The 57,671-nt window shown below is 73.2% G+C and carries 52 protein-coding genes and 1 rRNA gene (1 of these 53 running past the window's edge); 43 read left to right on the forward strand and 10 right to left on the reverse strand.

Annotated elements, in window-relative coordinates; translation table 11 throughout:
- Positions 1-152 precede the first annotated feature (152 nt).
- The 3 genes from rrf to B082_RS39670 all read left to right on the forward strand — a co-directional run bounded on the left by rrf (position 153) and on the right by B082_RS39670 (position 2,714).
- Positions 153-269, forward strand: a 5S ribosomal RNA gene (rrf, locus tag B082_RS0132745).
- 259 nt (positions 270-528) lie between these two features.
- Complete coding sequence (locus tag B082_RS40340) at positions 529-1,974, forward strand: hypothetical protein (protein WP_199783891.1); 1,446 nt, start codon at positions 529-531, stop codon at positions 1,972-1,974.
- Positions 1,911-2,714 carry a tetratricopeptide repeat protein gene (locus B082_RS39670; RefSeq protein ID WP_234018314.1) on the forward strand — a complete coding sequence of 268 codons (804 nt, stop codon included), beginning with the start codon at positions 1,911-1,913 and terminating at the stop codon, positions 2,712-2,714. Before B082_RS40340 ends, B082_RS39670 begins: the two co-directional genes overlap by 64 nt.
- A gap of 70 nt (positions 2,715-2,784) precedes the next feature.
- Here B082_RS39670 and B082_RS0132760 read toward each other — a convergent pair whose 3' ends face one another.
- The gene (locus B082_RS0132760; protein WP_018556001.1) at positions 2,785-4,065 is read right to left on the reverse strand and encodes a DUF1015 domain-containing protein; all 1,281 of its coding nucleotides are present in this window, start codon (positions 4,063-4,065) and stop codon (positions 2,785-2,787) included.
- Positions 4,066-4,136: 71 nt separating this feature from the next.
- Between B082_RS0132760 and B082_RS0132765 the strand changes: the two genes are divergently transcribed.
- From B082_RS0132765 to B082_RS0132780, 4 genes are all read left to right on the forward strand, one after another.
- Complete coding sequence (locus B082_RS0132765; protein WP_018556002.1) at positions 4,137-5,165, forward strand: HAD-IIA family hydrolase; 1,029 nt, start codon at positions 4,137-4,139, stop codon at positions 5,163-5,165.
- A 202-nt stretch (positions 5,166-5,367) separates the two neighbouring features.
- Complete coding sequence (locus tag B082_RS0132770; protein ID WP_018556003.1) at positions 5,368-6,327, forward strand: FecCD family ABC transporter permease; 960 nt, start codon at positions 5,368-5,370, stop codon at positions 6,325-6,327.
- A complete protein-coding gene (locus B082_RS0132775) occupies positions 6,324-7,397 on the forward strand; it encodes a FecCD family ABC transporter permease (protein ID WP_018556004.1) in 1,074 nt (357 codons plus the stop codon). Before B082_RS0132770 ends, B082_RS0132775 begins: the two co-directional genes overlap by 4 nt.
- 56 nt (positions 7,398-7,453) lie before the next feature.
- On the forward strand, positions 7,454-8,263 hold the full coding sequence (locus tag B082_RS0132780) for an ABC transporter ATP-binding protein (RefSeq protein ID WP_018556005.1): 810 nt from the start codon (positions 7,454-7,456) through the stop codon (positions 8,261-8,263).
- Between the two features lie 85 nt (positions 8,264-8,348).
- Here the strand turns inward: B082_RS0132780 and B082_RS0132785 are convergent, their stop codons facing one another.
- Positions 8,349-8,696 (reverse strand): SCP2 sterol-binding domain-containing protein, encoded by a 348-nt coding sequence (locus B082_RS0132785; RefSeq protein WP_018556006.1) that lies wholly within the window; start codon positions 8,694-8,696, stop codon positions 8,349-8,351.
- 55 nt (positions 8,697-8,751) lie between these two features.
- On the opposite strand from B082_RS0132785, the gene B082_RS0132790 reads away from it, so the two are divergent.
- From B082_RS0132790 to B082_RS0132815, 6 genes are all read left to right on the forward strand, one after another.
- Entirely contained in the window at positions 8,752-9,021 is a 270-nt protein-coding gene (locus B082_RS0132790; protein ID WP_018556007.1) for a hypothetical protein, read from the forward strand.
- A 7-nt stretch (positions 9,022-9,028) separates the two neighbouring features.
- Complete coding sequence (locus B082_RS0132795; protein ID WP_018556008.1) at positions 9,029-9,844, forward strand: TlyA family RNA methyltransferase; 816 nt, start codon at positions 9,029-9,031, stop codon at positions 9,842-9,844.
- Positions 9,841-10,746 carry an NAD kinase gene (locus tag B082_RS0132800; protein WP_026250428.1) on the forward strand — a complete coding sequence of 302 codons (906 nt, stop codon included), beginning with the start codon at positions 9,841-9,843 and terminating at the stop codon, positions 10,744-10,746. Before B082_RS0132795 ends, B082_RS0132800 begins: the two co-directional genes overlap by 4 nt.
- 74 nt (positions 10,747-10,820) lie before the next feature.
- Entirely contained in the window at positions 10,821-12,566 is a 1,746-nt protein-coding gene (recN, locus tag B082_RS0132805; RefSeq protein WP_199783884.1) for a DNA repair protein RecN, read from the forward strand.
- 218 nt (positions 12,567-12,784) lie between these two features.
- The gene (locus B082_RS0132810) at positions 12,785-13,870 is read left to right on the forward strand and encodes a glycosyltransferase family 4 protein (protein ID WP_018556011.1); all 1,086 of its coding nucleotides are present in this window, start codon (positions 12,785-12,787) and stop codon (positions 13,868-13,870) included.
- Positions 13,871-13,961: 91 nt separating this feature from the next.
- Positions 13,962-14,846, forward strand: a complete 885-nt coding sequence (locus B082_RS0132815; protein ID WP_026250429.1) for a sulfurtransferase — start codon at positions 13,962-13,964, stop codon at positions 14,844-14,846.
- Positions 14,847-14,984: 138 nt separating this feature from the next.
- Here the strand turns inward: B082_RS0132815 and B082_RS0132820 are convergent, their stop codons facing one another.
- Positions 14,985-16,787 (reverse strand): glycoside hydrolase family 15 protein, encoded by a 1,803-nt coding sequence (locus B082_RS0132820; protein WP_018556013.1) that lies wholly within the window; start codon positions 16,785-16,787, stop codon positions 14,985-14,987.
- Between the two features lie 406 nt (positions 16,788-17,193).
- Here B082_RS0132820 and B082_RS0132825 point away from each other — a divergent pair, with 406 nt between their 5' ends.
- From B082_RS0132825 to B082_RS0132885, 13 genes are all read left to right on the forward strand, one after another.
- Positions 17,194-18,867 carry a CTP synthase gene (locus tag B082_RS0132825; protein WP_018556014.1) on the forward strand — a complete coding sequence of 558 codons (1,674 nt, stop codon included), beginning with the start codon at positions 17,194-17,196 and terminating at the stop codon, positions 18,865-18,867.
- 88 nt (positions 18,868-18,955) lie between these two features.
- Positions 18,956-19,582 carry an NUDIX domain-containing protein gene (locus B082_RS0132830; protein ID WP_018556015.1) on the forward strand — a complete coding sequence of 209 codons (627 nt, stop codon included), beginning with the start codon at positions 18,956-18,958 and terminating at the stop codon, positions 19,580-19,582.
- A gap of 168 nt (positions 19,583-19,750) precedes the next feature.
- On the forward strand, positions 19,751-21,814 hold the full coding sequence (locus B082_RS0132835; RefSeq protein ID WP_018556016.1) for a tetratricopeptide repeat protein: 2,064 nt from the start codon (positions 19,751-19,753) through the stop codon (positions 21,812-21,814).
- Positions 21,815-21,956: 142 nt separating this feature from the next.
- The gene (gene ald / locus B082_RS0132840; protein WP_026250430.1) at positions 21,957-23,072 is read left to right on the forward strand and encodes an alanine dehydrogenase; all 1,116 of its coding nucleotides are present in this window, start codon (positions 21,957-21,959) and stop codon (positions 23,070-23,072) included.
- A gap of 367 nt (positions 23,073-23,439) precedes the next feature.
- Positions 23,440-24,558, forward strand: coding sequence for a ParA family protein (locus tag B082_RS0132845; RefSeq protein WP_026250431.1), 1,119 nt, complete (start codon positions 23,440-23,442; stop codon positions 24,556-24,558).
- A complete protein-coding gene (locus B082_RS0132850; RefSeq protein WP_018556019.1) occupies positions 24,555-25,148 on the forward strand; it encodes a hypothetical protein in 594 nt (197 codons plus the stop codon). Before B082_RS0132845 ends, B082_RS0132850 begins: the two co-directional genes overlap by 4 nt.
- A gap of 106 nt (positions 25,149-25,254) precedes the next feature.
- Positions 25,255-26,238 (forward strand): segregation and condensation protein A, encoded by a 984-nt coding sequence (locus tag B082_RS0132855; RefSeq protein ID WP_026250432.1) that lies wholly within the window; start codon positions 25,255-25,257, stop codon positions 26,236-26,238.
- Complete coding sequence (gene scpB / locus B082_RS0132860; protein WP_018556021.1) at positions 26,235-26,882, forward strand: SMC-Scp complex subunit ScpB; 648 nt, start codon at positions 26,235-26,237, stop codon at positions 26,880-26,882. Before B082_RS0132855 ends, scpB begins: the two co-directional genes overlap by 4 nt.
- Entirely contained in the window at positions 26,882-28,027 is a 1,146-nt protein-coding gene (locus B082_RS0132865; RefSeq protein ID WP_018556022.1) for a pseudouridine synthase, read from the forward strand. The genes scpB and B082_RS0132865 overlap by 1 nt, the downstream gene beginning before the upstream one ends.
- Before the next feature lie 132 nt (positions 28,028-28,159).
- Positions 28,160-28,813 carry a nicotinamide riboside transporter PnuC gene (pnuC, locus tag B082_RS0132870; protein WP_018556023.1) on the forward strand — a complete coding sequence of 218 codons (654 nt, stop codon included), beginning with the start codon at positions 28,160-28,162 and terminating at the stop codon, positions 28,811-28,813.
- Positions 28,810-29,889, forward strand: coding sequence for an AAA family ATPase (locus B082_RS0132875; protein WP_018556024.1), 1,080 nt, complete (start codon positions 28,810-28,812; stop codon positions 29,887-29,889). Before pnuC ends, B082_RS0132875 begins: the two co-directional genes overlap by 4 nt.
- Positions 29,886-30,620, forward strand: a complete 735-nt coding sequence (locus B082_RS0132880; RefSeq protein WP_018556025.1) for an NUDIX hydrolase — start codon at positions 29,886-29,888, stop codon at positions 30,618-30,620. The genes B082_RS0132875 and B082_RS0132880 overlap by 4 nt, the downstream gene beginning before the upstream one ends.
- The gene (locus tag B082_RS0132885) at positions 30,617-31,633 is read left to right on the forward strand and encodes an ADP-ribosylglycohydrolase family protein (protein WP_018556026.1); all 1,017 of its coding nucleotides are present in this window, start codon (positions 30,617-30,619) and stop codon (positions 31,631-31,633) included. Before B082_RS0132880 ends, B082_RS0132885 begins: the two co-directional genes overlap by 4 nt.
- 20 nt (positions 31,634-31,653) lie before the next feature.
- Here B082_RS0132885 and B082_RS0132890 read toward each other — a convergent pair whose 3' ends face one another.
- Positions 31,654-32,370: a DNA polymerase beta superfamily protein gene (locus tag B082_RS0132890; RefSeq protein WP_018556027.1), complete on the reverse strand. Its 717-nt coding sequence runs from the start codon at positions 32,368-32,370 to the stop codon at positions 31,654-31,656.
- A 129-nt stretch (positions 32,371-32,499) separates the two neighbouring features.
- Between B082_RS0132890 and aroH the strand changes: the two genes are divergently transcribed.
- From aroH to der, 5 genes are all read left to right on the forward strand, one after another.
- A complete protein-coding gene (gene aroH, locus B082_RS0132895) occupies positions 32,500-32,862 on the forward strand; it encodes a chorismate mutase (protein ID WP_018556028.1) in 363 nt (120 codons plus the stop codon).
- Positions 32,859-33,944: a prephenate dehydrogenase gene (locus tag B082_RS0132900; protein WP_018556029.1), complete on the forward strand. Its 1,086-nt coding sequence runs from the start codon at positions 32,859-32,861 to the stop codon at positions 33,942-33,944. The genes aroH and B082_RS0132900 overlap by 4 nt, the downstream gene beginning before the upstream one ends.
- Positions 33,945-34,070: 126 nt before the next feature.
- On the forward strand, positions 34,071-34,787 hold the full coding sequence (gene cmk / locus B082_RS0132905; RefSeq protein ID WP_018556030.1) for a (d)CMP kinase: 717 nt from the start codon (positions 34,071-34,073) through the stop codon (positions 34,785-34,787).
- Positions 34,784-35,446, forward strand: a complete 663-nt coding sequence (locus B082_RS0132910) for a lysophospholipid acyltransferase family protein (RefSeq protein WP_018556031.1) — start codon at positions 34,784-34,786, stop codon at positions 35,444-35,446. Before cmk ends, B082_RS0132910 begins: the two co-directional genes overlap by 4 nt.
- A 64-nt stretch (positions 35,447-35,510) precedes the next feature.
- Entirely contained in the window at positions 35,511-36,980 is a 1,470-nt protein-coding gene (der, locus tag B082_RS0132915; protein ID WP_018556032.1) for a ribosome biogenesis GTPase Der, read from the forward strand.
- Between the two features lie 103 nt (positions 36,981-37,083).
- On the opposite strand, the gene B082_RS0132920 is transcribed toward der, so the two are convergent.
- Together B082_RS0132920 and B082_RS0132925 are read right to left on the reverse strand one after the other, a co-directional pair.
- A complete protein-coding gene (locus B082_RS0132920) occupies positions 37,084-37,434 on the reverse strand; it encodes a hypothetical protein (protein ID WP_018556033.1) in 351 nt (116 codons plus the stop codon).
- 152 nt (positions 37,435-37,586) lie between these two features.
- On the reverse strand, positions 37,587-38,369 hold the full coding sequence (locus tag B082_RS0132925) for a hypothetical protein (protein ID WP_026250433.1): 783 nt from the start codon (positions 38,367-38,369) through the stop codon (positions 37,587-37,589).
- 663 nt (positions 38,370-39,032) lie between these two features.
- On the opposite strand from B082_RS0132925, the gene B082_RS0132930 reads away from it, so the two are divergent.
- A complete protein-coding gene (locus B082_RS0132930; RefSeq protein ID WP_018556035.1) occupies positions 39,033-39,248 on the forward strand; it encodes an I78 family peptidase inhibitor in 216 nt (71 codons plus the stop codon).
- Between the two features lie 78 nt (positions 39,249-39,326).
- On the opposite strand, the gene B082_RS0132935 is transcribed toward B082_RS0132930, so the two are convergent.
- Positions 39,327-40,346: a phosphatase PAP2 family protein gene (locus B082_RS0132935; protein ID WP_018556036.1), complete on the reverse strand. Its 1,020-nt coding sequence runs from the start codon at positions 40,344-40,346 to the stop codon at positions 39,327-39,329.
- Between the two features lie 534 nt (positions 40,347-40,880).
- Here B082_RS0132935 and B082_RS0132940 point away from each other — a divergent pair.
- Positions 40,881-42,617 (forward strand): MFS transporter, encoded by a 1,737-nt coding sequence (locus B082_RS0132940; RefSeq protein WP_018556037.1) that lies wholly within the window; start codon positions 40,881-40,883, stop codon positions 42,615-42,617.
- Between the two features lie 80 nt (positions 42,618-42,697).
- Positions 42,698-43,909: an acyl-CoA dehydrogenase family protein gene (locus tag B082_RS0132945; RefSeq protein ID WP_018556038.1), complete on the forward strand. Its 1,212-nt coding sequence runs from the start codon at positions 42,698-42,700 to the stop codon at positions 43,907-43,909.
- A 15-nt stretch (positions 43,910-43,924) separates the two neighbouring features.
- Here B082_RS0132945 and B082_RS0132950 read toward each other — a convergent pair whose 3' ends face one another.
- Positions 43,925-44,368, reverse strand: coding sequence for a cell division protein SepF (locus tag B082_RS0132950; protein WP_018556039.1), 444 nt, complete (start codon positions 44,366-44,368; stop codon positions 43,925-43,927).
- A 300-nt stretch (positions 44,369-44,668) separates the two neighbouring features.
- On the opposite strand from B082_RS0132950, the gene B082_RS0132955 reads away from it, so the two are divergent.
- From B082_RS0132955 to B082_RS37230, 8 genes are all read left to right on the forward strand, one after another.
- Positions 44,669-45,904 carry a DUF5685 family protein gene (locus B082_RS0132955; protein ID WP_026250434.1) on the forward strand — a complete coding sequence of 412 codons (1,236 nt, stop codon included), beginning with the start codon at positions 44,669-44,671 and terminating at the stop codon, positions 45,902-45,904.
- Positions 45,905-46,436: 532 nt separating this feature from the next.
- Positions 46,437-48,281 (forward strand): FAD/NAD(P)-binding protein, encoded by a 1,845-nt coding sequence (locus B082_RS0132960; RefSeq protein ID WP_026250435.1) that lies wholly within the window; start codon positions 46,437-46,439, stop codon positions 48,279-48,281.
- A 70-nt stretch (positions 48,282-48,351) separates the two neighbouring features.
- The gene (locus tag B082_RS0132965; RefSeq protein ID WP_018556042.1) at positions 48,352-49,419 is read left to right on the forward strand and encodes an LLM class flavin-dependent oxidoreductase; all 1,068 of its coding nucleotides are present in this window, start codon (positions 48,352-48,354) and stop codon (positions 49,417-49,419) included.
- Positions 49,416-50,759 (forward strand): NtaA/DmoA family FMN-dependent monooxygenase, encoded by a 1,344-nt coding sequence (locus B082_RS0132970; protein WP_018556043.1) that lies wholly within the window; start codon positions 49,416-49,418, stop codon positions 50,757-50,759. The genes B082_RS0132965 and B082_RS0132970 overlap by 4 nt, the downstream gene beginning before the upstream one ends.
- 3 nt (positions 50,760-50,762) lie before the next feature.
- On the forward strand, positions 50,763-51,563 hold the full coding sequence (locus B082_RS0132975) for a DUF1684 domain-containing protein (protein WP_018556044.1): 801 nt from the start codon (positions 50,763-50,765) through the stop codon (positions 51,561-51,563).
- A 241-nt stretch (positions 51,564-51,804) separates the two neighbouring features.
- Positions 51,805-52,713: a S1 family peptidase gene (locus B082_RS0132980; protein WP_018556045.1), complete on the forward strand. Its 909-nt coding sequence runs from the start codon at positions 51,805-51,807 to the stop codon at positions 52,711-52,713.
- 308 nt (positions 52,714-53,021) lie between these two features.
- Positions 53,022-54,107, forward strand: a complete 1,086-nt coding sequence (locus B082_RS0132985) for a S1 family peptidase (RefSeq protein ID WP_037711412.1) — start codon at positions 53,022-53,024, stop codon at positions 54,105-54,107.
- A 78-nt stretch (positions 54,108-54,185) separates the two neighbouring features.
- A complete protein-coding gene (locus B082_RS37230; RefSeq protein ID WP_018556047.1) occupies positions 54,186-55,004 on the forward strand; it encodes a tetratricopeptide repeat protein in 819 nt (272 codons plus the stop codon).
- Between the two features lie 58 nt (positions 55,005-55,062).
- On the opposite strand, the gene B082_RS0132995 is transcribed toward B082_RS37230, so the two are convergent.
- Positions 55,063-55,560, reverse strand: coding sequence for a phospholipase (locus B082_RS0132995; RefSeq protein ID WP_018556048.1), 498 nt, complete (start codon positions 55,558-55,560; stop codon positions 55,063-55,065).
- A gap of 383 nt (positions 55,561-55,943) precedes the next feature.
- Complete coding sequence (locus B082_RS0133000) at positions 55,944-57,005, reverse strand: membrane protein (protein ID WP_018556049.1); 1,062 nt, start codon at positions 57,003-57,005, stop codon at positions 55,944-55,946.
- Between the two features lie 110 nt (positions 57,006-57,115).
- On the opposite strand from B082_RS0133000, the gene B082_RS0133005 reads away from it, so the two are divergent.
- Positions 57,116-57,671: the beginning of a DNA polymerase III subunit alpha gene (locus B082_RS0133005; protein ID WP_199783885.1), read on the forward strand. Its footprint extends 2,999 nt past the window's final position; the window shows 556 of its 3,555 coding nt (coding positions 1-556); it begins with the start codon at positions 57,116-57,118; its stop codon lies off the right edge, out of view.

Consider the following 57,671-nt stretch of genomic DNA (forward strand, 5'->3'; position numbering starts at 1 on the left):
GGTGGAGCTGACTGGTACTAATAGGCCGAGGGCTTGTCCTCAGTTGCTCGCGTCCACTGTGTTGTTCCCGGGTTGCGAACAGTTATCGCACCGGTTGAACAGCTTCACTACTTAATTGAAAAGTGTGCTTGTTCGCTAGAACCCGATAGGGTTTCGGTGGTCATTGCGTTAGGGAAACGCCCGGTTACATTCCGAACCCGGAAGCTAAGCCTTTCAGCGCCGATGGTACTGCAGGGGGGACCCTGTGGGAGAGTAGGACGCCGCCGAACAATCTTTGAAGGACCCTTGGTCCCAGCGTTCAACGCTGGGACCAAGGGTCCTTTTTGTTTTGCCGAAGCGCGTCGGATGACCGGCTGCGCAAGAATGTCTGTAGTACCCCGATGACAGGAGCCCCACCGATGTCCACCAACTCTCCCGACGATCGTTCGGAGCGCGAGCCGCGTCGCCGGGAAGGCGGCGACCGGGGCGGCTTCGGCGGCGGCGGCCGTGACGACCGTTCGCGCGGTCCGCGCCGGGACAATGACCGCGGTGGATTCCGCCGTGACGACAGCCGGCCCACCGGGGGTGGTGGCGGGTTCCGCCGCGACGACCGCGACCGTGACCGTGCCCCGCGGCGTGATGACAGCCGTGGTGGTTCGTCGGGTGGTGGGTTCCGCCGTGACGACAGTCGGGGTGGTTCCTCGGGTGGTGGTTTCCGCCGTGATGACCGGGGTGGGGGCTTCGATAATCGTGGTGGCGGTTTCCGGCGTGATGACCGTGCGCCGCGTCGTGAGGACGACCGGGGCGGCCGGCCGGGCGGTTTCGAGCGCAGGGACGACCGGCGTGATGACCGGCGTGACGACCGTCCGCGTGGTCCGCGCCGGGACGATGACAATCGTGGCGGTGGTTTCCGCCGTGACGACAGCCGTGGTGGTTCGTCGGGCGGTGGTTTCCGGCGTGATGACAGCCGTGGTGGTTCGTCGGGCGGTGGTTTCCGGCGTGATGACAGCCGTGGTGGTTCGTCGGGCGGTGGGTTCCGGCGTGATGACAGTCGTGGTGGTTCGTCGGGCGGTGGTTTCCGGCGTGATGACAGTCGGGGTGGTTCGTCGGGCGGTGGGTTCCGGCGTGACGACAGTCGGGGTGGTTCCTCGGGTGGTGGGTTCCGTCGCGATGACCGGGGTGGGGGCTTCGATAATCGTGGTGGCGGTTTCCGGCGTGATGACCGTGCGCCGCGTCGTGAGGACGACCGGGGCGGCCGGCCGGGCGGTTTCGAGCGCAGGGACGACCGGCGTGATGACCGGCGTGACGACCGTCCGCGTGGTCCGCGCCGGGACGATGACAATCGTGGCGGTGGTTTCCGCCGTGACGACAGTCGGGGCGGCACCTCCGGCGGCGGCTTCCGGCGCGATGACAGCCGTGGTGGTTCGTCCGGTGGTGGGTTCCGGCGTGACGACAGCCGTGGTGGTTCGTCCGGTGGTGGGTTCCGGCGTGACGACCGTGGAGGCGGCTCCGGTGGTGGCGGCTTCCGCCGTGACGACAGCCGGCCCACCGGAGGCGGCGGCGGTGGTTTCCGGCGTGACGACCGTGACCGTGACCGAGCCCCGCGTCGTGAGGACGACCGGGGCGGCCGCCCCGGCGGCTACGAGCGGCGCGACGACCGCAGGGACGACCGGCGCGACGACCGCCCCCGTGGTCCCCGCCGCGACGACAGCCGGCCGGGCGGTGGCTCCTCCGGCGGTGGTTTCCGGCGCGACGACCGCGACCGTGGTCCCCGCCGCGACGACAACCGCCGTGACGACAACCGTGGCGGCGGCTACCGCGGCCGCGACGACCGGGACCGGGGCGGCTACCGGGGCCGGGACGACCGTGGTGGCCGTCCGGGCGGCGGGTACGAGCGCCGGGACGACCGGGACCGCGAGCCCATCAAGCGGCTGCCCATCCCCGACGAGGTCACCGGCCACGAGATCGACCCGGATGTCCGGCAGGAGCTGCTGAGCCTGCCGAAGACCCTGGCCGAGGACGTGGCCAGGAACCTGGTCATGGTCGCCCGGCTCATCGACGAGGACCCCGAGCAGGCGTACGCGTACTCGCGCATCGCCCTGCGGCTGGCCTCACGTGTCGCCGCTGTCCGTGAGGCCGCGGGCTTCGCCGCCTACGCGACCCAGAAGTACGCGGAGGCGCTGGCGGAGTTCCGGGCGTCCCGTCGCATGACCGGGTCCGTCGAGCTGTGGCCCGTCATGGCCGACTGCGAGCGCGGTCTCGGCCGGCCCGAGAAGGCCATGGCGATGGCCGGCGAGCCCGAGGTGCAGAAGCTGGACAAGGCCGGTCAGGTCGAGATGCGTCTCGTCGCCGCCGGAGCCCGCCGGGACATGGGGCAGATCGACGCCGCCATCGTGACGTTGCAGAGCCCCGAGCTGGCGTCGAGCGCCGTGCACCCCTGGACCCCGCGCCTGCGCTACGCCTACGCCGACGCCCTGCTCGCCGCGGGTCGCGAGGACGAGGCGCGCGAGTGGTTCGGCAAGGCGCTGGAGGCGGACAAGGAAGGCGCGACGGACGCGTCGGACCGCCTCGCCGAGCTCGACGGCGTCGAGTTCGTCGACGCCCTCGACGAGGACGAGGACGTCACCGGGACGCCCGTGGTGGCCGTGCCGGACAGCGACGACGCCGACGGCACCGATGACAGCGATGCAAGCGAGATCGCCGACGCCGACGAGGACGGCCCGGCCAAGGCGTAACGCATGACATGAGGAGGAGGGCGGCACCCCCGGGTGCCGCCCTCCTCCTCATGTGTGGGCATGTGTGGGCTCAGCCGAGAGCGAGGCTCCGCAGGACCAGGCCGGTGGCCGGTTTCGGGCCGAAGGAAGTCGACTTGCGGGGCATGGTGACGCCCTGCCGGGCCAGGTCCCGGACGAGTTCCTCGCGCACCGGATGCATCAGCACCGCCGTCGAACCGTTCCGCTCGGCCTGTTCGACGGCGGCCGAGGTGTCGTGGATGTACGCGATGTGCGCCGGGTCGTCCGGGATCCGCCAGACATGGTCGAGCAGCGCCGAGTGCAGGACCGTCGCGTCCAGGGTGCGCCAGGCGTCCGGCCGGTGCGCCGGAACCGTACGGGCGAGCAGCGCCTCGTCGGGCCGGTCGACCAGATGGAAGCCGCCGTCGCCCGCCAGCAGGAACGCGTTCCCCTCGGTGGCCGCGGCGGCCAGGGCGTCCAGGGCACGGGGGAGCGGCCCCTCGACCTCGCGTACGCGGAACAGGCCGGCCAGTGCGGCCAGCGCGTCCGAGACGGGCAGGCCGTGCAGCAGCCGGTGGATGGAGCGGACCCGGAGCGGGTAGCGGGCCGTGTCGACCAGGAGGACCAGGCCGAAGTCCCAGGGGCCCGGTTCGGCGTGCTCCTGCTGGAGCCTGAGGTAGGTGGCCCAGCGGTGGTGGCCGTCCGCGATCAGCGCCTGGCGCCGGCTCAGGTCCGCCGTCGTCTCCGCGCGGTCGGCGGGATCGGTGACCGCCCACAGCCGGTGGCGGAAGCCGTCCTCCGTGGTCGTGGCGAGCAGCGGCGGACCCTCGACGGTCCGCTCGATGACGGCGGTCGCCCCCGTGGCCGCGTCCCCGTCGCTGCGGTACGTCAGCAGCAGCGGCTCCAGATGGGCCGCGGTGGTGCGCATCAGATCGGCCCGGTCCTCGACGACATGCGCCATCACGTCCTCGTGCGGGAGCACCACGCCGTCGGCAGGGCCGGAGAGCGCGAGCGCGCCGACGATGCCTCGTTGCAGGATCCCGTCGCCGCGCTGCTCGTACACGTACAGGGTGGGCTCCGCGTCGGGGGCGAGTATGCCCTCGGCGAGCCAGCTGTCCAGGGTGGCGGCGGCCTGTTCGTTGCGGGCGGTGACCGTTTCGGCCTGCGGCAGGATCAGCCGCACGATGTTGTGCGGGTCGGCCGATTCCAGGTGGAGCAGCCCGTCGGGCCGTACGACGACGTCGTACGGGGGCGAGGTCACCGCGGAGAGACTGCCGACCCGCTCGGGGACGTAACGCAGTCCACGGAAGGGGATCAGACGCAGTCCCTGCTCCGCCGTGCCTCGTGTGTTCATTTCTGCATCGTATGTGCGGCACGGCGATGCGCGATGATCGGGGGAGAAGCAGGCTATGAGGAGCGCGCGATATGAGTCAGGCGAGCAGGACCACCCCGAGCGGCAGCGGCACCGCGCTGAGCGCAGCGTACGACACGGCGCTGCTCGACCTCGACGGGGTGGTGTACGCGGGCGGGCTGGCCATCGACCACGCGGTCGAGGCGCTCGGCACGGCCCGGGACGGCGGGATGCACCTGGCGTACGTCACCAACAACGCGCTGCGCACCCCGGCCGCCGTCGCGCGGCACCTGACCGAACTGGGCGTCCCGGCCGACCCCACCGACGTGATCACCTCGGCGCAGGCGGTGGCCCGGCTCGTCGCCGACCAGTTGCCCGCCGGGGCGCGGGTGCTGGTCATCGGTGGCGAGGGGCTGCGGGTCGCCCTGCGCGAGCGGGGCCTTCAGCCGGTGGAGTCGGCGGACGACGACCCGGCCGCGGTGGTGCAGGGGTACGGCGGCCCGGACCTCGCGTGGGGCCGGTTCGCCGAGGCCTCGTACGCGATCAACCGGGGGCTGCCGTGGTTCGCCTCCAACACCGACCTGACGATTCCGGGCGCCCGGGGGATCGCGCCGGGCAACGGGGCGGCCGTCGAGGTCGTCCGGATCGCGACCGGTGCCGAGCCGCAGGTGGCCGGGAAGCCGCTCCCCCCGATGCACCGCGAGACCGTGCTGCGCACCGGGGCCGAACGGCCGCTCGTCGTGGGCGACCGGCTCGACACCGACATCGAGGGCGCGTTCAACGGGGGCGTCGACTCGCTGCTCGTACTCACCGGAGTCACGGACGCGGCGCGGCTGGTGGCAGCGGCGCCCGAGCACCGGCCGACTTACGTCGACGCGGACCTGCGCGGCCTGCTCACCGGTCAGCCCGAGGTGACGCCGGCCGGCGAGGGCTTCGGCTGCGGCGGCTGGACGGCGACCGCGCGGGACGGCCGGCTCGTGCTGGACGGCGACGGCGGCCCGCTCGACGGACTGCGGGCGCTGTGTGCGGCCGCCTGGTCGCACGCCGGTGACGGGGCGTGCGCGCTGGACGCGGGAAGGGCCGTGGCCCGGCTCGGACTGTAGGAGCCGGGACGGACAGGCGGTGGGCAGGGTGAAAGCGCAGGTGGAGGGGGGAAACCGGGCCAGGGGCGCGGAAGGCTGGATAGGCTAACCTAACCGGGTGTTGGTTGAGAGCCCCCCGGATTCCAGTTCCGGCCCGATAGCCGCGCCGGACAAGCCTGCCGCCCCCCGCAGACGTCACGCGGCGCGAGCGGCGGGGCTCCTGGTGGCCGTGGCCGTCCTCGTGCTGGTGTGCTTCGCGAGCATCGCGATCGGCGCCAAGGCGCTGCCCCTCTCCGACGTGTGGCACGGCCTGTTCCACTACGCGGGCGGCAACGACGACGTCCTCGTACGCCAGGTGCGGATTCCGCGCACCCTGCTCGGGCTGCTCGTCGGCGCCGCGCTCGGGCTCGCCGGGGCGGTGATGCAGGCGCTGACCCGCAACCCCCTCGCGGAGCCCGGCATCCTCGGCGTCAACGCGGGTGCGTCGGCGGCCGTCGTCTCGGCCATCAGCTTCTTCGGTGTGACCTCGCTGACCGGCTACGTCTGGTTCGCCTTCGCGGGCGCCGCGATCGTGTCGGTGGCCGTGTACTTCCTCGGCGGCAGCCGCTCCGCCACCCCGGTGCGCCTCGCGCTCGCCGGGACGGCCGTCACCGCCGCGCTGTACGGGTACGTCAACGCCGTACAGCTGCTGGACTCGGCGGCGCTGGACCGGCTGCGGTTCTGGACGGTCGGCTCGCTGGCCTCCGCGAACACCGAGACGGTCGGCAAGGTGTGGCCGTTCATCGCGCTGGGCGTGCTGCTGACCGTCTTCATCGCGCGCCCGCTCAACGCCCTGGAGATGGGCGACGACACGGCGCGGGCCCTCGGCGCCCATCTGACCCGGACCCGTGTCCTCGCGATGCTCGCCGTCACCCTGCTGTGCGGGGCGGCCACCGCGGCGTGCGGGCCGATCGTCTTCATCGGGCTGATGATCCCGCACCTGGTACGCACCCTCACCGGGCCCGACCTGCGGTGGATCCTGCCGTACGCGGCGGTGCTCTCCCCGGTGCTCCTGCTCGGCGCGGACGTGGTGGGCCGGGTCATCGCCCGCCCGTCCGAACTCCAGGTCGGCATCGTCACGGCACTCATCGGCGGGCCCGTCTTCATCCACCTCGTACGACGCAAGAGGATGTCCCAGCTGTGAACGCCACGACCACGAAGGGGCCGGCCCACGGCGGCCGGCCGGTGCGGGCGGTGCGCACACCCGGCGGGTACTCGTTCCGGATGAACGTCCGGGCCGCCCTGGTCGTCCTGTTCCTGGCCGTCGTGGCGGCCGGGGCGGCGGTCGTCCTCATCGGCAGCGGCGACTTCCCGATGACGCCCGGCGAGGTCCTCACCACGCTCTTCGGCCACGGCACCTTCCAGCAGGAGTTCATCGTCACGGACCTGCGGCTGCCGCGGGTGCTCGTCGGGCTCCTCGTCGGCGCTGCGCTCGGGGCCGGCGGAGCCGTCTTCCAGACCATCTCCCGCAACCCGCTCGGCAGCCCCGACGTCCTCGGCTTCGGGCAGGGCGCCGCGGTCGGCGCGCTCACCGTCATCGTCCTGTTCCAGGGCAGCGCGGCGGCGGTATCGGCCGGTGCCGTCACCGGCGGCCTGCTGACCGGCGTCGCCGTCTACCTGCTCGCCTGGAAACGCGGCGTGCACGGCTTCCGGCTCGTCCTGGTCGGGATCGGCGCCGCCGCCATGCTGACCGCCGTGACCCAGTACCTCATCACCAAGGCCGATCTGGTCGACGCGACGCGTGCCGTCGTCTGGATGACCGGCTCCCTCGACGGCCGGGACTGGGCCCAGGTCTGGCCCCTGCTCGCCGTCTGCGCCGTGCTGCTCCCGCTGGTGTACGGGCACGGTCCCGCCCTGCGGGTCATGGAGATGGGCGACGACGCCGCGTACGCGCTCGGCGTGCGGGTCGAACGCACCCGCCTCCTCCTCATGGGCTCCGCCGTCCTGCTCGTCGCCGTCGCCACGGCCGCCGCCGGACCCATCGCGTTCGTCTCGCTGAGCGCCCCGCAGCTGGCGCGCCGGCTCACCCGGTCCACGGGCCCCAACCTGATGGCCGCGACCGTCATGGGCGCGGCGCTCCTGCTCGTCGCCGACTGGATCGCGCTCGACGCGTTCGGGGACCGGCAGCTGCCCGTCGGCGTCGTCACCGGGGTGCTGGGCGGCTGCTACCTGGTGTGGCTCCTGGTGACCGAGCGCAAGGCGGGCCGCATATGAGACCCCGTGCCGGCACCGCCGCCCCCACCGAACCGTCCGACCCCCGGAGTACGACCATGCAGCGCCTCACCGCGGACCAGGTGACCCTCGGATACGACCAGCGGGTCATCGCGGAGAACCTCTCGGTCGAGATACCCGACCACTCGTTCACCGTGATCGTCGGCCCCAACGCCTGCGGCAAGTCGACCCTGCTGCGGGCGCTTTCGCGGATGCTGAAGCCGAGCCGGGGCCAGGTGCTGCTGGACGGGCAGTCGATCCACGGCCTGCCCGCGAAGAAGGTCGCGAAGACCCTGGGCCTGCTGCCCCAGTCCTCGATCGCGCCGGACGGCATCACCGTCGCGGACCTCGTGGCACGGGGGCGCTACCCGCACCAGGGGCTGCTGCGGCAGTGGTCGCCCGAGGACGAACGCGTGGTCGAGGATTCGATGGCGTCGACCGGGGTCGGTGAACTCGCCGATCGCTATGTCGACGAATTGTCCGGCGGCCAGCGCCAGCGGGTCTGGATCGCGATGGCCCTCGCCCAGCAGACGCCGCTGCTGCTCCTGGACGAGCCGACGACGTACCTCGACATCCAGCACCAGATCGACGTCCTCGACCTGTGCGCCGAACTGCACGAGACGCGGGGGCGCACGCTGGTGGCCGTGCTGCACGACCTGAACCACGCGGCGCGCTACGCCACGCACCTCATCGCGATGCGGGGCGGGGAGGTCGTCGCGGAAGGGGCACCGGGGGAGATCGTCACCGCGGAGCTGGTGGAGCGGGTGTTCGGGCTGCGGTGCCAGGTGATCTCCGATCCGGAGACGGGGACGCCGTTGGTGGTGCCGGCCGCGCGGGGGCGCGGGGCGCGCGGGTCCGTGGCGGTGTGACCCCGGGCCCCGGGCCCCGGGCCCCGGTTCCGTCCTCGATGGCCGGACGGGCTCGGTCCTGCCGGCCGGGCCCGGACCGGTGTGGCTACAGCAGCGACTTCAGTTTCAGCAGGTCCCTGAAGCCCGCCTCCAGGCGGACTCGGCCCGCGGCCCAGGCCTTGGCGAAGTTCAGGTCGCCGTTGACCATGGCGACCAGATCGTCGCCGGTCATCGCGAGGCGGATCTCCGCCTTGTCGCGGGGCGGGCCCTCCAGCGTGTCCAGGACCTGGATGCGGCCGCCGGACAGGCGGCCGGTGAACGTGATGTCCAGGTCCTTGATGTGGCAGCTGAGCGAGCGGTCCAGGTCGGCCGCGCGGCGCACGTCGCCGTCCGCCCCCGCGAGGTTGTCGGAAAGTCTGTCGAGTGCGCTGCGGCACTCCGCCATGGTCGCCATCGTGATCGACGGTACCCCAGCCCCACGCGGTAGCGTTTCCCGCATGAGCGACCCGATGCCCGAGCCCGAGACGGACGCCCCGCCGGAGCCGGCCGAGCCCGCGGGGCCCGCGCCCCTCGGCGTCGTACGGGCCCCGACGGGCGACGCGGGGGTGGACGCCCTGCTGGAGCGCCTGGCCGATGCCGACCATCTGTCGGCGGACGGACACAGCGAGGTGTACGAGGATGTACACCGTGGCCTGCGCGAGACGCTGAGCGCGCTGGACGCCGGGCCCGCACCCGCACCGGTACCCGCACCGATGCCCTCGTACAACCACAGGAGCTGAACCGAACGTGGCAGGAGTCGCCCGTCGCCGTCTGGACGCCGAGCTGGTGCGCCGAAAGCTGGCCCGCTCGCGCGAGCACGCGAGCCAGCTGATCGCGGCGGGCCGGGTGACCGTCGGCGGCAACACCGCGACCAAAGCGGCCACCCAGGTCGAGACCAGCGCCGCCGTCGTCGTCACCAAGGACGACAGCGACCCCGAGTACGTCTCGCGCGGCGGCCACAAGCTGGCGGGCGCCCTCGCCGCCTTCGTCCCGCTCGGGCTGGAGGTCGAGGGGCGGCGGGCGCTGGACGCCGGAGCGTCGACCGGCGGGTTCACGGATGTGCTGCTGCGCGCCGGGGTCGCCCGGGTCGTCGCCGTGGACGTCGGCTACGGGCAGCTCGCCTGGTCGCTCCAGTCCGACGCACGCGTCACGGTCAAGGACCGCACCAATGTGCGGGAACTGACCCTGGAGGCGATCGACGGCGAGCCGGTGGACCTGGTGGTGGGCGACCTGTCGTTCATCCCGCTCGGGCTCGTCCTGCCGGCCCTGGTCCGCTGCGCCGCCCCCGACGCCGACCTGGTCCTCATGGTCAAGCCGCAGTTCGAGGTCGGCAAGGAGCGGCTCGGCAGCGGCGGCGTGGTCCGCAGCCCCGAACTGCGGGCCGAGGCGGTACGGGAGGTGGCCCGCCGGGCGTGGGCGCTGGGCCTGGGGGTCCGGGGAGTGACGGCGAGCCCGCTGCCGGGGCCGTCCGGGAACGTCGAGTACTTTCTGTGGCTGCGGGCCGGAGCACCTGAACCGGATCCCGCGGATGTCGACCGTGCAGTGGCGGAGGGGCCTCGTTGACGACGAATGCGGCACGTACAGTCTTCCTTTTGGCGCACACCGGCCGCCCGGCCGCGATCCGCAGCGCCGAACTCGTCGTCCAGGGGCTGCTCCGCAACGGCCTGGGCGTACGGGTCCTGGCGACGGAAGCGGCCGACCTGCCGCTGCCCGCGTCCGTCGAGACCGTCACCGATGCCACGCCCGAGGTACTGAACGGCTGTGAGCTCCTGATCGTGCTCGGCGGCGACGGGACCCTGCTGCGCGGCGCCGAACTCTCGCGCGCCTCCGGGGTGCCCATGCTCGGCGTCAACCTCGGCCGGGTCGGCTTCCTCGCCGAGGCCGAGCGCGACGACCTCGACAAGGTCGTCGACCGGGTCGTCACCCGGGCCTACACGGTCGAGGAGCGCATGACGATCGACGTCCTGGTGCACAGCAACGGCGACGTCGTCCACACCGACTGGGCGCTCAACGAGGCGGCCGTGCAGAAGGTGTCGCCCGAGCGGATGCTCGAAGTCGTCCTGGAGATCGACGGCCGCCCGGTCACCGGCTTCGGCTGCGACGGCATCGTGTGCGCGACGCCGACCGGCTCGACCGCGTACGCCTTCTCGGCCGGCGGCCCGGTCGTCTGGCCCGAGGTCGAGGCGCTGCTCATGGTCCCGATCAGCGCCCACGCGCTGTTCGCCAAGCCGCTGGTGACCTCGCCGACCTCGGTGCTCGCCGTCGAGGTCCAGCCGCACACCCCGCACGGGGTGCTGTGGTGCGACGGGCGCAGGACCGTCGAGCTGCCCTCCGGGGCGCGCGTCGAGGTGCGGCGCGGTGCCGTGCCCGTACGGCTGGCGCGGCTGCACCAGGCGTCGTTCACGGACCGGCTGGTCGCCAAGTTCGCGCTGCCGGTCTCGGGGTGGCGGGGCGCGCCCCACTGACCCCTGGCGGGCCGGACGATCCGGTGCCCCGGCCGTGGCCCGTGTGCGCGCGGGCGGGGAAACCTCGTATGGTCATGTCCGTGTTGGAGGAGATGCGGATACGGTCGCTCGGGGTCATCGACGACGCGGTGGTGGAGCTGTCACCCGGTTTCACCGCGGTGACGGGCGAGACCGGCGCCGGCAAGACCATGGTCGTCACCAGCCTGGGGCTGCTGCTCGGCGGGCGCGCCGACCCCGCCCTGGTGCGGATCGGCGCCAAGGCCGCGGTGGTCGAGGGCCGGATCACGGTGGACGAGGGCGACGCGGTGGCGGTCCGGGCCGAGGAGGCCGGGGCCGAGGTCGAGGACGGTGCGCTGCTCATCAGCCGTACCGTCTCCGCCGAAGGGCGCTCCCGGGCGCATCTCGGCGGCAGATCCGTGCCGGTGGGCGTGCTGTCCGAGCTGGCCGACGAACTCGTCGCCGTGCACGGCCAGACCGACCAGCAGGGCCTCCTCAAGCCGGCCAGGCAGCGGCAGGCCCTCGACCGGTACGCGGGCGACGGCGTCGCCGTGCCCCTGGCGAAGTACGCGGCGGCCCACCGGCGGCTGCGGGACGTCGCGACGGAGCTGGACGAGCTGACCACGCGCGCCCGCGAACGCGCCCAGGAAGCCGACCTGCTGCGCTTCGGGCTGAACGAGATCGCCGCCGTCGAACCGCTGCCCGACGAGGACACGGAGCTGGCCGCCGAAGCCCAGCGCCTCGGCCACGCCGACGCCCTGGCCTCCGCCGCCGCCCTCGCGCACACCGCGCTGGCCGGCAACCCGGAGGACCCGGAGGCCCTGGACGCCACGACCGTGGTGGCCGCCGCCCGGCAGGCACTGGACGGGGTGCGTTCGCACGATCCGGCGCTCGCCGCGCTCGCCGACCGGGTCGGGGAGATCTCCATCCTGCTCGCCGATGTCTCGGGCGAACTGTCCGGGTACGCGGACCAGCTGGACGCCGACCCGCTGCGGCTCGCCGCGGTCGAGGAGCGGCGCGCCGCGCTCACCGGCCTCACCCGCAAGTACGGCGCGGACATCGCCGCCGTGCTGGCCTGGTCGCAGGAGGGCGCCGAGCGGCTGACCGAGCTGGAGGGCGACGACGACCGGATCGGTGAACTCACCGCGGAGCGGGACGCGCTGCGCGCCGAACTCTCCGGCCTCGGGCAGGCGTTGACCGACGCCCGGACGGCGGCCGCCGCGTCCTTCGCCGAAGCGGTGACCGAGGAGCTGGCGTCCCTCGCGATGCCGCACGCCCGGGTGTCCTTCGACATCCGGCAGACCGAAGCGGCGGACGAGGCGTCCGGCATCGAGATCGGCGGCCGCAACGTGGCCTTCGGCCCGTCCGGCGCCGACGAGGTCGAACTGCTGCTGGCCCCGCACCCCGGCGCCCAGCCCCGGCCGATCGCCAAGGGCGCGTCGGGCGGTGAGCTGTCCCGGGTGATGCTCGCCGTCGAGGTGGTCTTCGCGGGCTCCGACCCCGTACCCACCTACCTCTTCGACGAGGTCGACGCGGGCGTCGGCGGCAAGGCGGCCGTCGAGGTCGGGCGGCGCCTCGCGAAGCTCGCCAGGTCGGCCCAGGTCGTGGTCGTCACCCACCTGCCCCAGGTCGCCGCGTTCGCCGACCGGCAGCTGCTGGTCGAGAAGACCGTGGACGGCTCGGTGACCAGCAGCGGGGTCACCGTCCTGGAGGGCGAGGACCGGGTACGCGAACTGTCCCGGATGCTCGCGGGCCAGGAGGACTCCGAGACGGCCCGCGCCCACGCCGAGGAACTCCTCGCGACGGCCCGCGCCGACGGCTGAGGGCCGCCCGGCCGGGGTCGCGCCGCGACCCCGGCCGGCACGCGGCGTACGGATGTCGCGCCGCCGCACACACTTTCACCCGTGCGAGTGGTGTGCCTCGCCCGGTTTGTCGCGATGAGCACCGGAGTAGCGGTTCCGTCGTGCCGGAACGTGCGTGCGGACTGGCATCCTTGGGCCGTGTTCGTACCCCCGAATCGGGAGCCCCGGGAGCCAATCAGGTGTCACAGCTGCGTGCGGTCCAAGTCCTCGGCGGCGGCAGTGCCGGCAGCAGCGCCCATGTCGGCTCGCTGGCCGCGGGGCTGGTCGCCCGGGGCGTGCGGGTCACGGTCTGCGCGCCGGCCGCACTGGACCGCGCCTACGACTTCTCCGCCGCGGGAGCCCACTTCGCGCCCGTGCCCCGGCGCAGCGACCCCGCCGCCGTCGCCGCGCTGCGCGCCGCCTGTGCCGGTGCGGACGTCGTCCACGCGCACGGACTGCACGCCGCCGTCCGGGCCGCCCTGGCGCTCGGCGGGCGGCGCGTCCCGCTGGTCGTCACCTGGCACACCCGCGCCCACGCCGAAGGCGCCCGCCGCCGGCTGCTGCACCTGCTGGAGCGAAAGGCGGTGCGCGCGGCGGCCGTTGTGCTCGCCACCTCCTCCGACCTGGTCGACCGGGCACGCGGCAGGGGCGCCCGCGATGCCCGGCTCGCGCCCGTGTCCGCACCGCTGCCGCCTCTCCCCGAGCCGCCGCCCGCCGACAAGCTGCGGGCCGAACTGGGCGCGGTGGGGCGGCCGTTGATCGTTGCGGTGGGCAGCCTCGTCCCGCACCACGGCTACGGCACCCTGCTCGAAGCGGCGGCCGCCTGGCGCGGGCTCGACCCCGTACCGCTGCTGGTCGTCGTCGGTGAGGGGCGGGAGCGGGCGGCCCTGCGGCGGCGGATCACCGCCGATGACCTGCCCGTCGAGCTGCTCGGCAGCCGGTCCGACGCCACCGCGGTCCTGGCCGCCGCCGATGTGGCCGTCCTGCCCAGCCGCTGGGAGTCCCGCTCGACGGTGGCCCAGGAGGCGCTGCGGGCCGGGGTGCCGCTGGTCGCCACCGCGGTCGGCGGCACGCCCGAACTCGTGGGCGACGCGGCGGTTCTCGTGCCCTACGCGGACGCCGAGGCGCTGTCCGGTGCGGTGACCCGGCTGCTCGGCGACCCGGCCGAGCGGGCCCGGCTGGCCGCCGACGGCCCCCGGCAGGCTGCGCGTTGGCCGAGCGAGGACGACACGATCGCCCAGGTGCTCTCCCTGTACGACGAATTGGTCCAGCCGCTCGGCCACTGAGCGGCGGCCGGGGGCCGTTGACAGTGCCGATACCGGCTGCGATCTTGAAAATCCGTGCCGGACGCACCGGTCGGGGCAGCGGGGAGGGCATGTGAGCGAGGAAGTTCAGCCGTACGGGGACCGGGGTGCTCCCGTGGGCGCGCTGCCGGGACCGCTGGTCGGCACCGACTGGCTCGCCGCGCGTCTCGGTGCCCCCGGACTGCTGGTGTTCGACGCCTCGGTCGGCGCGCACCGGGGCGCCGCCCGGCGGATCGCGGGCGCCCGGCCCTTCGACGTCGACGGCGCGCTGTCCGACCCCGCCGGCCCGCTGCCGCACACCATGCCGGACGCCGGCCATTTCACCGAAGAGCTGCGCGCGCAGGGGCTGAACGACGGGGACACGGTCGTCGTCCACGACGCCGTCGGCATCTACTCCAGTGCGCGGGCCTGGTGGATGCTCCGGGCGATGGGCTTCGACCGGGCCGCCGTCCTCGACGGCGGGCTGCCCGCCTGGACCGCCGCCGGACTGCCCGTGGAGGAGGGCGCGCCGGGGGCCGCCCCCGAGCCCGGCGACTTCACGGCGAGGCCCCGCCCCGGACTCGTCGTCGGCGCCGATGCGGTGGCGGACGCGCTGGGTGACCCGGGGGCCGTGGTGTTCGACGCCAGGACCCGGGGCCGGTTCGCGGGTACGGAGCCCGAGCCGCGTCCCGGGCTGCGCGGGGGCCATATGCCGGGGGCCGTGAATCTGCCCTTCGGCGAGATCCAGGACGGGGGCCGGATGCGGGGGCCGGCCGAGCTGCGGGCCGCGTTCGCCGCCCTGGCCGGTGACCGGGAGCGGCTGTACTTCAGCTGCGGGTCGGGCGTGACCGCCTGCGTGCTGGCGCTGGGCGCCGAGCTGGCCGGCTACCGCGGGACGGCCGTGTACGACGGGTCCTGGAGCGAGTGGGGACTGCCGGCGAGTGGCCGCCCGGTCGGGCCGGGCCCCGGGCGGGACTGAGCGGGACCGAGCGGGGCGGACCGGCGGGACTGAGCGGGGCGGACCGGGCGGGCAGGCCCGATCCGGGCAGGACTGGGCCGGGCCGGGCCGGGGCTCACCGGAGCTCCGGCAACCCCCGACCCGACCCGGGCCCCGCCGTCAGCCCACGTACGCCCCGCTCGCCGTCAGCCGCAGGGCCGTGTCGATCAGCGGCACGTGGCTGAACGCCTGCGGGAAGTTGCCCACCTGGCGCTGCTGGCCCGCGTCCCACTCCTCGGCCAGCAGGCCCAGGTCGTTGCGCAGGGACAGCAGCTTCTCGAAGAGCCGGCGGGCCTCGTCGACCCGGCCGATCATCGCCAGGTCGTCCGCCAGCCAGAACGAGCAGGCCAGGAACGCGCCCTCGTCGCCCTCCAGGCCGTCCACGCCCGCGTCGTCGCCGGCGGTCGGGTAGCGGAGCACGAAGCCGTCCTCCGTGGACAGCTCCCGCTGGATCGCCTCGATCGTGCCGATGACCCGCTTGTCGTCGGGCGGCAGGAAGCCCATCTGCGGGATCAGCAGCAGGGAGGCGTCCAGCTCCTTCGACCCGTAGGACTGGGTGAAGGTGTTGCGCTCCTTGTCGTAGCCCCGCTCGCAGACGTCGCGGTGGATGTCGTCGCGCAGCTCGCGCCACCGCTCCAGCGGGCCCTCCGAGTCACCGGACTCGATGAGTTTGATGGTCCGGTCGACGGCGACCCAGGCCATCACCTTGGAGTGCACGAAGTGCCGGCGCGGCCCGCGCACCTCCCAGATGCCCTCGTCCGGCTCGCTCCAGTGCTTCTCCAGGTACTCGATCAGCTTGAGCTGGAGCCCGGTGGCGTAGTCGTTGCGGGCCAGACCCGTCATGTGCGCGAGGTGCAGCGCCTCGGTGACCTCGCCGTACACGTCCAGCTGGAGCTGGCCCGCGGCCCCGTTGCCGACCCGGACCGGCGCGGAGCCCTCGTAGCCCGGCAGCCACTCCAGCTCCGCCTCGCCCAGCTCGCGTTCGCCCGCGATCCCGTACATGATCTGCAGGTTCTCCGGGTCGCCGGCGACCGCGCGCAGCAGCCACTCGCGCCAGGCGCGGGCCTCCTCGCGATAGCCGGTGCGCAGCAGCGAGGACAGGGTGATCGCGGCGTCGCGCAGCCAGGTGTAGCGGTAGTCCCAGTTGCGCGAGCCGCCGATGTCCTCGGGGAGCGAGGTGGTCGGCGCGGCGACGATGCCGCCGGTCGGCGCGTACGTCAGGGCCTTCAGCGTGATCAGTGAGCGGACCACGGCCTCGCGGTAGGGCCCGTGGTACGTACACTGCTCGACCCACTCGCGCCAGAAGTCCGCGGTCGCCTCCAGCGAGCCCTCCGGGTCCGCGAGGGCGGGCGGCTCGTGGTGCGAGGGCTGCCAGCTGATGGTGAACGCGATCCGGTCACCGGGGGCGACGGTGAAGTCGGAGTACGTGGTCAGGTTCTCGCCGTAGGTGTCGGCCGAGGTGTCCAGCCACACCGAGTCCGGCCCGGCGACGGCGACCGTACGGGTGTCCACCTTGTGCACCCAGGGGGTGACGCGCCCGTAGCTGAACCGCATGCGCAGCTCCGAGCGCATCGGCACCCGGCCGCTGACGCCCTCCACGATCCGGATCAGCTGGGGTGCGCCGTCGCGCGGCGGCATGAAGTCGGTCACTCTGACCGTGCCGCGCGGCGTATCCCATTCCGATTCGAGGATCAGTGAGTCCCCGAGGTAGCGGCGCCGGTCGGCCGGGGGCGGCTCCGAGCCCTCGGGGCGGGCCGGCCCCAGGCGCCAGAAGCCGTGTTCCTCGGTGCCCAGAAGCCCCGCGAAAATGGCGTGTGAATCGAAGCGGGGCAGGCACAACCAGTCGGCTGTGCCGTCCCGGCAGACCAGGGCAGCGGTCTGCATGTCTCCGATGAGTGCGTAATCCTCGATGCGCCCGGCCACGTGCGTCTCCAGTCGAACGGCCATGTCGCCCCGTGGGGCGCTTACTGCAGGTCAAGAGGTCGTTGCAAGGGGTTGATGTGGGGGAAAAAACTGCGAGCTCGAACCTCGCCCGAGCGAGTGTCCGAGCAGGATACGACGCGCCTGGGGGGTCCGCGCGCCCCTTCTCACCAACTGATCTGAGCCGATTGTGTGAGGGGCGAGTGACGCGAGGGATCGGGGATGTGCGCGCGTGCCGGTGGCCGGAAGCGGTCTCCCCCTGTCGCTGTTACCCTGGTAGCCCGTGGACCGGTGGTCGTCGGCGAGAGCAGACGAGGCCCCCGAACCGCAGCGACGGCATCTCCGGAATCTCCGGACGGCAACGCCGGCACGCACCTCACGATCGCGACCACGGGAGCCCCCTTTGGCTATGCAGCCCACATCCACGACGACCAAGCACATCTTCGTCACCGGGGGTGTCGCCTCTTCCCTCGGCAAGGGTCTGACTGCCTCCAGCCTCGGTGCCCTGCTCAAGGCGCGCGGCCTCCGGGTCACCATGCAGAAGCTGGACCCGTACCTGAACGTCGACCCCGGCACGATGAACCCGTTCCAGCACGGCGAGGTCTTCGTGACCAACGACGGCGCGGAGACGGACCTCGACATCGGCCACTACGAGCGCTTCCTCGACGTGGACCTCGACGGTTCGGCCAACGTCACCACCGGGCAGGTGTACTCGCAGGTCATCGCCAAGGAGCGGCGCGGCGAGTACCTCGGCGACACCGTGCAGGTCATCCCGCACATCACCAACGAGATCAAGCACCGCATCCGCCGGATGGCCACCGACGACGTCGACGTGGTCATCACCGAGGTCGGCGGCACCGTCGGCGACATCGAGTCGCTGCCGTTCCTGGAGACCGTCCGCCAGGTCCGCCACGAGGTCGGGCGGGACAACGTCTTCGTCGTGCACATCTCGCTGCTGCCCTACATCGGCCCCTCCGGTGAGCTGAAGACGAAGCCCACCCAGCACTCCGTGGCCGCCCTGCGCAACATCGGAATCCAGCCGGATGCCATCGTGCTGCGCGCCGACCGCGACGTGCCGACCGCCATCAAGCGCAAGATCTCGCTGATGTGCGACGTGGACGAGGCCGCCGTGGTGGCCTGCGTGGACGCCAAGTCGATCTACGACATCCCCAAGGTGCTGCACACCGAGGGCCTGGACGCCTATGTCGTGCGCAAGCTCGACCTGCCGTTCCGCGACGTCGACTGGACCACCTGGGACGACCTGCTGGACCGCGTCCACAACCCCGACCACGAGGTCACCGTCGCCCTGGTCGGCAAGTACATCGACCTGCCCGACGCCTACCTCTCGGTCACCGAGGCCATCCGGGCCGGCGGCTTCGCCAACAAGGCGCGGGTCAAGGTCGAGTGGGTCGCGTCCGACGACTGCAAGACCCCGGCGGGCGCGCAGAAGGCCCTCGCCGGTGTCGACGCGATCTGCATCCCCGGCGGCTTCGGCGAGCGCGGCGTGATCGGCAAGGTCGGCGCCATCCAGTACGCCCGCGAGAACAAGCTCCCGCTGCTCGGCCTCTGCCTGGGCCTCCAGTGCATCGTGATCGAGGCGGCGCGCAACCTCGCCGAGATCCCCGACGCCAACTCCACCGAGTTCGACGCGGCCACCTCCCACCCGGTCATCTCGACCATGGAGGAGCAGCTCGCCTACGTCGAGGGCGCCGGCGACCTGGGCGGCACCATGCGGCTCGGCCTGTACCCGGCGAAGCTCGCCGAGGGCTCGCTGGTCCGCGAGGCCTACGACGACCAGCCGTACGTGGAGGAGCGCCACCGCCACCGCTACGAGGTCAACAACGCCTACCGCGCCGAGCTGGAGAAGAAGGCCGGACTGGTCTTCTCCGGCACCTCCCCGGACAACAAGCTCGTCGAGTACGTCGAGTACCCGCGCGAGGTCCACCCCTACCTGGTCGCCACCCAGGCGCACCCGGAGCTGCGCTCCCGCCCGACCCGCCCGCACCCGCTCTTCGCCGGCCTGGTGAAGGCGGCCGTCGCCCGCAAGACGGGCGCGGCGGCCGAGGCCGCGCCGGGCAAGTAGCGGCACGCCCGCAGGCGTTACGGTTGACCGGGGCGCGCGTCCGGAGCAGGACGCGGGTCCCGGTCAACGTTTTCGTGGGAGGACGCAGATGGGTTTCCAGGACACGGCCGAGGAATGGCGGGTCACCGCGACCGTGACGCCGTTCCGGGGCAAGAAGACCAGCGTCCGCACCGATGAGGTCGAGATGCCCGACGGCTCGGTGGCGCACCGCGACTACCAGGTCCACCCCGGCTCGGTCGCCGTGCTCGCGCTGGACGACGAGGGCCGGGTCCTGGTCCTGCGCCAGTACCGCCACCCGGTGCGCCACAAGCTGTGGGAGATTCCGGCCGGGCTGCTCGACGTGCCCGGCGAGAACCCGCTGCACGCCGCGCAGCGCGAGCTGTTCGAGGAGGCGTACGTCAAGGCCGCCGACTGGCGGGTGCTGACCGACATCTACACCTCGCCCGGCGGCTCCGACGAAGCCGTACGGATCTTCCTCGCGCAGAACGTCTCCGAGGCCGTCGGCGACCGTTTCGAGGTCGCCGACGAGGAGGCCGACATGGAGCTGGCCCGGGTGCCGCTCCAGGACCTGGTGCGCGGCGCGCTCGCCGGGGACCTGCACAACAGCTGCCTGGTCGTGGGCGTGCTGGCGCTCGCCGCGGTCCTGGCCGGCGACGGCGTCGGCTCGCTGCGCCCCGCCGACGCCCCCTGGCCGGCCCGCCCCTTCGAGGCCTGACGGCCCATCGGTCACCCGGACGCATCCCCCGATCGTAAAAAATGCTGATCCGATCGGGGGATGCGTGCGTCGCGCTCCACCGGGTTCGCCCACCCGCCTGAACTACGCTCTGAATGCCCTGACCGGAGTCCCGGCGGGCGACGCGTGCAGCGAAGTGGAGCGTGGCCCGTGACGGATCAGGCGGTGGACACCAGCGGCCCGGCCGAGGCAGCGGGGACCGAGGAGCCTGCCGCCTGCGAACCGGCCCGATTCTTCGGCCGCGAACGCGAGTTGAAGGAACTGCGCGACGACATCGAGCGCGCCGGACTCGACACCATGGCCGGCCGCCGCAGCGCCCGCGCCCGGGTCCTCCTGATCGCCGGCCGCCCCGGCTCCGGCCGCACCGCGCTGGCCGAGGAGCTCACCCGCCGGCTCCTGGCGACCGGGGACTACCCCGACGGGCTCCTCCGCGTCCGGCTGACCGAGAGCGGCGGCGCCCTCGTCCCCACCGAGCGGGCCGCCCGCGACCTCCTGGGGCAGCTGGACGTGGCCGGACCGCCGGGGGCCGACGTGGACGAGCTGTCCGAGATGGTCCGCGAGGCGCTCGCCGTGCGCCGGGTCCTGCTCCTGCTGGACGGCGCCCCGGACGCCGAACAGGTCGACCCGCTGCTCCCGGACAACCCCGACTGCCTGGTCGTCGCCACCTCCGAGGGCCCGCTGACGGGCCTGTCCGGCGTCCGGCCCTGCACCATCGGCGGCCTGGACGCGGGCTCAGCCGTCCAGCTGCTCGGCCGCGCCATCGGCCAGGTCAGGATCACCGTCGACCCGCTCACCGCCCAGACGCTGGCCGAGGAGTGCGGCGGGCAGCCGGCCGCGCTGGTCATGATCGGGGGCTGGCTGGCCGCCCGCCCGACCGCCTCCGTCGCCGACGCCCGGCGGCAGCTGCGCGAACTGCCGGACGACCCCGAACAGCCCGCCGGCACCCGTCCGCTGACCCGCGCCTTCCGCCTCGTCCACGACTCGCTGCCGCCCACCCCCGCCCGGATACTGCGGCTGCTCTCCCTCGCCCCCGCCGGGCTCGCCGACGCCCACACCGCGTCCGCGCTGGCCGGCTGCTCCGTCTCGGCGGCACGGACCACGCTGGACGACTTCGTGACGCTGGGCCTGCTGCGCCGCGACGGCGCGGACCAGCCGCAGTACGAGGTGCCGGGCTGCCTCGCCGCGCTGCTGCGGGCGCTCCTGGAGGACCGGGACCGGCCGGCCGAGATCCAGCTCGCCCGCGCCCGGATGCTGGAACGCACCGTGCGGCTGCTCCAGTCCTGCCGCGCGGTCACCGACCCCGAGGGCTCCCCGTCCCGGCGCAAACTGGCCGGACTGCCGCGCTCGCTGCGCTTCCCGAACCCCGGGACGGCCGCCGCCTGGCTGCGCGTCCGCAGACCCGCGCTGCTGGCCTGTGCCCGCATCGCCGTCGAGGACGGCGGACTGGACACGCTGGCACGCCGGCTGGTGGCCGCGCTGGTCCGGGCGCTGGCCGCGCACGAGGGCACCGACGCCGCCGCGCCCGACCTCTACGCCCTGCACGGCCTGGTGCTGGCCGTCGCCGAGCGGCGCGACCTGCCCCGCGAGCGGGCTGCGGCCCTGCTCAACCTCGCCGACCTGGACGCCGGGACCGGCAGGACCCGGGAGGCGCTGGCCCGCTACCGCGAAGCGCTGGACGCCGGGCGGGAGGCGAAGGACCTGTACGCCACCGGGCGGGCCATGGAATCGGTGGGCGGCGCCTACGCCGAGCTGGGGGACTACCACCGGGCCTCCGACTGGTACGGCCGGGCGCTCGCCCAGCGCCTCACCCAGGGCGAGCGGGCCGACGCGGCCCGGCTGTACGGGCGGCTCGGCACCGTCCACACCTACGCCGGGCGGTACGGCGAGGCGCTGCGCAACTGGCGGGCCGCCGCGGCCGGCCACCGCAGGCTCGGCGACCTGCCCGCCCAGGCGCGGGCGCTCAGCGAGATGGCCCGGGTGCAGGAGTACGCGGGCCGGCCGCAGGAGTCGCTGCGGACCTGCCGGGAGGCGGTGGAGTGGGCGCGGCGGGCCGAGGACGTGCGTTTGCAGGCCGCGCTGGAGCTCCGGCTCGCCGACACCCTCGACCGCCTCGGGGACCCGGCGGCCGCGGGGCTGCACAGGAGTACGGCGGACAGATTGCTGGGCGAGGAGAGCCCGGCCTACGAAACCCGTAGTGCATCGACTGAAAGTTAATGCTTTGTAAGGCTAGACAGCGGGAAGCCCTTCATTAAACTGGCTCTACCGCGTCAGTTCGCGGTGTCTTCCTATGCGGTGCATCTACCCTGAATGTATCGCTATGCCCGGATTACCCTCTGAGCCAAGGACCGTGATCGACGTGAAGGTCGGCATCCCCCGCGAAGTCAAGAACAACGAGTTCCGCGTGGCGATCACGCCCGCCGGCGTGCATGAACTCGTCCGCCACGGCCACCAGGTCGTCGTCGAGCAGAACGCCGGAGCGGGCTCCTCCATCACGGACGAGGAGTACGTCGGGGCCGGGGCGCAGATCCTCCCCACCGCCGACGAGGTCTGGGCCGCCGCCGACCTGGTGCTCAAGGTCAAGGAGCCGGTCGCCGAGGAGTACCACCGCCTCCGCAAGGGCCAGACCCTCTTCACGTACCTGCACCTCGCCGCCTCCCGCGCCTGCACGGACGCGCTGCTGGAGTCGGGCACGACGGCCATCGCCTACGAGACCGTCGAGACGTCGGGCCGCGCGCTGCCGCTGCTCGCCCCGATGTCCGAGGTCGCCGGCCGGCTGGCCCCGCAGGTCGGCGCGTACCACCTGATGCGCTCGGCCGGCGGCCGAGGCGTGCTGCCCGGAGGGGTGCCCGGCACGGCGGCCGGCCGGGCCGTCGTCATCGGCGGCGGTGTCTCCGGCTGGAACGCGACGCAGATCGCGGTCGGTCTCGGCTTCCACGTCACGCTGCTCGACAAGGACATCAACAAGCTGCGCGAGGCCGACCGGATCTTCGGCACCAAGGTGCAGACGGTCGTCTCGAACGCCTTCGAGCTGGAGAAGGCGGTCGTCGAGGCGGACCTCGTCGTCGGCGCCGTGCTGATCCCCGGCGCCAAGGCTCCGAAGCTGGTCACCAACGAGCTCGTCGCCCGGATGAAGCCCGGAAGTGTACTTGTCGACATTGCAATTGATCAGGGTGGCTGCTTCGAGGACTCCCACCCGACGACGCACGCCGAGCCGACCTTCATGGTTCACGACTCGGTCTTCTACTGCGTCGCGAACATGCCCGGCGCGGTGCCCAACACCTCGACGTACGCCCTCACCAACGCGACGCTTCCCTACATCCTGGAGCTGGCGAACCGGGGCTGGGCGGAGGCACTGCGCCGGGACGCCGCGCTCGCCAAGGGCCTCAACACCCATGACGGACTGGTCGTTTACCGCGAGGTCGCCGAGGCGCACGGCCTCGCGCACGTCGAACTGAGCACCCTCATCGGCTGACGGGTCAATCGCGTTCGTCAACCCCGTGCGTCCGGCCGGACCTTGCTGTCAAGGTCCGGCCGGACGCATGCCGGGCCCGCGCGCGCCCCCGAGCAACTCGTCTCGAACGTAACCCTTTAACCGTTTCGTACACCCGCGAAAAGTACGCCCGGAGGGTTGCGCGCCCTTGACAGCGGGGCGTTCGATTGCCGACACAACGGGCCGGGTCCGGCGGATTGTGTTGCTGCGAACCGGTGACACGCCATAGAGTCGCCAATCGTCGGCATGGTGCCACGCTGACCTATCGATAAGTTTCCTGGTCACGTCCAAGGAGGTAAGACGACTTGTGAATGAGTCGACAATTACTCCCGGGGGTGTTCATCCAGGGATGCCTGCACGGGGCCAGAGCCCGAACGGGCTGGAGGCTGTCGGCTCCGTCGCTGTTCGCACCTTCGCCACCCACCAGCACATGACGACAGCCCCTCAGATGATGGACGGCCTACACGTGAACGCCATGGCCGGCAACGAGAGTGGCCGGAACACCGCCCCCCTCGCCGACTTCGACGAATCGCCCCAGGGGCACTTCTACGACCCCGACGCCGAGTACGAGCCCGACCCGGAGTACGCGGCCACCCTCGCGCCCGACGCCGCACGGCAGCGCCGCGAGCGGATCGGCCCGACCGGCCGGCCCCTGCCCTACTTCCCGATCCCGGGCCCGCTGACCGATCACGGCCCCGCGAAGATCATCGCGATGTGCAACCAGAAGGGCGGCGTCGGCAAGACCACGTCGACCATCAACCTGGGCGCGGCACTCGCGGAGTACGGACGACGTGTCCTGCTCGTCGACTTCGACCCGCAGGGCGCCCTCTCGGTCGGCCTCGGAGTCAACCCGATGGAGCTGGACCTCACCGTCTACAACCTGCTCATGGAGCGGGGCATGGCGGCCGACGAGGTCCTGCTCAAGACCGCGGTCCCCAACATGGACCTGCTCCCCAGCAACATCGACCTCTCCGCCGCCGAGGTGCAGCTCGTCAGCGAGGTGGCCCGCGAGTCCACGCTCCAGCGTGCCCTGAAGCCGCTCATGGCCGACTACGACTACATCGTGATCGACTGTCAGCCCTCGCTCGGCCTGCTCACCGTGAACGCGCTGACCGCCGCGCACAAGGTGATAGTGCCGCTCGAGTGCGAGTTCTTCGCGCTGCGCGGTGTGGCGCTGCTCACGGAGACCATCGAGAAGGTCCAGGAGCGGCTCAACCCCGAGCTGGAGCTCGACGGCATCCTCGCCACCATGTACGACTCCCGCACGGTGCACAGCCGCGAGGTCCTGGCGCGCGTCGTCGAGGCCTTCGACGACCACGTCTACCACACGGTCATCGGGCGTACGGTCCGCTTCCCGGAGACCACGGTCGCCGGTGAGCCCATCACCACGTACGCCTCCAACTCGGTCGGTGCCGCCGCCTATCGCCAGCTCGCCAGGGAGGTGCTCGCCCGGTGTCACGCCGAGTGAGTCTGCCCGGGGCCGACGAGCTGTTCCGTACGACCGGGGGGATGGGGCTGCAGTCCTCGTCGCCCGCGGAGCGGAGGCGCAAGGCGAACGGCGAGGCCCGGGTGCCGGCTCCGGCCGGTGAGAACGAACCCGGGACCGAGACGCCGGGCGACACCACCCCGGAGTCCGGTGCCACGCCGGCCCCCGCCCGCCCGGAGCACGCCGCGGCCGACACCGACGCCGGCGACTCGCGCGCAAGGGGCGCCGAGAACGACCGGGTCGCGGTCGCCGCGCGGGCCGGGCGCCGCCCGCAGCCCGCCGCGCAGGAGCCGGTCCCGGCCCCCGTCGTGCAGCAGCAGCGCAGACGCGGCGGCGGACGCGGGGCGAACCGCCGGCCCAGTGGCCGGGAGCGCCACGACGAGAAGATCACGGTCTACGTCTCCGCCGAGGAGCTGATGGACCTCGAACACGCGCGGCTCGTCCTGCGCGGCGAGCACGGCCTCGCCGTCGACCGCGGGCGGATCGTCCGCGAGGCGGTCGCCGTGGTCCTGGCGGACCTGGAGTCGCGCGGCGACGCGAGCATCCTCGTGCGGCGGCTGCGCGGCCGCTGACCGGCGCGGCGCCGGTAGCCTGCCCGGGAGGGCCGCCGCGGCCGAGCGGTCCGGCCCCTCCCGTACGGGCCGCCGCCGCCCGTGTCCCCGCCGCACCTGGATCTCCATGCCGACACCCCACGAGCCCGCCCGCACCGCTCGCCGCCCCCTGGGCCGCGGGCCGGGGGCAGGGCCCGAGCCCGCTCCGGTGCCTGCGCCCGAGCCCGTGGACGAGACGCCCGCGCGGGCCCCGGCTCGGGCACCCGCACCGCAGGAGGTCCGTGCGGCGCCCGAGGACGGCCGTTTCACCGTGCGGCTCGCGAACTTCGAGGGGCCCTTCGACCTGCTGCTCCAGCTGATCTCCAAGCACAAGCTGGATGTGACCGAGGTCGCGCTGTCGAAGGTCACCGACGAGTTCATGGCCCACATCCGGGCGATGGGCCCGGACTGGGACCTGGACCGGACGACCGAGTTCCTGGTGGTCGCCGCGACCCTGCTCGACCTGAAGGCCGCCCGGCTGCTCCCGGCGGCCGAGGTGGAGGACGAGGCGGACCTCGCGCTCCTGGAGGCCAGGGACCTGCTCTTCGCCCGGCTCCTCCAGTACCGCGCGTACAAGCGGGTCGCCGACATCTTCACCGGCCGCCTCGAAGCGGAGGGCCGCCGCTTCCCCCGTACCGTCGGGCTCGAACCGCACCACGCCGAGCTGCTGCCGGACGTCGTCATCAGCATCGGCCCGGAGGGCTTCGCCAGGCTGGCCGTGAAGGCGATGCAGCCCAGGCCCCGGCCGCAGGTCTACGTCGACCACATCCACGCCCCGCTGGTCAGCGTGCGCGAGCAGGCGGGGATCGTGGTGGCGCGGGTCCGCGAGGCGGGGGAGATCAGCTTCCGGGCGCTCACCGAGGACGCGCCGGACACCCTGACCGTCGTCGCCCGCTTCCTCGCCCTGCTGGAGCTGTACCGGGAGAAGGCCGTCGCCCTGGACCAGGACGTGGCGCTCGGCGAGCTGCTGGTGCGCTGGGCCGGGGGAGCCGGGGCCGAGCCCACCGTGACGGACGAGTTCGACCAGGAGGCCCCGGACGCCTCCGATACCCCGCAGGATGTGACGCCATGAGCGAGCAGGACCCCAACGGCTCCGCCGTCGCCGGTCTCGACCTCAAGCCCGCGCTGGAGGCCGTCCTCATGGTCGTGGACGAGCCCGCGACCGAGGTACACCTCGCCAAGGTCCTGGAGCGGCCCGTGCGGGCCGTCGCCGCCGCGCTGCGGGAGCTGGCCGACGAGTACACCGCGCAGCGCCGGGGCTTCGACCTCCGGCTGGTCGCGGGCGGCTGGCGCTTCTACACCCGGCCCGCCTACGCGGCGGCCGTCGAGGGCTTCGTCCTGGACGGCCAGCACGCCCGGCTGACCCAGGCCGCGCTGGAGACCCTCGCGGTCGTCGCGTACCGGCAGCCGGTGAGCAGGTCGCGGGTCTCCGCGGTGCGCGGGGTGAACTGTGACGGGGTCATGCGGACCCTGTTGCAGAGGGGCCTCGTGGAGGAGGCGGGCACGGAACCCGAAACAGGTGCGATCCTGTACAGGACGACGAACTACTTTCTGGAGCGGATGGGCCTGCGTGGCCTGGATGAGCTCCCGGAGCTCGCGCCCTTCCTCCCCGAGGCGGAGGCGATCGAGGCCGAGACGCCAGAGGGTGTGCCGTCGTTCGATCCGGACGCACCGGACACCCCGGATACTCACGCAGACGACAAGACGGACTTTTGATGCGAAGCAGCGGCAGGAACAGCGGTAGCGGCGGCAGCGGCGGGGGCCGGAGCGGCGGCAGGAACAACAGCGGCACCGGGAGGAACAGCAACCCGAACCCGCGGGCTCCCCGCTCCGAGCGCGACGACCAGCGGCAGGAGCGGCCCCGCCGGCCCCGCCCCGAGGAGCGCCGCTACGACGTGGGCTCCGAGAAGCCCGGCGGCGAGGGCGGTGCCCGCAAGGGGCGCGGCGCGGCGGCCCGGGGCGGCGCCAAGGGCGGCCCGAAGAGCGCGCAGGGCGGTTCGAAGGGCGGCGCCCGGCGGGGCCCGTACGGCGCCCCGGCGCGCCCGCGCGAGCTGGACGCCAAGATCGAGCAGCGCAACCGCGACCGGTACGCGAACAAGCCCGAGATCAGGACCCCGAAGACGCACCCGGGCGCCGAGCAGGAGGGCGAGCGGCTCCAGAAGGTCCTCGCCCGCGCCGGCATGGGCTCGCGGCGTGCCTGCGAGGAGCTGATCGACCAGAGCAGGGTCGAGGTGAACGGCGAGATCGTCGTCGAGCAGGGCATGCGCGTCGACGTGCACAAGGACGAGATCAAGGTCGACGGGCTGACCGTCGCCACCCAGTCCTACCTGTTCTTCGCGCTGAACAAGCCGGCCGGTGTCGTCGCCTCGATGGAGGACCCGGACGGCCGCCAGTGCCTCGGCGACTACGTCACCAACCGCGAGACGCGGCTGTTCCACGTGGGCCGTCTCGACACCGAGACCGAGGGCATCATCATGCTCACCAACCACGGTGAGCTGGCCCACCGCCTCACCCACCCCAGGTACGGCGTGAAGAAGACGTATCTGGCGGCCGTCCAGGGCCCGCTCCCGCGCGACCTGGGCAAGCGGCTCAAGGACGGCATCCAGCTGGAGGACGGCTACGCCCGCGCGGACCACTTCCGCGTGGTGGAGAACACCGGCAAGAACTACCTGGTCGAGGTGACCCTGCACGAGGGCCGCAAGCACATCGTCCGCCGGATGCTGGCCGAGGCGGGCTTCCCCGTCGACCGGCTGGTGCGGACGGGCTTCGGGCCGATCGCGCTGGGCGACCAGAAGTCGGGCTGGCTGCGCCGGCTGACCAACACCGAGGTGGGCATGCTGATGCGCGAGGTCGGCCTGTAGCCGTACCCGCCCAGCGTTCGAGAGGCCCGCGGCCGGTCCCGATCCCGGATTCTTCCGGAAGGGAACCGGCCGCGGGCCTTTCGTACGGCCGGGCGAGCCTTTATAGTCACAGTGACTATTAAGGAGGCGGGCGTGAGTCTCGCGGACATACTCGATCCCCTTCAGCAACCCCTGGTGACGGTCCTGGACACCCCGGTCAGCTGGACCGAGGTGCTGGGCTTCGGCAGCGGGGCGCTGTGCGTCTGGCTCGTGGCCCGCCAGCACCTCGCCAACTGGCCGATCGGCATCGCCAACAACCTCTTCTTCATCCTGCTGTTCACCCAGTCCGGGCTGTACGCCGACGCCGGACTCCAGATCGTCTTCATCGCCCTCGCCGCGTTCGGCTGGTGGACCTGGACCCACGGGGGTGGACCAGGGACGGACACCTTGCCGGTGCGGCGCACGACCCGCACCGAGTGGACCTGGCTGCTCGCGGCGGGGGCGGTGGGGACCGTCGCGCTGACCGTCCTGCTCGACCGGGCCACCGACTCGACGGTCCCGGTCTGGGACGGCCTGACCACCGCGCTCTCCCTGGCGGCGACCTACGGGCAGTGCCGCAAGCTGGTCGAGTCGTGGTGGCTGTGGATCGCCGCCGACATCGTGTACATCCCGCTGTACGCGTACAAGGAGCTCTACCTGACCTCGCTGCTGTACGCCGGCTTCCTGACGCTGTGCCTGATCGGCCTGCGCAACTGGCGGCGCGACCTCGCCGCCCCCACCCCGCGACCCGCGAAGGCCCTGGCATGAAACGCTTCCCGCACGGACTCGTGCTCGGCAAGTTCTACCCGCCGCACGCCGGCCACCACCACCTCGTCCGCACCGCGCGGGCCCGCTGCGAGCGGCTGACCGTGCTGGTCTGCGCCGCGTCGGTGGAGTCCGTACCGCTCGCCGACCGGGTCGACTGGATGCGCCGCGCGCACCCGGACGTGACGGTGGTGGGCGCCGTGGACGACACCCGCATGGATCTCCACGACCCCGCGATCTGGGACGCCCACATGGCGGTCTTCACCGGGGCGGTGCCCGAGCGGGTGGACGCCGTCTTCACCTCGGAGTCGTACGGGGACGAACTGGCCCGCCGCTTCGGCGCCGAGTCCGTCTGCGTCGACCCCGCCCGCACCGCCTACCCGGTCTCCGGCACCGCCGTCCGCGCGGACCCGGCCGGCTGCTGGGACTTCCTCGAAGCACCGGTCAGGGCGGCGCTCGCCCGCCGCGTCGTCGTCCTGGGCGCCGAGTCCACCGGCACGACCACGCTGGCCCGCGAGCTGGCCGCCCACTACCGGCGGCGCGGCGGGGTGTGGGCGCGCACGGGGTACGTGGCCGAGTACGGGCGTGAGTTCAGCGAGCGGAAGCTGGCCGAACTGCGGGCCCGGTGGCCCCGGGCCCAGTGGGAGGACGTCACCTTCACCACCCACGACTTCCCGCTGATCGCCGAGGTCCAGAACGCCCGGGAGGAGGAGGCGGCCGGCACCGGGTCCCCGGTGCTCGTCTGCGACACCGACTCCTTCGCCACGACCGTCTGGCACGAGCGGTACGTCGGTGGCCGCAACCCCCTCGTCGAGCGGATCGCGGACCGGGCCCGCCACCACCTGTGGCTGCTCACCGACCACGAGGGCGTCGCCTTCGAGGACGACGGGCTGCGCGACGGGGAGGAGCTGCGGCCCTGGATGACCGACCGGTTCCGGGCCGAACTCACCCGCACCGGTAGGCCGTTCATCGAACTGACCGGCAGCCGCGAGGAGCGCCTGGCCCGCGCGGTCGAGGCCGTCGACGCCCTGCTCGCCGAGGGCTGGGACTTCGCCGCGCCCCTCCCGGAGCACCGATGAGCGCCGCCGCCCCCGAGGGATACGACCCGCACGCCTTCGAACCGTTCGCCGTCACCGTCGACCTGGCCGTCTTCACGGTCCGCGACTCCCGGCTGCACGTCCTGCTCGTCGAACGCGGCGAGGCCCCGTACAAGGGCCACTGGGCGCTGCCCGGCGGCTTCGTCCTGCCCCGCGAGTCCGCGGGCGTCGCGGCCCGCCGGGAACTGGCCGAGGAGACCGGGCTGAGCGGCGACACCGTCTCCGGCCTCCACCTGGAACAGCTGCGCACCTACAGCGACCCCGACCGCGACCCCCGGATGCGCGTCGTCTCCGTCGCCTACACGGCCCTCGTCCCCGACCTGCCGGAACCGCGCGGCGGCGGGGACGCGGCGGGCGCCCGGTGGTGGGACACGGGGCTGACCGGCCCCCTCGCCTTCGACCACGACCGCATCCTCACCGACGCCCGCGACCGCATCGGCGCCAAACTCGAATACACCTGCCTGGCCACCGCCTTCTGCCCGGCGCACTTCACCCTGGGCGAGCTCCAGCAGGTCTACGAAACGGTCTGGGGCGTCCCGCTGGACCGCCCCAACTTCCGCCGCAAGGTCCTCGCCACCCCCGGCTTCGTCCAGCCCGCCGAGGGCGCGCCGCGCCGGACCGGCGGACGCGGCAAACCGGCCGCCCTCTACCGGGCGGGCGACGCCACCACCCTGCACCCCCCGCTGCTGCGACCCGAAGGACGGACCACATGACCACGACCCGCACGCGGAGGGCGGCCACCGGATCGCTGACCGGGCTCGCGCTCGGCGACGCGCTCGGTTTCCCGACCGAGTTCAACGACGTGCCGTCGATCCTCGCCAAGTGCGGGCCCTGGCGCGAAATGGAACTGCCGCGGCCCGCCTTCGTCACCGACGACACGCAGATGACCCTCGCGCTGGGCCGGGGCGTCCGCACCGCCATGGACAGCGGACTGCTCACCCCCGAGCGGCTGGTGGACCCGGTGCGCGCCGAGTTCGTCGCCTGGTACCACTCGCCCGACAACAACCGCGCCCCCGGCCGCACCTGCCTGGAGGCGTGTGAGCTGCTCGACGGCGACCGTGTCTGGCAGGAGGCCAGCCGGACCGGCTCCAAGGGCTGCGGCGCCAACATGCGCGTCGCACCCATCGGCCTCGTCCCCGGCCTCAGCGACGAACAGCGCGCCGGAGCGGCCCAGCTCCAGTCCGCGCTCACCCACGGCCATCCGACGGCCCTGGCCGCCTCCGACCTGACGGCCCACGCGGTGTACCTGCTCGCCCACGGCGCCGAACCGCTCGGACTGATCGGCCAGCTGCGCTCCTACGCCTACGAGAACCGCGACCGCTACCTCACCCGGTGGCTCGGCGACCTGTGGCGCCACACGCACGACGCCTCGCCCGAAGCGTTCATCAGCCGGGGCTGGGACGAGTGCCTGGCCGCGCTGGAGACCGTCCGGGACGCCCTGCGCGACCCGTCACCGGAGACCGACCCGTGCGAGCGGACCGGGGACGGCTGGATCGCCGAGGAGGCCCTCGCCACGGCCCTGCACTGCTTCCTGCTCTTCCCCGGCGACCCCGTCACCGCCCTGCGCCGGGCCGCCTGCACCCGGGGCGACTCGGACTCGATCGCCTGCCTGGCCGGCGCGCTGGCCGGCGCGCACCTGGGGGACGAGGTCTGGCCGGACGCGTGGGCGGAACGGATCGAGTACCGCAGCGACCTGCTGTCGCTCGGGGCGCTCTGGGACGCGTGAGCCGGCGGCGCGCCCCGCTCTCAGCCGGCTGAGGTTCCCCCGTCCGCCGCCAGTGCCGACGCCCGGCGGGTGCGGATCAGGAAGTCCTCGACGCGCGCCCGGTCCGGTTCGGGTGGCAGGGGGGAGGAGGTGGCCGCCTCGTCGTTCTCGGCGGCCAGGAGGGTCATGCGGCGCTCCACCTCGGGCCAGGGCACCTCGCCCCGCTTGACCGCGAGCAGGTCCTCGCGGGCCGGGCCCACGTCGATCGTCAGTTCGCCGGTGCGCAGCAGTTCGCGGCTGCTGGTCAGCAGGCGCAGCAGGTGCATGGCGTGCTTCCAGCGCGGGGCGCCGTACTGGCGGACGTCGGCCTCCAGCTTGCGGCGCTGGCCCAGCGCGTACCGTACGAACGTTCCGTGCGCGTGGCGGGAGAGGAACGCCCCGCGCAGGGCGAGCAGCTCGCGGCCGGTCGCGTCGATCCGCTCCACCAGGGGTGAGTGCAGGCACTCCAGCACATTGGGGTTGGCCCGCAGTGCCAGCTCGCAGAAGCGTTCCAGCTCCCAGGAGAACTGCTCGTCGGCCGGGCCGTCGACATGCGTGGGCGGCTTGTCGAAGCGCCAGAACAGCGGGGTCGGCGCCAGGTACACACCACGCAGGTCGGTGTCGCTGCCCTCCGTCGCGAGGCCGAAGGCGCGCGATCCCATCACGCAGGAGTACACGGTGTGGCCGCGCACCAGGTCCTCACCGGTGGGAGTGATCATGCGGGGGAGGGTACGCGAGGGCCCGCTCCTGGCGCGTCTCATAAAAAGGGCGGCCGGGCGGGGGACCCCGCCGCCCCTCTACGCTGAAGCACAAGCACACGAAGCGGTGGGACGAGCAAGGAGCACGACGTGGCGGTACGAGCGGTCCGCGGGGCTGTCCAGCTGGACCGGGACGAGGCCGGACACATGGACGAGCAGGTCAGCGCCCTGCTCACCGCCGTCCTGGAACGGAACGAACTCGTCGCGGACGACCTGATCAGTATCTGGTTCACGGCCACCCCCGACCTGCACAGCGACTTCCCGGCCGCCGCCGCACGCGGCATAGGGATCGTCGACGTCCCGCTGATCTGCGCCCAGGAGCTGGACATCGAGGGCGCCATGCCCCGGGTGGTCCGCATCCTCGCCCACGTCGAGACGTACCTGGCCAAGGCCGAGATCAGCCACGTCTACCTCGGCGCCACCGCCGCCCTGCGCAAGGACATCGCCCAGTGAGAACCGCCGTCGTCATCGGAACCGGCCTCGTCGGCACCTCAGCGGCCCTCGCCCTCGCGAGCCGCGGCGTCAGGGTCCACCTCGTCGACCACGACCCCGAGTCGGCCAGGACCGCCGCCGCGCTCGGCGCCGGTACGGACGAGCCGGCCGAGGGCCCCGTCGACCTGGCGATCGTCGCCGTACCGCCCGCCCACACCGCCGCCGTGCTCGCCACCGCGATGCGCGACGGCGTCGCCCGGGGCTACCTCGACGTCGCCAGCGTCAAGGGCGGTCCGCGCCGCGAGCTGGAGGCGATGGGGGCCGACCTCACCCCGTACATCGGCTCCCACCCCATGGCCGGCAAGGAGCGCTCCGGGCCGCTCGCCGCCACCGCCGACCTCTTCGAGGGGCGCCCCTGGGTCCTCACCCCGACCCCGGGCTCCGACACCGAGGTCCTCAACCTCGCGCTCGAACTGATCGCGCTCTGCCGCGCCGTCCCGGTCGTCATGGACGCCGACGCCCACGACCGGGCCGTCGCCCTCGTCTCCCACACCCCGCAGCTGATCTCGTCCATGGTCGCCGCCCGGCTGGAGGACGCCGACGAGACCGCCGTACGCCTGTGCGGCCAGGGCATCAGGGACGTCACCCGCATCGCGGCCTCCGACCCCCGGATGTGGGTCGAGATCCTGTCCGCCAACCCCGGACCCGTCGCCGACGTCCTCGCCGGGGTCGCCGCCGACCTGGACGAGACCGTCGCCGCGCTGCGCGGGCTCCAGTCCGCCGACGAGGACAAGCGGCGCGCGGGCACCGAGGGCATCCAGGACGTCCTGCGCCGGGGCAACGCCGGCCGGGTCCGGGTGCCCGGCAAGCACGGCGCCGGCCCCGCCGCGTACGAGGTCGTGGCCGTCCTCATCAGCGACCGCCCCGGCGAACTGGCCACGATCTTCGCCGACGCGGGCCGGTCCGGGATCAACATCGAGGACGTGCGCATCGAGCACGCCACCGGCCAGCAGGCGGGCCTCGTCCAGCTCATGGTCGAACCGAGCTCCGCCCCCGCCCTGGCCGCCGCCCTCCGGGAACGGGGCTGGTCGATCCGGCAGTGACCCCGGGGAGCCGGGCCCCGGGGCGCACGCTTGTCCACAGGGGTGGTCGGACCCGTCCCGGCACTCGGTAACCTTGTGCGGGGCGGGTTCACGCGTCCCCGTCCAGCCCGCCCGAGCACCAGGAAGGTGTCCACCACCGTGGAAACCGTAAGCGCCGCCGTCCGGACCGCCCCGGCCGCAGTGATCGTCGCCATCGACGGCCCCTCCGGTACCGGCAAGTCCAGCACCTCCAAGGCCGTCGCCGCCCAGCTCGGCCTGAGCTACCTGGACACCGGCGCCCAGTACCGCGCCATCACCTGGTGGATGCTGAACAACGGCATCGACGTGCGGGACGCCGCGCAGGTGGCGACCGCCGCCGCCAAGCCGGTCATCGTCTCCGGTACCGACCCCTCGGCCCCGACGATCACCGTCGACGGCGAGGACGCCTCCGGCCCGATCCGCACCCAGGAGGTCACCTCCGAGGTCAGCGCCGTCAGCGCCGTCCCCGAGGTGCGCACCCGGATCACCGAGCTCCAGCGCACCATCGCCGCCGGAGCGGAGAAGGGCATCGTGGTCGAGGGCCGCGACATCGGCACCACCGTGCTGCCCGACGCCGACATCAAGATCTTCCTCACCGCGTCGCCCGAGGCCCGTGCCGCCCGCCGCAGCGGCGAGGTCAAGGGCTCCGATCTCGCCGCCACCAAGGAGGCGCTGATCAAGCGGGACGCCGCCGACTCCGGCCGCAAGACCTCGCCGCTCGCCAAGGCGGACGACGCGGTCGAGGTGGACACCACCGAGCTGACGCTCCAGCAGGTCATCGAGTGCGTCGTCACCCTCGTCGGGGAGAAGCGGGCCGCGAAGTGACCGACGCCACGGACGCGCCGTCCGCACGCGGAGCGGCGGTCGGGCGCGGCATCGGAATCGGGCTGATGTACGGGCTCTTCAGGCCCCGTGTCCTCGGCGCCTGGCGGGTCCCCGCCTCCGGACCCGTCATACTCGCGGTGAACCACTCGCACAACATCGACGGGCCGATGCTGATGGGCACCGCGCCCCGGCCCGTCCACTTCCTGATCAAGAAAGAGGCGTTCGTCGGCCCCCTGGACCCGTTCCTGCGCGGAATCGGCCAGCTGAAGGTGGACCGTACGACCGCCGACCGCACCGCCATCACCCACGCGCTCGGCGTGCTGGAGGACGGCGGGGCGCTCGGGATATTCCCCGAGGGCACCCGCGGCGAGGGAGACTTCGCCTCGCTGCGCGCCGGGCTCGCGTACTTCGCGGTACGCAGCGGGGCGCCGATCGTGCCCGTGGCCGTCCTGGGAAGCACCGAGCGCCGCGGACGGTTGATATCAGCACTGCCACCGCTGCGCAGCCGCGTCGACGTCGTCTTCGGAGCACCCTTCGAAGCCGGTGACCGGAGCGGGCGGCGTACGCGCAAGGCGCTGGACGAGGCCACGCTGCGCATCCAGGCCCGGCTGACCGGCCACCTGGAGCATGCCGGGCGCCTCACCGGGCGCACCGGGTAAGACTTGAGTAGTGGACCGCGCGCTGCGTGGTCCATCGATGATGATGCAAAGAGGAACGGACTTCATGAACGACCAGATTCACTCCGGCGGCTCGGACCACGAGCACGGAGAGCTTGGCGATGCCGAGTACGCGGAGTTCATGGAGCTCGCCGCGCAGGAGGGGTTCGACCTCGAAGACGTCGAGGGCGCGATCGGTGAGGCCGGTCACGGACCACTGCCCGTCCTCGCCGTGGTCGGCCGCCCCAACGTCGGCAAGTCGACCCTCGTGAACCGGATCATCGGCCGCCGTGAGGCCGTTGTCCAGGACAAGCCGGGCGTCACCCGCGACCGCGTCAGCTACGAGGCCGAGTGGGCGGGCCGCCGCTTCAAGGTCGTCGACACCGGCGGCTGGGAGCAGGACGTCCTCGGCCTGGACGCCTCCGTCGCCGCCCAGGCGGAGTACGCGATCGAGACGGCCGACGCGGTCGTCTTCGTGGTGGACTCCACCGTCGGCGCCACCGACACCGACGAGGCCGTCGTCAAGCTGCTGCGCCGGGCCGGCAAGCCCGTCGTGCTGTGCGCCAACAAGGTCGACGGGCAGAGCGGCGAGGCCGACGCCACCGCGCTGTGGTCGCTCGGTCTCGGCCAGCCGCACCCGGTCTCCTCGCTGCACGGCCGCGGCACCGGCGACATGCTGGACGCCGTCCTGGAGGCCCTCCCCGAGGCCCCGCCGCAGGCCTTCGGCTCCGCCCTCGGCGGCCCCCGGCGCATCGCGCTCATCGGCCGCCCGAACGTCGGCAAGTCCTCCCTGCTGAACAAGGTGGCGAACGAGGACCGCGTCGTCGTCAACGCGCTGGCGGGCACCACCCGTGACCCGGTGGACGAGCTGATCGAGCTCGGCGGCGTGACCTGGAAGTTCATCGACACGGCCGGTATCCGGCGCCGCGTCCACCTCCAGGAGGGCGCCGACTACTACGCCTCGCTGCGCACCGCCGCCGCCCTGGAGAAGGCGGAGGTCGCGGTGATCCTGATCGACGCCAGCGAGTCGATCAGCGTCCAGGACCAGCGCATCGTCACCATGGCCGTGGAGGCCGGCCGCGCCGTCGTGCTCGCCTTCAACAAGTGGGACACGCTGGACGAGGAGCGCCGCTACTACCTGGAGCGCGAGATCGAGACGGAGCTCGCGCAGGTCGAGTGGGCCCCCCGGGTCAACGTCTCGGCGCTCACCGGCCGACACATGGAGAAGCTGGTACCGGCGATCGAGACCGCGCTCGACGGCTGGGAGACCCGCGTCCCGACCGGCCGGCTGAACGCCTTCCTCGGTGAGATCGTCGCCGCCCACCCGCACCCGGTCCGCGGCGGCAAGCAGCCCCGCATCCTCTTCGGCACCCAGGCGGGCACCAAGCCGCCGCGGTTCGTCCTCTTCGCCTCCGGCTTCCTGGAGCACGGCTACCGGCGCTTCGTGGAGCGCCGCCTGCGCGAGGAGTTCGGCTTCGAGGGCACCCCGATCCACATCTCGGTGCGGGTCCGCGAGAAGCGCGGCCGCAAGAAGTAGGCCCTCGGGTCTGTTCGCGCGCGCATGCGACGCAGCCCCGGACCCGCTCGGTCACCGAGCGGGTCCGGGGCTGCGTCGTGCGGGGAGTCCGTCGTGCGGGGATTCAGGCGTCCCGCGAGCCCGGGGGCAGCGCCGCGGGCCGGCCGCGCCCCGCGTGCCGTCCCACCCGCTGCCAGGAGCCGAGACTCCCGGTGCGCGTGCCCCCGCCGCCGTGGTCTCCCGCGGCGGACCCGGTGCCGGCCGTGACCGCGCCGCCGGGCGCGGAGTGGCCCGAGTGCCCGCGCAGCGGGGCGCGCGAGCCGAAGAGGCCGGTGCCGAAGGCCTGGAGCCCCAGACTCTCCTCGCCGGTCCGGTCGCCCGGCAGCGCCCGGAACGAGCGGCGGTACTCGGAGTACAGCGCGTCGTAGATCGGGGTCTGGGACGGGCCGCCCGATGGGTCCTGCGAGGGACGCATGGCAGGGATCGGGCTCGGACGCTGGTGGGAGGGGTCGTATGAGTGCACGTAGGTGCCAACGACCCCGTCGGCCGTCGGATGCGGGCCCGCCGGAGAAACACCCGTGGGGGAAACAGCTGTTCGCCGTCGGCGCGGGGGTTGCGCGGGCACGGTCAGGTCCCGGCCAGCGGCATGGCCGCGGCGACCAGCAGCCCGCCGGCCGACGCCTTCTCCAGCGCGTCGCGCAGCAGGTCCTCGCGGGGCTGCTGGCCGATCGAGCCCGCCGGAGCGGCGTAGACCAGCACGGTCTGCGACTTGTTGGCGGCGGTCCGCCAGCCCTCGGTGACCTGGAGGGGGGCATGCGCCTGCCACCACGCCACCGGGGAACCGCCCCCCGTGCCCGGCTGGAGCACGGCGTGCAGCTGGCCCATGGCGAGCAGGATCGACCAGCCGTGCAGCACCTCGGGCACCTGGCCCATGCGGTGGACCGGGTGGAAGCCCTGTTCCAGGAGCAGCTGGAGGAACTGGTCGCCGTCCCTTCCGTCCGTGCCGGGCCGGGCGATGGCCCCGGTCGGCTCGACCACCAGGGCGGGGTGCAGCTCGTCGTCGATCAGGACGAGGCCGCTGGTGATCCCGAGGACGGCCTGATCGGGGCTGACCCGGTCCAGCTCCGTCTGCTCGCCGCCGGTGATGCTGCGGACGGCCCCCTGGAGCTGCTCCTCGGCGACCTGGACGACCTGCGAGGGGATGCAGCTGGCGTGCGCGAAGGCGAGGACCGCGGTCTCGTCGCCGACGAACAGCACCGTGCTGGTGCGCTCCTGCTCGGAGTCGCCGGGGGTGCGGCAGGAGGTGCAGTCGTAACTGCCGGGGGCGTTGTCGCCGACGAGCAGCCGGTCGGCTTCGGCATCGCCGATCTCGGCGCGTACGTCCTCGCTGACGTCGAGCATGCGCGGCACGGGTGGCTCCTCGAACTCGGTGCGTGCGCCGGGCGGTTCCCGGCTCATGAGATGACAACGGGCGAGCCGCTGCCGGGGTCACGCGGGAAGACGGACGGAATCGGACCGGGCCGTGCGGGGCGGGCGGGGATCAGCCGACAAAGCGGGAAAAAGCTGTCCTGGCAAGGGTGTTCGGCGGGGCGGGGGCCGGGGGAGAGGCCTGGGGGCCGCCGGGCCGTACGCACTCCGCCGGGGTGGCCGGCGGCCGGTGCGGGTGCCGGAAAGCGGGGCGCGGATCGTCCGCTATACGGTCCGGCGTGTGCGGGCCGTCCTGTCCGATGGTGTGGATATCGTCCCCGCGGGATAAGGGTGCGATAAGGGAGAGTGAATAGCGGGCGACGGCTGTCTTTGCGGGCCGTTATCCGGTGGATAATTCGGCCTCCCCGTGAGGCGAATTTCCCCCTCGTTCAGCCGCCCCGTCAATGCCTCTTGGAAGATCGTTTGCGGGGCTGTGTGATTACTGTGCGTCCGGTTGTGAATCGCACGTTCGGGTGAAGGGGTTCGAGCGGGGCACGTGTCGTGATCCTGTGACACAAGCGTGACCGGTGAGGGACGTGAGGATGCCGTGCGCCCCGGCGCGGCCCCCGCTACCGGTGCGGCCCACGGGCGCCTACGGTGAGAGGCATGGCACCCCTACCGACACCTCCCGCCCAGCCCGACGACGCCACCGGCGCGTATGTGGGGCTCGCCGCCGAGACCGCCGAACAGCGGGCCCGGGAGCGCGGCTGGTCCACCGTCCGGGCCCTTCCGCCGGGCACGGTCATCACCATGGAGTTCCAGGCCGGCCGGATCAACTTCGAGGTCGACGGCGGTGTCGTCAGACGCTGCTGGACCGGCTGAGAGCGCCGCGCCCCCCGTCGTACGTGTGAGGGGCCCCGACCCGGGCAGGGTCGGGGCCCCTCACACGTACGACGGGTGTCAGCCTCCTGCGACCGGCCGGGCCGGAGCCGTACCCCCGCGCGGCGCGCGGTCCGCGTGCGGGGGGCGGCGGCTGCCGGCCGGGGTGACCGGGGTCCGCTCCGAGCGCACCGCGTGGGCCGGGTGCGCGGCGGGCGCCGGGTGGGGGCGCGGGCGGCCGCTCGCGGTCTGGGGGCGTCCGGCCGGGCCGTGCGCGGGGCCCTGCGCCGCCGCCTCGTCCGCGGCCGGCTGTCCGGCCGGCACGGGCAGCGGGGTGCCGGTGGCGGGCGCGGCGGGGACGGGCCGGCTGCCGGGCGCGCCGAGCCTGGCGCGGGCGGCGAAGATCCAGTCCTCGGCGCGGGTGATCAGGGGCTCCACCCAGGGCAGGCCCAGCAGGATCAGCAGGCCGGCGGCCCAGCCGAGGAGCACGTCGCTGAGCCAGTGCGTACCGAGGTACACCGTCGTCAGACCGACCCCGAGCGAGACGATCGCGGACATGGCCGACAGATAGCGCCTGGCCCTCGGAGTGGCGGCCAGGTAGGCCAGGATTCCCCAGGTCACCACGGCGTTGGCGGTGTGGCCTGAGGGAAATATATCGCCGCCGGCGAAGAGCTCGGCCGAGCCGATCCTGGTCGCGTAGTGCGGGCCGAGCCGGCCGAGGCCGATCTTGACCGCGCCCACCGTCAGGTTGAGCAGCAGCAGCGAGGCGCCCAGCGTCAGCAGCGGGCGCAGGGTGTGCTGGCGCCAGGAGCGCCAGCCGAGCCAGCAGGCGACCATGACCGCCGTGGGGCCGCGCTGCCCGAGGACCACGTAGTAGTCGAGGGCGGCGTGGATTTCGGGCCACTGCTGGTAGGGCCGGAAGAGCATGACCTTCCAGTCCAGGGTCACCAGCCAGGAAGACATGAGCACGGCAATGACGATGGCCACATAGAACGCCAACGTCCCGCCGAAGAGAGCGATGCGGTGACGGCTCATCCGCGGTGTCTCTATCTTCGGCGGTTCCGGCTCCCGGTCCAGCCGGGCGAAGATGTCGGTACGCACCCAATCGACGTTACAGCGAGTGAGTGGGCGCGCCGGTCGATCCGGACGCTTTGTGATGACGATGTGATGTGGACTATGTCTCAGTCGGTGGGATTCTCCAAGGTGCCTGAATAACTCCCGAATTCTTTTCCGAGCTTTATGCGACGCGCGTTCGGAAATGGAATTCGATGACGCGGCGGAAGAATGCGCGGGACGCCTGGGACAAGTTTCTCCGGGGCGTGGCGAAACAGAACGGACGGTGTCAGTCCGGTTACGGTACGGCTTCGGGCACGGGGACTTCCGGTGCCGGCCGCGGGGCTCGGGCGGGTCTTCGCAGGTCGTGGCGGTACCCCCGGACGGGGCGGCGTGGCAGGTCCGCAGTGGCGTACGCCACACTTCGCACGGTCGTGCGGTATGAGATCGAGCACATGTGGCCCTGCCGAACTCGCGTACGCTGACGCATCACTCGCCCGTCGACGCCGGGCCCCGAGGGACAGCGGCCGCCGCGCCCGGGTGGGCCCGCCGAGCGCGAGGGACCATTTGGGAGGTAGATGCATGTCCGGGACGCCCACAGCCCGTGTCCGCCTGCGCGCAGCCGCCGACGGTGCCAACCGCTGGGTCGTCCTGGTCGTCCTCTGCCTGAGTCTGCTGCTCGTCGCGCTCGACGCGACGGTGCTGCACGTCGCCGTTCCCGCCGTCACCGAGGACCTCCGGCCCAGCGCCGCGGGACTGCTGTGGATCGTGGACGCCTACCCGCTCGTCTGCGCCTCCCTGCTGATCCTCTTCGGCACCCTCGGTGACCGGGTCGGGCGCCGGCGCGTCCTGCTGCTGGGCTACGCCCTCTTCGGCGTCGCCTCGGCGATGGCCGCTCTGGCCGACACCGCGGCGGTGCTCATCGCGGCCCGTGCCCTGCTGGGCGTCGGCGGGGCGATGATCATGCCGGCGACCCTCTCGATCCTGCGGCAGGTCTTCCCCGACCGGCGCGAACGGGCCGTCGCGATCGGGGTCTGGTCCGCCGTCGCGGCGGTCGGCGCGGCCACCGGGCCGGTCATCGGCGGCTTCCTCGTCGAGCACTTCTGGTGGGGCTCGGTCTTCCTGATCAACATCCCGCTGATGGCCCTGATCCTGCCGCTCGGGCGGCTGCTGCTCCCCGAGTCCCGGGGCAGCGACGACGGGCCCTGGGACGTGCTCGGCGCGCTGATGGCCGCCGCCGGGGTGCTCGGCGTGGTCCTGGGCGTGAAGCGGGCCGGCACCGGCGAGGGGCTGACCGGCCTCGCCACCGTGGTGCCGCTGGTGCTGGGCGCCGCGCTGCTCGTCGCCTTCGTCCGCCGCCAGAAGCGGCGCACCCATCCGCTGATCGACATCGGCATGTTCGCCAGGCCGGCCTTCTCGACGGCGGTGGGCTGCATCGTCCTCGCCATGCTGGCCCTGGTCGGTCTCGAACTCGTCGCCGTCCAGTACCTCCAGCTCGTCCTGGGCCTCAGCCCCCTGGAGACCGGTCTCAGACTGCTGCCGCTCACCTTCGCCGCGATGGCCGCGGGCGCCACCGGCTCCCACACCCTGCGCCGGATCGGGCCGCGCCGGATGGTCGGCTGGGGCTTCGTCCTGACGGCGGCCTCGGTGCTGACGCTGACCGCGATGGGCCGGACCGACCGGCCCGCCCTGCTGACCGCCGCCTTCGTCGCTCTCGGCTTCGGCCTCCAGTCCACGCTGTTCGGCGCGTACGAGTCGATGCTCAGCGAGGCCCCGGCGGACCGGGCGGGCGGGGCCGCCGCCATCGGCGAGACCTCCTACCAGCTGGGCGCCGGGATGGGGATAGCGCTGCTGGGCAGCGTGATGAACGCCGCGTACGCCCCCGGCCTCGCCGGGCTCCCGGCCGCCGGTGTCCCCGCTTCGGCCGGCGCCGCCGCCTCCCACTCGCTCGGCGAGGCCTACCAGGAGGCCGCGCACCTGGGCGGCCCCCTCGGTGCCGTCCTGCGCGCCACCGCCCGGGACGCCTTCATCGACGGGCTGCACATCACGCTGCTGGTCAGCTCCGGTCTGCTGCTGCTCGGCGCGTTCGCCGCGATGAAGCTGCCCCGGGCCATGGAGTGCGCGCCGAAGCTGTGCGAACCCCGGGAATCCGCGGAACGCCTCGACGCGCGGGCCCCCGGGAGCGCGACGCCCCTCCCCGGCGCCCGGGAGGGAGCCGGGGCTCAGCTGCGGCCGCCGGCCCGGCGCAGCCCGGCCGGGGCGGCGGGCTCTGGACGCGCGGCACACCGGGTCGTAACGTCGGCACCGCGGCGTAACTAACGCTGCTAGTTTTCTGCTGTCCACCGACATCTGCTGTCCACCGACATCGGTACCGTGCGAGCCGCCGGAGGCGCCCCCTCATGTCCACCGCCCCCACCTCGAAACTCCCGCCCTTCGACCCCCGCGACCCGATCGGCGTCGACGACCTGCTGAGCCCCGAGGACCTCGCGATCCGCGACACCGTCCGCACCTGGGCCGCCGACCGCGTCCTGCCGCACATCGCCGAGTGGTACGAGAACGGTGAGCTGCCCGGCATCCGGGAGCTGGCCCGCGAACTGGGCTCGCTCGGCGCGCTCGGCATGTCGCTCCAGGGCTACGGCTGCGCGGGCGCCACCGCAGTCCAGTACGGGCTGGCCTGCCTGGAGCTCGAAGCGGCCGACTCGGGCATCCGCTCACTCGTCTCCGTACAGGGCTCACTTGCCATGTACGCGATCCACCGGTTCGGCTCCGACGAGCAGAAGCAGCGGTGGCTGCCCGGCATGGCGTCGGGCGAGACCATCGGCTGCTTCGGCCTCACCGAGCCGGACCACGGCTCGGACCCGGCCGCCATGCGCACGTACGCCAGGCGCGACGGCGAGGACTGGGTGCTCAGCGGCCGCAAGATGTGGATCACCAACGGCTCGGTCGCCGGGGTCGCGGTCGTCTGGGCGCAGACCGGTGAGGGTGAGGCCGGCAGCGGCATCCGCGGGTTCGTGGTGCCGACGGACGCGCCCGGCTTCTCCGCGCCCGAGATCCGGCACAAGTGGTCCCTGCGTGCCTCGGTCACCAGCGAGCTGATCCTGGACGAGGTGCGGCTGCCCGCCGACGCCGTCCTGCCCGGCGTCACCGGGCTGCGCGGACCGCTCAGCTGTCTCGGCCACGCCCGTTACGGCATCGTCTGGGGAGCCATGGGCGCGGCCCGGTCGAGCTTCGAGGCGGCCGTCGACTACGCGCGGACCCGCGAACAGTTCGGGAAGCCGATCGGCGGCTTCCAGCTCACCCAGGCCAAGCTCGCGGACATGGCCGTCGAGCTGCACAAGGGAATCCTGCTCGCCCACCATCTGGGGCGGCGGATGGACGCGGGCCGGCTGCGCCCGGAGCAGGTCAGTTTCGGGAAGCTGAACAATGTGCGGGAGGCCATCGAGATCTGCCGGACCTCGCGCACGATCCTCGGTGCCAACGGGATCTCGCTGGAGTATCCGGTGATGCGGCACGCGACGAACCTGGAGTCGGTGCTCACCTACGAGGGGACCGTGGAGATGCACCAGCTGGTCCTGGGTAAGGCGCTCACCGGCCTGGACGCGTTCCGATGAGCGCCCGCAGGACGGTCAGCTCTGGTTGAAGAAGCCGTCGGCCGGCCGGCCGGCGGTTTCGCCGTTCAGTACCTGGGTGTCGGCGGGGGTCAGCAGGAAGACCCGGGTGGCGACGCGGTCGATCGACCCGCGCAGTCCGAAGATCAGCCCTGCGGCGAAGTCCACCACGCGCTTGGCGTCGGCCGAGTCCATGGACGTGAGGTTCATGATCACCGGGACGCCGTCCCGGAAGAGCTCGCCGATGCTGCGGGCGTCCCGGAAGCTGTCCGGGGTCACGGTGGCGATCCGGCGGCCCGTCTCCTCGGCCGTCTCGGAGGCCACCCGCACCCGAGGATCGGTCACCCAGGCCTGGCCGGTCCCGGTCCGTGCACCCTCGGCGTACTCGTCGTCGTCGTAGTACCGCTCGTCGTTGTCCTCTACGAGGCCCAGCCAGGCACTCGCCTTGCGCACCGATCCCATGGACGCCTCCTCTCACCGCGGTTCCTTGGTGTTCCGCATGTCTTTCGTATCCCTATGGTCGTCCATGATGCGGATCGTGCGCCAAGGGGATAGGCGGCGCGCAGGGCATTCGTGACGGTACTGGTGCAGAGGATGTGGCGATTCGTCAGGGTTCCTGCCGGTAAAGGGCCCTGAAGAAAGAAAATATGATCCACCGGTCCGTACGGGTGACATGGGGGACGTACGGGTGAACGGGCCGCTCGGTACGATGCCGTCGCGCCCGGCAGCGGCGCACACATGAACGACTCCCGGGGGATGAGCGTGTTCGGAATAGTCAGGCCCTGTACGCACCGCCTCTCCGAGGGGCTCAAGGTCGAGTGGATGGCCCATCTCTGCGGGCTGTGTCTGGCGCTCCGCTCCGACCACGGGCAGTTCGCCCGGATCGTCACGAACTACGACGGCCTGATCGTCTCGGTCCTGACGGAGGCTCAGACCGAACGCACCCCCGCGCAGCGCCGCACGGCCGGGCCCTGCCCCCTGCGCTCCATGCGCACCGCCCCGGTCGCGCGCGGCGAGGGCGCCCGGCTCGCCGCCGCCGTCTCGCTGGTGCTGGCATCGGCGAAGGTGCGCGACCACGTCGCCGACCGGGACGGGCTGTTGGCCCGCCGCCCGGTGGCCGCGGCGGCCCGCCGGGTCGCGGCGGGCTGGGACCGGGCCGGGGCGCGCACCGGCGCGCGGCTCGGCTTCGACACCGCGGTCCTCGTCGACGCCGTCGACCGGCAGACCGGCATCGAGCTGCTGGCCGGCCCCGGCACCCCGCTGCTGACGGTCACCGAACCCACCGAGACCGCCACGGCCGCGGCCTTCGCGCACACCGCCGTACTCGCGGGCAAGCCGCACAACGCAGAGCCGCTCGCCGAGGCCGGACGCCTCTTCGGACGCCTCGCGCACCTGCTGGACGCCGTGGAGGACCAGGAAGCAGACGCCGCGTCAGGTGCCTGGAACCCGCTCACCTCGACCGGCACCTCGCGCGCCGAGGCCCGGCGGCTGTGCGACGACGCGTTGCGCGGCGTACGGCTGGCGCTGCGCGACGCGGAGTTCACCGACGGCAGGCTGGCGCATGTGCTGCTGGCCCACGAACTGCGGCGCTCGGTGGACCGCGCCTTCGCCACAGAGGTCTGTTCGCACCGGAGCGGTGGCCTGCCGGCCGTGTCGGGCGACCCGTCAGGAACGGGCCCCGCGGGCTCGTTCGGGCCGCCGCCGGGCAATCCGTACGCCCCCTCCGGACCGGGTGCGCCCTTCGGCCCGCCCCAGCCGCCGCCCGAGCCCCCGCGTGACCGGCGCGGGCTCGTCATGGGCTGCCTGGTGTGGGCGGGGCTCGCCTGCACCTGCCAGATGTGCTGCGGCACCTTCGAGGACCCCTGGTCGCATCAGCGGCGTGAGGGGCTGTGCAGCCAGTGCGACTGCGGGGACTGCTGTGACGGCTGCGATGCGTGCAGCAACTGCTGCGATTGCTGCAACTGCTGTGACGGCTGTGACTGCGGGTGCGACTGCTGAGGCGGCGTCACCCGGCCGTCCCGCTCCGCGAGGTGGCGGAGCGGGACGGCGTGAGGGGAGGGTGCTGCTGTGCTGTGTACGCGAAGGTGCGCGGGCAGACGCCCGGCGCCGGTCGGGGCGCGGGCGGGAAGGCGCGGGAAAAGCAGGGCGTCGGCTCAACAGGAACAGGACCACACGCGACCGAAGTCGATGTGGGAGCGCTTGACCAGCCACTGCTGCGAATGCATGGCCCCAGTGGAACAGGCATCCGGTGACCCGTCAACTGCCCTGAGACCGCCTGCCCACAGTGTGGACAGGCTTGACAGCCCGCTGTGAACAGCGCTTTTCTCGGAGAAGGACCGGGCTGAGGGGCCCGTCCTTCTCGTGTTCCACGCTGCTGTCGTCCGTGCCGAGGGTGCGTCCGTGTTCGATCACCGCATCCACGGAGCTTCCGCATGCCCCCGCAGACCGCCACTCTTGCGCCCGCCTCTGCCGCCGCGCCCCCGGAAGACAACGATGCCGTCCGGTGCGCACGTGCCGCGTCGGGCAGCCGGTGAGCGCCCGGCCCGTGCTGGCCGTCGTCGGGGCGGGGCCGCGCGCCACCGGCCTGGTCGAACGGCTCGCCGCCAACGCTCCCGCCCTGTACGGGAACCGGCCGCTGGACCTCCACCTCATCGACCCCCACCCGCCCGGGAGCGGCCGGATCTGGCGGCGGGACCAGTCCGCGCTGCTGTGGATGAACTCCATGGCCGAGGACGTCACGATGTTCACCGACGACACCGTCCGCCAGGAGGGCCCGGTACGCCCCGGCCCCGCGCTCGACGCCTGGGCCGCGGACGTGCGGGAGGGCCGGACGGACTGCGCCGAGGCCGCCGCCGACCCCCGTATCCGCGCCGAGATCGAGACCCTGCGGGGCCGGGACTTCCCGAGCCGGCGGCTCCAGGGCGCCTATCTGCGCTGGGTGTACGCGCGGTCGGTGGCCGCGCTCCCGCCCGCGGTCACCGTCCACGAACACCGCGACCGGGCCCTGCGCGTCACCGGCCCGCGCGACGGCCGTCAGCTCGTCCACCTGGCCGGCCGCCCCGAACCGCTCGCCGCCGACCTGGTCGTCCTCACCCTCGGCCACCTGGATGCCGGGCCGGACGGTGAACAGCGCGCGCTCTCCGCCTTCGCCCGCCGGCACGGGCTGGTCCACCTGCCGCCCGACTTCACCGCCGACAGCGACCTGAGCGTGCTGCCCGCGGGCGAACCCGTCATCGTCCGGGGCCTCGGGCTCGCCTTCATCGACCTGATGGTGCTGCTCACCGAGGGACGCGGCGGACGGTACGAGAACGGGGTGTACGTGCCCTCGGGCCGGGAGCCCGTCCTGTACGCGGGGTCGCGGCGCGGCGTCCCGTACCGCGCCAAGATCGGCTACGGGTTACGGGGGGAACGGCCGCCACTGCCGCGCTTCTTCGGGCCCGAGCGGGCGGCGGAACTGCTGGACCGGCCGCAACCGCTCCACTTCCACCGGGAGATATGGCCATATACCGATAAAGAGCTCGGACACGCCCACTACCACCGGCTGTTCACCGCCCACCCCGAGCGCACCGCCGCCGACCGGGCCGCCTTCGACGAGAAGTACGCGGCCGCCGAACCGGGCAGCGCCGAACTGCGGGACCTGATCGCCGACGCCGTCCCGGACCCCGCCGACCGGCTCGACCTGGCGGCGCTCGACCGCCCGCTGGACGGGGTGCGCCACGCCTCTCTCGACGGCCTCCAGGAAGCGGTCCGCGCCCACATCGAGGCCGACCTCGCCCGCCGGCACGACCCCGGGCGCAGCGAGGACCTCGCCGTCTTCCTCGGACTGCTCTCGGTCTACGGCACGCTGGTCCGGCTCGGCGACACCGGGAACGAGTGGCACGGCTTCTTCAGCTACCTCGCCTCCGGACCGCCGGGTCCCCGGCTGCGGCAGCTGCTCGCGCTGTCCCGGGCGGGCGTCGTCCGCTTCCTCGGCGCCGGCACCACGGTGGAGGCCGACGAGGAACGGGGCGTCTTCCGGGCGGCGAGCGCCACCGTACCGGGGGAGCGGGTCGAGGCACGGGCCCTGGTCGAGGCCCGGCTCCCCGACCCCGCACCCGGGCGCACCCGCTCCGCCCTGATGCGCACCCTGCACGAGGACGGGGCGGCCGGCACCGCCACCGGGCTGCTCGCGGTCGACCCCGGCGACGGGCGGATCGTGGACCGCGCCGGCCGCCCGCATCCGCGCCGCTTCGCGCTCGGCCCGCACACCGCGGCGCGGGCCGGCGGCGCCTTCACCCGGCCGCGCACCGGTGGCCCGGCGTTCGCCCAGAACGACGCGACCGCGCGCACCGCGCTCACCCTCCTGCGCGACCTCCACCCGGACCCGGGGGACTGAGGACCGCGCTCCGGACACCCTCACCGTGCCGCCCAAGGCCGGCACCCACGCTCCGCCGAAAGGATTTGCCATGCCAGCCCTCAGGCCCCTCCATCTGGCCGCCGAGATCGGCGGCCCGCCCCGCTACGACGCCGCACACCACACCGGACTCGCCCGGCTCGCGGAGGGCGGCGCCCTCGACTTCGTCACCCTCGGCGACTCCTTCGCCCGGCCGGGGCCCGACGCGCTCGCCGTGCTCGCCCGGGTCGCCCCCGCCACCCGCCGCGTCGGCCTCGTCCCGACGGTCACCACCACCCACACCGAGCCCTTCCACGTGTCGTCGGCCGTGGCCACCCTGGACTGGGTCAGCCGCGGCCGGGCCGGCTGGCAGGTCGGCGTGTCCACGACCGAGGCCGAGGCCCGGCTGTTCGGCCGCCGCCCCGCCGCGCCCGCCGGGGACCTCTGGCACGAGGCCGGCGAGTGCGCCGACGTCTGCGCCCGGCTCTGGGACAGCTGGGAGGACGACGCGGAGATCCGCTCCACCGCCACCGGCCGCTTCATCGACCGCGACAAGCTGCACTACGTCGACTTCGAGGGCGCCGCGTTCAGCGTCAGGGGACCGGCCATCGTGCCCAGACCGCCGCAGGGCCACCCCGTCGTCGTCATCGACGGCACGGCCGAGCCGGCCAGGGACGCCGCCGCCCGCCACGCCGACGTCGTCCTCGTACGGGCCACCACCCCCGAGCGGACCGCCGCGATCCGCGACGACGTGCGCCACCGTGCCGCGGCCCACGGCCGGGCCCCCGACGCGCTGCGGGTGCTCGCCGCGCTCACCGTCGACCTCGGCGACGCCGAGACGGCACCCGAACCCGGGCTGGCGAGCGGGCCGCCGCTGGCCGGCCGGGGCACGTACTACCGGGGCGGCCCGGTCGACCTCGCCGACCTGATCACCCAGTGGCACCGGGCCGGCGCGGTCGACGGCTTCCACCTCACGCCGATCACCCCCGCCCGCGACCTCGAACGGATCGTCAACGGCACGGTGGCCCTGCTCCAGCACCGCAGCCTGTTCCGGACCTTCTACCCGGGCGGCACCCTGCGCGAGCACCTGGGCCTGGCCCGCCCCGCCAACCGGTACGCACGCGCGGGGGAGCGGGTATGACGGCCGCCGCCCCGAAACAGATGCACCTCGCCGCGCACTTCCCCGGCGTGAACAACACCACCGTCTGGTCCGACCCGCGCTCCGGCAGCCAGATCGAGTTCTCCTCGTTCGAACACCTCGCGCGCACGGCCGAGCGGGGGCTGTTCGACTTCTTCTTCCTCGCCGAGGGGCTGCGGCTGCGCGAGCACAAGGGGCGCATCCACGACCTGGACGTGGTCGGCAGGCCCGAGTCCCTGACCGTGCTGTCCGCGCTGGCGGCCGTCACCGACCGGATCGGTCTCGCCGCCACCGTCAACACCACCTTCAACGAGCCCTACGAACTGGCCCGCCGGCTCGCCACCCTCGACCACCTCAGCGCCGGCCGGGCCGCCTGGAACGCGGTCACCTCCTCCGACGCCTTCACCGGCGAGAACTTCCGGCGCGGCGGCTATCTGGACCGGGCCGAGATCCTCCGGGCTCCCGGCTCCGCTCGACCAGGGGGAACCCCCTACGCCCGCGCCGCCGAGTTCGTCGCGACCGCCCGCGAGCTGTGGGACTCCTGGACCCCCGAAGGCGCCCCGCGCCCCGTCTCCCACCGCGGCCGGCACTTCACGGTCGAGGGCGAGTTCACCGTCCCGCGCTCCCCGCAGGGCCACCCCGTCGTCATCCAGGCCGGCGACTCCTTCGAGGGCCGGGAGTTCGCCGCCTCCGCCGCCGACATCGTCTTCACCCGGCACGGCACCCTCGACGCGGGGCGCGCCTTCTACGCGGATGTGAAGGGGCGGCTCGCGGCCCACGGGCGGGCGCCCGACGAGCTGAAGGTCATGCCCGGCGTCACCTTCGTACTCGGCGACACCGACGCGGACGCGCGGGAGCACGCGGCCGATATCCGCCGCCGGCAGGTCTCCCCGCAGAACGCGATCGCCGCCCTGGAGCAGGTCTGGGGCCGCGACCTGTCCTCGTACGACCCGGACGGGCCGCTGCCCGCGAGCGATCCGGACCCCGGCGCGGAGCTGGTCCGGGGGCGGGTCCGGCAGGGCGACCCGCTCGCGGTGGCGGCCCGCTGGCGCGCGCTGTCCGAGGAGAAGGGGCTCTCCATCCGGCAGACGGTCATCGAGGCGACCGGCCGCCAGTCGTTCATCGGCAGCCCGGCCACGGTCGCGGCCCTGCTGGCCGAGTACGTGGCGGCCGGCGCCGCCGACGGCTTCATCCTCGTCCCGCACCTCACCCCCGGCGGCCTCGACGACTTCGTCGACCGGGTCGTCCCGCTCCTCCAGGAACGGGGGGTCTTCCGCCGGGCGTACACCGGTTGCACGCTGCGGTCGCACCTCGGTCTCGCCGAACCGGTGTGGAAGGGTTGATCCATGAGTACGCAAGCACAGCAGCAGGCGGCGCGGGACTGGGAGCGCTGGCACGAGGAGCGGACCGCCACGGTCTCGGGGCCGTACGGGCCGCTCTCCCTCACCGGCACCCACTGGCTCGCCGATTACCCGGAGGGGCGAATTCCGGCCGTCCCGGGCCGATGGCGGGAGGAGGACGGCGCCACGGTGCTGGAAGCCGCCCCCGAGGACGGGCTGACCGTCGACGGGAAGCCCTTCACCGGCCGGGTCCGGCTCGGCGCCGACCGGGGGCCGATCGACACGTCCCGGGTGGCGCACGAGGGGCGCAGGCTGGTCGTCCTGAGCCGCGAGGGCCTGTGGGCGGTACGGGTTTTCGACCCGGACTCCGCGGCGCGGCGCGCGTTCCGGGCGATCGGGGCGACCCCGTACGACGCCCGCTGGGTGGTGCCGGGGACCTTCCGGCCGTACGCGGACTCCCACACCGTCCGGGTCGAGAACGCCGACGGTGTGGAGCGCGGGCTCGGGCTCGCCGGGGAGATCGCCTTCGAGCTGGACGGGGCCGGGCACACGCTCCAGGTCGCGGTCGAGCCGGACGGCTCGCTCTGGGCGGTCTTCGCCGACGCCACCAGCGGGAACAGCAGCTACCGCTTCCGGTTCCTGCGGCCCGCCGCGCCGGCCGGGGACGGCTCCGTGACCGTCGACCTCAACCGCGCGCTGCTGCCGCCGTGCGCCTTCGCGGACCACTTCATCTGCCCCTTCCCGCCGCCCGGCAACACCCTTCCGGTCGCCGTCGAGGCGGGGGAGCGCCACCGGATCGACGCCTGAGGCACCGCCTTCGCCCGGCCCCCGCGGGTCCCGCCCGCGGGGGCCGGGCGGTGCCTCTCGCGCCGGGCTCAGGCCAAAAGACGCCCTTGTGCGAGAAGTTGACGCCTTGAATACTCCCGAGCAGCGCTTGTCAGGGACACGGCATGTTCGGAATGCGGACGGATGGCTGTGAACCTGACTGCGCCTCACGGGTCCGACCACCCCACAGGCGGACCCCCGATTCCCCTCGGGAGGAATGACAGTGAGGATCAAGCGCACCACCCCCCTCAGCGGTATAGCGAGACGGAGCAGGGCCATCGCCATCGCGGCGGGCCTCGTGGCCGTCGCAGCCCTGGCCGTCCCCACCGCGCAGGCCAGTTCCAGCGGAACGTACAGCGCCAACCAGATCGCCGCGGCCGGCGACGCCGTCCTCGGCGCCGATGTCGCCGGCACCGCCTGGCGTGCCGACCCGGCGACCGGCAAGCTCGTGGTCACCGTCGACAGCACGGTCTCCGCGGCGGAGATCCAGCAGATCAAGGACTCCGCGGGCAGCAACGCCGGAGCCCTGCGCATCGAGCACACCCCCGGCAAGTTCAGCAAGCTGCTCTCGGGCGGTGACGCCATCTACGCACCCGGCTGGCGCTGCTCCCTCGGGTTCAACGTCCGCAGCGGCAGCACGTACTACTTCCTGACCGCCGGTCACTGCACCGACGGCAAGCCCCCGTGGTACACCAACTCCTCGAACACCACCTACATCGGCCCGACGGTCGTCTCCAGCTTCCCGGGCAACGACTACGGGCTGGTGCGCTACGACAACGCCGCGGTCTCCCACGAGGGCACGGTGGGCAGCGTCGACATCACCGGCGCGGCCAACGCCACCGTCGGGCTGTCCGTCACCCGCCGGGGCTCCACGACCGGCATCCACAGCGGCACCGTCACCGGGCTCAACGCCACGGTCAACTACGGTGGCGGCGATGTCGTCTACGGCATGATCCAGACCAACGTGTGCGCCGAACCCGGCGACTCGGGCGGTCCGCTCTACTCCGGCTCCAAGGCGATCGGTCTGACCTCGGGCGGCAGCGGCAACTGCTCCTCGGGCGGCACGACGTTCTTCCAGCCGGTCACCAACGCGCTGAGCGCGCTCAGCTCGTACGGCATCAGCCTGTACTGACGGCCTGACCGGACCCGCGCCGGCCCGTCGCGTACGGGCGGGCCGGCACGGTACGGACACGGCTCGGCATCAGCCGGCCCCCGGGCGGAACCACGCCCGGGGGCCGGCTTCGTCGTGTCCCGGTGCCCGGACCCGCGAGGAGGAAGAAAGGGGGACGTGAACGCCGCGAGACCGAACCGGTGTTGTCGTGTGTGCGTCCAGGATTCGGCCTTGTGTGCCCATCCGGGCGCTGACCATAGTGGGCGCTTCATCCTCCGTGCACGGACGACCCCACATCATCCGTGCGCGGCCCCCACAGGAGGTCGAAGTTGAAGCATCGACACATATCGAGGAAGCGCGCAGTGCTGGCCGGCTCGGCGGTCGTCGGCCTGGTCGCGGCGGGCGTGACGTTCCAGAGCGCCAACGCCAGTGAGCAGGTGCCGCAGTTCACCGCGCGGACGCTGAGCGCGGACGCGGCCGGGAAGCTCGCCACGGATCTGGGCAAGGACCTGGGGACCGGCGCGGCCGGCGCGTACTACGACGCCGGCAGCAAGCACCTCGTGATGAACGTGGTCGACGAGGCCGCCGCCGAGCGGGTGCGGCAGGCGGGCGGCACGGCCAGAATCGTGCAGAACTCGCTCGCCGACCTGAAGTCCGCCCGCCAGACCCTGGCCGGCAAGGCGACGATCCCCGGCACCTCGTGGGCCGTCGACCCGGTCAGCAACAAGGTCGTCGTCACCGCCGACCGCACGGTCAAGGGTGCCGACCTGAAGAAGCTCGGCGCGGTGGTCGACTCGCTGGGCGGCAAGGCCGAACTCAGGAAGACGGCTGGGGAGTTCAAGCCGTTCATCGCGGGTGGCGACGCGATCTGGGGCAACGGCGGGCGCTGCTCGCTCGGCTTCAACGTGGTCAAGGACGGCGAGCCGTACTTCCTGACCGCCGGGCACTGCACCGAGGCGATCTCCAGCTGGTCGGACTCCCAGAGCGGCGCCGAGATCGGCACGAACGCCGGCTCGGACTTCCCGGGCAACGACTTCGGCCTGGTGAAGTACACCTCGGACACGGCCCACCCCAGTGAGGTCGACCTCTACAACGGCTCCACCCAGCCCATCACCAAGGCGGGCGAGGCCACCGTCGGGATGACGGTGACCCGCAGCGGCTCCACCACCCAGGTCCACGACGGCGAGGTGACGGGCCTGGACGCCACGGTCAACTACGGCAACGGCGACATCGTCAGCGGGCTCATCCAGACCACGGTCTGCGCCGAGCCCGGCGACAGCGGCGGCTCGCTCTTCGCCGGTGACACGGCGATCGGCCTGACCTCGGGCGGCAGCGGTGACTGCTCGTCGGGTGGCGAGACGTTCTTCCAGCCGGTGCCGGAGGCTCTGGCGGCGTTCGGCGCACAGATCGGCTGACCGTTCCGTACGGTGACGCATGGCCCCCGGCTCCGGCCGGGGGCCATGTACGCGTGGGAGAGGACGGGGCGGAGGCACATGGGCAGGACAGCGAGACGATGGGTCCGCATCGGCCTGGGCGTCATCGCCGACAGCCGCGACATCCGCAGGGAGCTGAAGTGGCATCCGCACCGGCTGATGACGGACCGGGACCGGCTGCTGCGCGAGGAGGAGGGGGAGGCCCGCACCCTCCGCCACACCGCCCTGCGGCGCAGGCGGAGCGGGCAGCCGGCCGCCGCCGTGGAGGCGTACGGGCAACTTGTCGCGGCACGGACCCGGGCCTGGGGCGCGGATCATCCGCTCGTCCTGGACACCCGGCTCGCCCTGGCGGGGACGCGGGCCGAGGCCGGTGACGGGGCCGGGGCCGCCCGGGGCTACGAGCAGGTGCTGCCGGACCTGGCGCGGGCACTGGGCGAGGAGCACCCCCGCGTCCCGTGGGCGCGGCGCAACTCGGCCTACTGGCGGGTGCGGCCGGGGTGGACGCCGCCCTTGCCGGTGAGGGGCGAGCTGGAGGGGCCGGTCCGCGAGGCGGTGGTCCTGCGCAAGGAGCCGGACGGATTCGGCGCCCTGCTGAGACTGGCCCGGCTGCGGTGGAACCAGGGGGACGAGGCCGGTGCCGTGGACGCGTACGAGCAGCTGCTCGCGGAGCGGGTACGGGTGCGCGGCGCCGGTCACCACGTCGTGCTGCTCACCCGGCTGACCCTGGCCGGCACGCGGGCGCGGGCCGGTGACGGGGCCGGGGCGGCCCAGGCGTACGAGCGGCTGCTCGACGACATGGTGCGGGTGCTGGGCCCCCGCCACCGGGGCACCCGGTGGACCCGGCGGCAGCGGGACCTGTGGCGGGGCGGCGCGGTGTGACGCGCGCGGAGGCCGGGCCCGCCGGTGTGCGGGCCCGGCCTCCGGGGAAGAGGGCCGGTCAGCCGGCCGCGACCGTTCTGCCGGCACCCGCCGAGGCCGGTGCGACGCCGAAGATGTCCACCGCGTGGTAGTACGTCCAGGCCGTGGCGTTGCACGAGGTCAGCTTGGCGCCGGAGTAGGCGGCGCACACCCGCTTGAGGTCCGAGTAGAGGGCGTTGTCGAGGCGGGCCTTGTTGGCGGAGAACGTGCCGGCGGCCTTGTAGTTGCGGTAGCCGAAGTCGTGGCGGGCGCAGGCCGTCTGGAAGGGGAAGCCGAACGGGTTGTCGGGCGAGCTGCTGCAGTAGTCCGTCGACCAGTCGAAGCCGTACGCGGACCACGCGCCCTGGTTGTTGCGGGCGGAGTTCCACGCGTTGTAGCTGGCGGCGCTCGTCTGCGTCCAGGAACTGAGGACCTGGGGCTTGTCCGCGGGCGCCGCCGATGCGGACGTGGCGGGCAGCAGGGCGAGCGGGAGCGACAGGCCGACGGTGGCGAGCAGGGTGGCGACGCGGCGACGCATGAGCAACCTCCATGGGGTGGGGGGAAGTCGGCACGGCCGCTGACCGGCCTGCCTGCCTTCGCCTCGCGGGTGACACGAGGTCGCCCCAGCATGCCGCCATGTACCTGTCATGCCTAGAGGTGTGATCCCCCTGCTGTGCGGGGTTGTTGTAGGGGGCAGCTGCTGTGCCGCCGCCTTGGCGGGCGGGCCTGTTCCCCTCCTGGGCTCGGTGAACCCCTGGTGCGCGTACGCGGCTGTCTCCTGGCTGTGGAGAACGGCACGGCCGAGAGATGCCGGCCGTGACTTCCTCCCGGCCGCCGGGCCGATGCCGAGGGACGGCCCCCGGCGGGGGCCGCTGACCGACCGTGGCGGGAATCCCCGCCCCTCGGGGCGGGGGGCGGAGGTCAGGCCGGGCTCGACCCGGTGCCGCCCGCCGGCGCCGGACCGGCCCCCGTCCCCGGGGTGTCCGCCGTCTCCGGCTTCCTCCGCAGGGCCAGGAGCATGGTGCCGATCGTGCCCACCACCGCCCAGGCGGACAGCACCAGCAGGGGGCCGGTCACGGCGTTGCCCCTGAAGTACGCGATCGAGCGCGCCGTCCAGGTCGAGGCGCCCGGGGGCAGGGCGGGGCCGATCGCGCGCCAGAAGTCCGGGAGCATGGGCAGCGGGAAGGCGCCGCCCGCGCTCGGGTTGCCCGCGATGACCACGATCAGCACGGCCAGGCCGATGCCGACGATGCCGGTGAGCGCCTCCAGGGCGAGCGTGATCATGCCGACCGCGAAGACGGTCAGCGCGCCCAGGCCCGACATCCCCCAGAAGCTTCCGGGCAGGGCGTTGAGGATCGGGCCGATGATGACGGCGCCGCCGATGCCGCCCGCGATCGAGTACAGGGCCATGACCCCGGTCCGGATGAGTGCGCGCTGACGGTTGGCGGGGCGGCTGCCCGCGCTGATCGCGAGGATCGAGGCGCAGAGGTAGCCGCCGACGCACCAGCCCACGGCCAGGTAGAACGAGGACAGCCCGTCGAAGTCCCGGCGTGAGGCCGGGGCCATGTCCACGGCGCGCACGGTGCGCCCCTGGCTGAGCTCGGCCTCCTTGATGATCTTCGTCAGGGAGTTGGCCAGGACGGTGCCCCCGCCGGAGGCGACCAGCACGGTGTCCTTGGTGCTCCTGGGGTCGACGATCAGGGCGCCGTCGATCTCGCGGTCGAGGATCTGCCGGCGGGCGGTGGCGGCGTCGGCGAGTGCGCGGGGGTCGAGCGGGCCGCCGGGGAGGCCGTTCAGTTCGGTGACGAGGCGGGCGGACATCTGCTGGGGGGCGACGACGCCGAAGGGGACGTCCTTCGCCTTCGGGCTGTGGAGTGCCCCGATGTAGGACGCGATGAACAGCAGCTGGAGCGCCAGCACCCCGATGACCAGCAGTGCGGCCCGGGGAGTGACGGCTCTCTTCACCTCGTCAGCGAAAGTCATGCCCCCACGGTCCGGGCTGCCCGCCGCCCACGCAGTCGGGGCGGGGCCGAACGGTTGAAGGGGGAAGTGCCCGCACACCGGGTATCGTACGAATGTTCGAAACTTGGTTTATGGTGGAGAGCGAGGGGGTGGCCAGCGCGTACGGATCGGCTCAGGAGGTGCAGGTGCCAGGGTTCACGCATCTGCATACCGTCTCCGGGTTCTCCCTGCGGTACGGGGCCTCGCACCCGGAGCGGCTGGCGGAGCGCGCCGCCGAGCGGGGGATGGACGCCCTCGCGCTCACCGACCGCGACACCCTGGCGGGCGCGGTCCGGTTCGCCCGTGCCTGCGAGCGGGAAGGGGTCCGCCCGCTGTTCGGGGTGGACCTCGCGGTGGGCCCCGCGGCAGGGGACGGGCGTACGCGGCGGGACCGGCCCCGGACCCCGGCCCGCGGGGGTGCCTTCGTCGATGAGTCCGCTCCCCGGGTCACCTTCCTCGCCCGCGACGGCGCACAGGGCTGGGCCGAGCTGTGCCGTCTGGTCACCGCCGCCCACGCCGCCGTCCCCGAAGGCGGCCGGCCCCTGGTCGAACGGCTCGCACTGCCCGCCGAAGGGCTCACCGTGCTGCTCGGCCCCGCGTCCGACGTGGGCAGGGCGCTCTCGGCGGGCCGCCCCGACCTGGCCGCCG

Source organism: Streptomyces sp. ATexAB-D23, from assembly GCF_000373645.1.
GTDB classification, from domain to species: domain Bacteria; phylum Actinomycetota; class Actinomycetes; order Streptomycetales; family Streptomycetaceae; genus Streptomyces; species Streptomyces castrisilvae.

Excerpts from the sequence above, each read along its gene's own strand:
- B082_RS0132975 (WP_018556044.1), top strand. The coding sequence starts at position 50,763 with ATGAGTACGCAAGCACAGCAGCAGGCGGCGCGGGACTGGGAGCGCTGG.
- recN (WP_199783884.1), top strand. The coding sequence starts at position 10,821 with ATGTCCGTGTTGGAGGAGATGCGGATACGGTCGCTCGGGGTCATCGAC.
- B082_RS0132945 (WP_018556038.1), top strand. The coding sequence starts at position 42,698 with ATGTCCACCGCCCCCACCTCGAAACTCCCGCCCTTCGACCCCCGCGAC.
- B082_RS0132765 (WP_018556002.1), top strand. The coding sequence starts at position 4,137 with ATGAGTCAGGCGAGCAGGACCACCCCGAGCGGCAGCGGCACCGCGCTG.
- B082_RS0132785 (WP_018556006.1), bottom strand. The coding sequence starts at position 8,696 with ATGGCGACCATGGCGGAGTGCCGCAGCGCACTCGACAGACTTTCCGAC.
- B082_RS0132830 (WP_018556015.1), top strand. The coding sequence starts at position 18,956 with ATGGGTTTCCAGGACACGGCCGAGGAATGGCGGGTCACCGCGACCGTG.
- B082_RS0132760 (WP_018556001.1), bottom strand. The coding sequence starts at position 4,065 with ATGAACACACGAGGCACGGCGGAGCAGGGACTGCGTCTGATCCCCTTC.
- B082_RS0132970 (WP_018556043.1), top strand. The coding sequence starts at position 49,416 with ATGACGGCCGCCGCCCCGAAACAGATGCACCTCGCCGCGCACTTCCCC.
- der (WP_018556032.1), top strand. The coding sequence starts at position 35,511 with ATGAACGACCAGATTCACTCCGGCGGCTCGGACCACGAGCACGGAGAG.
- B082_RS0132995 (WP_018556048.1), bottom strand. The coding sequence starts at position 55,560 with ATGCGTCGCCGCGTCGCCACCCTGCTCGCCACCGTCGGCCTGTCGCTC.
- B082_RS0132865 (WP_018556022.1), top strand. The coding sequence starts at position 26,882 with ATGCGAAGCAGCGGCAGGAACAGCGGTAGCGGCGGCAGCGGCGGGGGC.
- B082_RS0132920 (WP_018556033.1), bottom strand. The coding sequence starts at position 37,434 with ATGCGTCCCTCGCAGGACCCATCGGGCGGCCCGTCCCAGACCCCGATC.
- B082_RS0132845 (WP_026250431.1), top strand. The coding sequence starts at position 23,440 with ATGCCTGCACGGGGCCAGAGCCCGAACGGGCTGGAGGCTGTCGGCTCC.
- B082_RS0133000 (WP_018556049.1), bottom strand. The coding sequence starts at position 57,005 with ATGACTTTCGCTGACGAGGTGAAGAGAGCCGTCACTCCCCGGGCCGCA.
- B082_RS0132950 (WP_018556039.1), bottom strand. The coding sequence starts at position 44,368 with ATGGGATCGGTGCGCAAGGCGAGTGCCTGGCTGGGCCTCGTAGAGGAC.
- B082_RS0132855 (WP_026250432.1), top strand. The coding sequence starts at position 25,255 with ATGCCGACACCCCACGAGCCCGCCCGCACCGCTCGCCGCCCCCTGGGC.
- B082_RS0132930 (WP_018556035.1), top strand. The coding sequence starts at position 39,033 with ATGGCACCCCTACCGACACCTCCCGCCCAGCCCGACGACGCCACCGGC.
- B082_RS0132780 (WP_018556005.1), top strand. The coding sequence starts at position 7,454 with ATGCAGCGCCTCACCGCGGACCAGGTGACCCTCGGATACGACCAGCGG.
- B082_RS0132875 (WP_018556024.1), top strand. The coding sequence starts at position 28,810 with ATGAAACGCTTCCCGCACGGACTCGTGCTCGGCAAGTTCTACCCGCCG.
- B082_RS0132885 (WP_018556026.1), top strand. The coding sequence starts at position 30,617 with ATGACCACGACCCGCACGCGGAGGGCGGCCACCGGATCGCTGACCGGG.
- B082_RS0132880 (WP_018556025.1), top strand. The coding sequence starts at position 29,886 with ATGAGCGCCGCCGCCCCCGAGGGATACGACCCGCACGCCTTCGAACCG.
- scpB (WP_018556021.1), top strand. The coding sequence starts at position 26,235 with ATGAGCGAGCAGGACCCCAACGGCTCCGCCGTCGCCGGTCTCGACCTC.
- B082_RS0132790 (WP_018556007.1), top strand. The coding sequence starts at position 8,752 with ATGCCCGAGCCCGAGACGGACGCCCCGCCGGAGCCGGCCGAGCCCGCG.
- B082_RS0132965 (WP_018556042.1), top strand. The coding sequence starts at position 48,352 with ATGCCAGCCCTCAGGCCCCTCCATCTGGCCGCCGAGATCGGCGGCCCG.
- B082_RS0132825 (WP_018556014.1), top strand. The coding sequence starts at position 17,194 with ATGCAGCCCACATCCACGACGACCAAGCACATCTTCGTCACCGGGGGT.
- B082_RS0132890 (WP_018556027.1), bottom strand. The coding sequence starts at position 32,370 with ATGATCACTCCCACCGGTGAGGACCTGGTGCGCGGCCACACCGTGTAC.
- B082_RS37230 (WP_018556047.1), top strand. The coding sequence starts at position 54,186 with ATGGGCAGGACAGCGAGACGATGGGTCCGCATCGGCCTGGGCGTCATC.
- B082_RS0132940 (WP_018556037.1), top strand. The coding sequence starts at position 40,881 with ATGTCCGGGACGCCCACAGCCCGTGTCCGCCTGCGCGCAGCCGCCGAC.